Here is a 51,384-nt window from a genome sequence, read left to right on the forward strand (position 1 = left end):
ATCAGTGCTTATGACAATATCCCCGTAGTTAAGAATACAATTATATTGTATCATAAATTTAATGGGATAAAATTTTAAAAAACGAAAAAAATCAACAGGGGCTTTATGCGCTTTTTTTTTGCATAATAATAAAGAGTACATATAGTCATACCACAAGAATTACAGAAATAAAAAAAGAGTCACCTAGTCTAATATACTAAGTTGACTCCATTGACCTCTTCATGAGTGAAGGGGTATTTTTTATCTGAGAAAATTTTTTCTGTTTCTGTAAGGAACTTTTCTTTTCAAGTGTTTTGTAATAAGATAAACATAAAGTTGAGGAGGATGGTTATGTTAAAGGCAGTTATTTTTGATATGGATGGGCTTTTGATTGATAGTGAAGTCATTTCATATAAATGTTATAAAAAATTGATTGAAAGTTATGGATATTCATTTACAATGGATGATTATGTCAAAGATTATCCAGGGAAGCAATTGAAAGTCTCTTTACAGTTTATTAAGGAACATTATCATCTGGATTATGATATTGAAGAAAAATTTCAATTATTTCATCGTTTAGAAACACAATTCATGCAAGAAGATGGGGTTGCATTAAAAAAAGGAGCAAAAGAATTATTACAATATCTTAAAGATCATCATTATCAAATCGCTTTAGCTACATCTAGTCTCCCTTCAAGAGCTTGCCATATTTTAGACATGCATCATATTCTTTCTTATTTTGATGAAATCATTTGTGGCAGTGATGTCCAAAGAGGGAAGCCATATCCTGATATTTTCTTAAAAGCCTGTGAAAGATTAAATGTTTTGCCGTCAGAGGCTATTGTTTTAGAAGATAGTGAAGCAGGTATACAGGCGGCTTATGATGCGAAAGTGCCTGTCTATTGTATTCCTGATTTAAAGCAACCAGGTGAAGACTATGTACAAAAGACACAAGGTGTTTTGGCATCATTATTGGATGTTATAACAATCTTAGAAAATATGTGATGACATAAAAAACTATAATCAACCGGATCTGATTGATTATAGTGTATTTTTTTATAATAAATGAATGTGATTTTCTTTACATAATTTCATAGTTTCATCATCCCATAAAGAAGCTTGTACTTCTCCAATATGAGCTTTTCTTAAAAAGAACATACATAAACGGCTTTGACCAATTCCACCACCAATACTTAATGGAAGAACATGATTGATTACATTTTGATGGAAAGGTAAAGATAAACGTTCCATTGCATTGGCTTTTTCTAATTGTTCTTTTAATGCGTGTTCATCTACACGAATACCCATACTTGAAATTTCTAATGCATCATCTAATTGCGTGTTATAAACAAGGATATCCCCATTTAATTTCCAATCATCATAATCAGGTGCACGTCCATCATGTTTTTTTCCTGATTTTAAAATATCCCCAATTTGTAAGATGCAGACAGCTTTTTTATCTTTTGTGATAGCTTTTTCTCTTTCTTTAGGTGAAAGATCTGGATATAAATCTTCTAACTCTTGAGAAGTGATAAAATAGATTTCATCAGGTAAAATAGATTCACCGAGTTGTGGGTAGTGTCTGATCATGAGAAATTCAACATCTAATAAAGCATTATATATTTTTGAAACAATTGCTTTAAAATAATCTAAAGTACGATCTTCCTTGGAAATCACCATTTCCCAATCCCATTGGTCTACATACATAGAATGAATATTATCTAATTCTTCATCTTTTCTAATTGCATTCATATCTGTATATAAACCTGTATGTTGTTCAAAACCATAGCGATAAAGAGCATCTCTTTTCCATTTAGCTAAAGAATGAATGATTTCGATTTCATCATTATGATTCAATTCAAATGAAGTAAATGAAACAGGTTTTTCAATTCCGTTTAAATCATCATTAAGCCCAGTATTTTTTAATAGAAATAAAGGCGCAGAGACACGTGTTAAACGAAGCTGTTCAGCTAATCTTCTTTCAAATGTATCTTTAATCATCTTAATAGCAACTTCAGTTTCAATTAAATTAAGATGTGGTTGATAATCATTTGGTATAATGATTTGACTCATTTTTGATTCCCCCTTCATATAATTATTGCTATTATAGTATATTGTAGAATATTAGTCAAAATGATATTTTAAAAATATCATAAAATATTTGTTATTTTTAGATATTTTATAAAATAAATAGGAACTATACTTAAATATTCTAATAATATTGACTTGTATTTTAAAATTGTATACAATGTAACAAATATGGAAAGCAGGTGTATATCATGAATGAAAAGAAATATGTGAGTACAAGAGGTCAACAAAGACCATTGGATTTTTGTGATGCTATTTTACAGGGAATTGGTAGTGATGGAGGATTGCTTGTTCCTGCTTTTGAATTGGATCAGAAAGATTTAAAAGCATTACAACATTTATCTTATGTAGACATGGCAACTGAAATTATGACTTCTTTTGTGGGAGAACAGGAAAAAGAAGAAATGAGAGCATTATGTCAAAAAGCTTATGGACAAAATTTATTTCCTCAGGAAGTTGTTCCTGTTAAACAGGCAGGAGATGTTTTTATCGCTGAATTATTCCAGGGACCAACAGCCGCTTTTAAAGATATGGCATTATCATTATTGCCACATTTTATGACATATTCACTTAAGAAAAAAGGTGAACAAAGAAAAGTTATGATTTTAGCTGCAACATCTGGAGATACTGGAAAAGCTGCTTTAGAAGGATTTAAAGATGTAGATGGAACATATATTCAGGTTTTCTATCCTGTTGATGGGGTTTCACCTATTCAAAAACAACAAATGGTAACACAGACAGGAAACAATGTTGATGTGGTTGGAATTCAGGGAAATTTTGATGATGCTCAAAGAGCAGTGAAACAGGCTTTTCAATCATCAGCATTAAAAGATTTATGTGATGAACATCATGTTTTCCTTTCTTCAGCTAACTCTATTAATATAGGGCGTTTGATTCCACAGATTGTGTATTATTTTTATTCATATATGACACTTGTTAATAAAAATGAGATTCGTTTAGGTGAGAGTGTTCATTTCACTATACCAAGTGGAAACTTTGGGAATTGTTTGGCTGGAGTTCTAGCGAAAAAGATGGGTTTACCAATCCAAAAATTTATTGTAGCGTCTAATAGAAATAATATTTTGACTGATTTTTTCCGTACTGGGAAATATGATGCACGTCGTGAATTTTATAAAACAAATGCACCTGCCATGGATATCCTTGTTTCAAGTAATTTAGAAAGACTTGTGTATATGATGGCACAGGAAAGTCAAAAGGTAAAATCATATATGGATGATTTGAATCAAAATGGTGTTTATGAAATTTCATCTGATTTACTAGAAAAGATACAGGATGTATTTAAGGCAGGATGGCTTAATGAAGATGAAGTACTAGATACAATCAAAACATGTTTTGAACAGACAGGTTATCTTTTAGATACACATACTGCTATTGGTTATGGCGTTTATAAAGAATATCAAAAGACTTCGGGAGATGAAACAAAGACAATTATTTTAGCGACAGCTTCACCATATAAATTTGCTGATTCTGTTTATAAAGCTTTAACAGATCAAAGCTTATCTGAATATCAAGCGATTGAAGCTGTTTATGAAAAAACAGGTGTTGATATTCCAAAACCATTAGTTCAACTTGATCAAAAAGAAATTTTACATCAAAAAGTTATTGATAAAGATGATATAATTCATGAGATTTCTCAAAAAATAAAGGAGATGTCATTATGAAAGTCAAAGTGAGAGTTCCGGCGACAAGTGCTAACTTAGGACCGGGATTTGATGTTGCAGGTCTTGCTGTGACATTATACAATACATTTGTTTTTGAATTGCTGGATCAGGGCTTAGAAATTACGGGCTGTCCGCAACAATTCTGTAATCAGGACAATTTAACTTATCGAGCATTTGTTGAAGGTGCAAAAGCTTGTGGATTGCAGTTTCAAGGATTACGTATTGAATGTAGTGGAGATGTCCCTTATACAAGAGGTTTAGGAAGTTCTTCAACATGTATTGTTGCAGGTATTGTCGGTGCATATGCGTTCATGGACCGTAGTGAAGATCGACAGGAAATATTAGAACTGGCAACACAAATAGAAGGTCATCCAGATAACGTAGCACCAGCCATTTTTGGTGGATTGACAGTGTCAGTCATGAATGAAAAACATGTCACAACGTTGAATATTCCTGTCAAACATGATTATCGTTTTGTTGCTTTTATACCTCCATTTACTTTATCAACAGAAAAATCTCGTGCTGTTTTACCGCAACAGTTGCCTCGTCAGGATGCTATTGCGAATGTTTCTCATTTAGCATTAATGGTTGCCTCTTTAATCAATGGATATGATGATGGACTTAAACTTGGTTTTAAGGATCGCCTGCATCAACCTTATCGTGGAACTTTAATTCAGGGATATGATGAAATTATGTCTGTTTTGGAACAGGATGAACATGTGCTGGGATGCTATTTATCAGGGGCTGGTCCAACGATTATGGCATTGATTAGAGAAAGTGATAAAAAAGGTGTTGTAAGAATGAAGGAAGAGCTTGGTGATTTGTTGAAAGATTGGCAGGTAGAAAAATTAGAATTAGATATGCGTGGTTATACATGTGATTATGAATAGGTATCTTCATAAGATGCCTTTTTATTTTCAAATGATTCAATTTACGCTATAATTATCAAGAAAAGGAGCTGAGTCATAGTGAAGAATTATCATACTCATACAAGACGTTGTCAACATGCTATAGATAGTGAAGAAGATTATATTCTATCAGCTATTCAATCTGGTTATACAGAACTTGGATTTAGTGATCATACCCCTTGGATTTATGATTCCTCATTTCATCCAACGATGCGTATGGAAGCCTATGAGATTGATGATTATGTATCAACTTTATTAAAATTAAAGGAAAAATACAAAAATCAAATCTCTATTAAAATAGGATTGGAATGTGAATATTTCGAAAAATATATGGATGGTTTAAGAAACATGTTAAAACAATATCCTATTGATTATATTATTTTAGGTCATCATTATGATGGCAGTGATGAAACAGGTATATATTTTGGACATCCTCTTACAAAATCACAATTATCTCAATATGTTGATAGCTGCATAAAAGCTATGGAAACTGGATTATACAGTTATGTGGCACATCCAGATTTGGCACGTTATGATACATCGGATCCATTCTATAAGCAGGAAATGCTTAGATTATGTATCAAGGCAAAGGAAATGAATTTACCATTAGAATTTAATTTGTTAGGATATAAAACACATCGTCATTATCCTAATGATTCTTTTTTCAAAATAGCTAGAGAGGTGGGCAATCGCATTATTATTGGAACAGATGCTCATGAAAGCCAATCTTTACTGGATATGAAAACGTATCATCAGGCCCGACAACATTTAGAAAACTTAGGTTTATCCATAACTGAAGACATAACTTTTTTAAGATAGCTGTGAAAAAGAGATGTAGAGAAGATAGAACAGAGCTATCTTTTTATATGAGAAATGATGAAGAAAAGCATCATAAAATGACTTAAAAAAAAGACAGAATTGTCTATAAAAAAGACATATAATCATGTTATAATGATGAATAAGAGGAGTGTTAAAATATGGAACATGTGACAGATATAGATAAAAAGAATTATATAGATGATTGTAAAGAAATTGTAAGAACAACTATTGCTTTGGAAAAAATAGAATTATCAGATCATGAATTAACTTTATTGACTGAAGAAATTATGGATACTTCATTATCTATAGGAGGAGATTTTTCTAAAGAAAATATACGTTACATTGCCGTGCAGTATGTACGTAATCAGTTTTTACCACGTTTTCAAAAAGCTCATAAAGGAGGATAAAATATGACGTTTGATAAAGCAGTCATGGAAAAATTCATGGCTGATCATCAATCACAGTATGTAGGAAAATATCGTTATCATAGTGGCTATCGCACTGAAGAACATACGTTTAAAGTGCATTATTATATGTTGGATCAGAATTTTAGACAAATTGATATTTTTGTTGAAATTCATTGTCAGGGTGAAATTACGTATACTTTTTCAGAAGATCTACATGAACAGGAAAAGCTTTATATTGTTAAAGATGCTCTTTCAAGAATACTAGCAAAACTAGGATATAAACGTGTTTTGCATTATTCATTGTATGAGAATTTTATCAAGACAGTATCAAGCGAACTGAATATCTTAGCCCCTATTGATTTCTGTGATATTTTAAGTTATATGAAGTATCATCATGGAATTAACCAACAAACAATGGATGATTTCTATAAAATTTTCTTACCATGTTTAAAGATGAATTTGAAACATAAGAATTATAAAAACTTTATTGATTCAGTGAATCTTTTATTTGAATCTGTGCTATATCAATATGAGTGGGATGGTACCAATTCAAAATATTTAGATACTGAATATCAATATCATCTTTATTATATTAGAAAAATCATACGCATTGTTTATCGTCATTTAGATAAATTTTATAAGAATGTTCCTGATGAACTTTTTAAGGCTATTCGTACACTATGCTTAAATTCACGATTTACATTTGCTATTATGACTGATTTTGGATCTATGGTTTTATCACAATACCATGTGACAAAAGCTATTATAGATACATTTAAAGATGAATTTACATTAATAGAGAAAGATTTTGTATTGGTTGATAAAAAGAAAGATGAAAATCAGGGGAATCTTGTTTTTTCGTATATTTACTATATTTTTTATAGTGATTATGATCATTATTATGAAGTTTTAATGAATGTGTTGCGTAATATTATTCATTATATGTTAACTTTTGCAAATCATGATTTGGATCTGGCATTAGGAAATTCTATTATTCAAGCAGAAGGATATCAGATCTTACTGGATTTATTCCATAGAGATTATAATACCTTTGTCTTTACTTGTTTTCCAATTGAATCTTTCCCAGATAACATGAAACCAAAAGTGAGAGATGAATTGGTGACAGCTATACAGTATTTTGCAGCAAGAATGGAAAATGAAAGTTATCGCCTCAGTTCATTTGAACAGGTTACAAATATTAATAGATTATTAATGGATAATTTTAAGGAGTGGTATAAATGAAAAAGAAGGTAGCCATTACAACAGCAGTTGCTTCTACTTTAACAGCTTCTACCTTAACAGCAAGCTTAGCTTTAGCTAATCAGTTTGCTAAAAAGGTATTATATCGTGAACATTTAAATAAAGAAGATCAAGGAAACTGGTATGAAAAAATCAATGCTCAAAAAGTCAAAATACAAAATCATAAAGGTTTATATCTTCAAGCTTATCTGATAGAAAAACCAAATGCGACAAGAACAATTGTTTGTTTGCATGCATTAATGGCATCAGCGAAGTCTTTAACACAGACTGTTGAATATTTAGAAAGCGTTTTTGAAAATGATAATATTTTAATGATTGATGCACATGCTCATGGTTTAAGTGATGGATATATTCGTGGTTTTGGTTATCGTGATGTTTTTGATTTAATGTATTTCAATACGTATTTATTACAGAAGTATGGAGATCAGCATCGTTTGATTATGTATGGAAAAGGAATGGGAGCAAATACGATTTTAAATGCTTCTGGACTTGGTAAATTAAAGAATGTAGATTTGATTATCAGTGAAGGAGCTTATGACAATGTTTATCACTATTTGACATTGAAATGTCAAAAAGAGATGAAAGTAACGAAATATTTAGCGGGTATGATGATTAGAAAAGTCGTGAAAGATGAGTTAAAGCTAGATATTAAAAAATTAGATACTGTAGAACTGGTTAAGAAAAATCAGATTCCAACAGTTTATATTCATTCTAAAAATGATCAGGATGTGCCATTCCATATGGTATTTCCATTATATAATCATGATGCTTCTGAGAAATTATTGTTTCCAATCAAAGAAGAACATCTTTATGATTTAAAAGATCAACAGGATTCATATTCATTATCTCTTATTGAGTTTATGAATGAGAATATATAAAAAGGAGGACTTATATGTATTTTGAAAAATCAAAAGGTTTCCCTCAAGACTTTTTATGGGGAAGTGCATCTGCTGCCTATCAGGTAGAAGGTGGATGGGATGCAGATGGAAAAGGTGTTTCCAATTGGGATAAGTTTGTAAGAATTCCAGGAAAGACTTTTAAAGCAACAACAGGGGATAAAGCTGTTGACCATTATCATCGTTACAAGGAAGATGTCAAATTAATGGCAGAAATGGGATTAAAAACGTATCGTTTCTCTATTGCCTGGACAAGAATCTATCCAAATGGAAATGGTGAAGTGAATGAAGCTGGGCTTCAATTCTATGATAATTTAATTAATGAATTATTAAAATATGGCATTGAACCTATGGTGACAGTTTATCACTGGGATATGCCTCAAGCTTTAGAAGATCAATATCATGGATGGGAAAGTCGTCAGATTGTTGATGATTATGTAAACTATGCAACAACACTTTTCAAAAGATATGGAGATCGTGTTAAATATTGGATTACAATGAACGAACAAAATATCTTTACATCATTTGGATGGTTAAAAGGAATGCATCCACCAGGAAAAGAAAATGATATGAAAACATTCTATCAGGTTAACCATCATGCCAATATGGCACATGCAAAGACAGTTTTGGCTTTAAAAGAAATGTATCCTGACGCCAAAGTTGGTGCTTCATTTGCTTATAGTCCATGTTATGCATATGATAGAAAACCTGAAAATGCGATGGCTAAAGCTGATTATGATGATTTACAAAATTATTGGTGGATGGATATCTATGCTTATGGACGTTATCCAAGAAGTGCTTGGGCATATTTAGAAAGTCAAGGAGTCACTCCACAAATGGAAGATGGCGATGAAGACATTTTGAAAAAAGCTGCTGCATTAGTTGACTTTATGGGTGTGAATTATTATCAGACATGTGTTGCTGAATATAATGATATCAATGGTGTTGGTATGACGAATACAATGAACAACACAGGTGAAAAAGGAACAGCTCAAGTTCAAGGTGTACCAGGATTATATAAGAATCCGGCAAATGATTTCTTGCCAACAACTGACTGGGATTGGACAATAGATCCAATGGGAATCAGAATGTGCTGTCGTGATATTACTTCACGTTATGATTTACCTGTTGTTATTTCTGAAAATGGTTTAGGAGCTTTTGATAAGGTTGAAGATGGACAGGTTCATGATCCATATCGTATTGCTTATTTAAAAGCACATATTGAAGAATTAAAGAAAGCTATTGATGATGGATGTCGAGTTTTGGCTTATTGTACATGGTCATATACAGATTTATTAAGCTGGTTAAATGGATATCAGAAACGTTATGGATTTGTATATGTTGATAGAGAAGAAGATGAAAATTCTGGAACATTGAATAGAATTCCAAAAGATTCTTATTATTGGTATAAAAAAGTCATCGAAACAAACGGTGAAGAATTATAGGATGAAGAAGGTATATATCATTTCATGATACATACCTTTTTTTGACCACTTACTTTGACATATGAACCACTTAGGCTAGGAGTATTTACTTTTTTGGTATTTCTTATTATAGTAAAGATATCAAAGGAGATTAGATATGAAAGTCAAAATAGAAATAGATGAGAGTTTACAGGAAGAAGAAGTGGTTATTAAAGCTCCATCTTTGAATGAAAAAGTGCAACGCATACAAGAAGTGATTCATGATATGTCTAAAAGTTCAAAAACAATGATTTTTTATAAAGGTCAAGTAGAATATTATTTATCATTGGACGATATTTTATTTTTTGAAACCAGTGATCATCATATTCATGCCCATACCAAAAATGATATGTATCAGATTAAATATAAACTGTATGAACTTGAAGAAATGTTACCAGGAAATTTTATGAGAATATCAAAGTCGACTATTTTGAATGTCAAGAAAATATATGCTATTCATAAAACAATATCTAGTCCATGTCTTATTGAATTTGAAGATACACATAAGCAAGTGTATGTATCTAGACATTATTATAAACCACTCAAAATAAGATTAGAGGAAAAGAGGTTATAAGATGAAAAAAAGTAAAATGTTTTGGGGTGTTTTGTTTATTGCTTTGGCAGTCTTATTGATTGTGACACAATTAGGTCTTGTGAATATACATATGAGTATATGGACTTTATTACTGACAGTTTTTTTTGGTGTATCTGCTTTATCTAGTTTATTACATAAACGTGCAACAGGATTCTTGTTTTCAATAGCGTTTTTAATCATCATTTATGATGAGCCACTTGGTTTAGAAGCCATTACGCCTTGGACAGTCTTAATAGCTGCCTTATTAGCAAGTATAGGTTGTCATATATTATTTCCATCATCAAAAAAACATACCCATTACGCACAGGATATTCAAGATAAAAAAACTGTAAAAGATGGGCATGTTGATATTAAAGAAAGCTTTGGAAGCTGTATTCGTTATATTGACTCACAAAATATGGAAGATATAACCATTACCAATAGAGCAGGAATGATGAAGATTTATTTTGATCAGGCTGATATAAAAGGACAGGAGATCAATTGTTATCTTTATATGAGCTGTGCCATGTTAGAACTTTATATTCCAAAGACATGGAAAGTGAAGAATTGTACAGATAGTGTACTATCATATATTGATATGGAAATGTTTGATCATAATATTGTTGAACATACAATGATTTTAAAAGGAAAAATAAATTTATCTGAAGTGAAGATTATCTATGTATAGCTATAATGTGAAATCATATTATAGCTTTTGATATGCCTTTTTTAAAAATTGAGCAACCCCATCTTGATCATTGGAAGGGATGATTTGAGTAGCGATTGCTTTTAATTTTTCATGTGCATTATCTACTGTATAAGCTTCATCAGCTAACTGAAACATTTCTATATCATTTTCTCCATCTCCAAAAACAACAAGACGATCATAATGATAAATATGTTTTAATTGTTCAATAGCATGTGCTTTAGATGTCCCTTGAGGCATAATTTCAAGCCATTGTTGATTTGTATAAATATCTTTTTGGAATAAACAATGATATTGTTTTTGATAATATTCATAAAACGGTTTAAGCTTATCTGTTTCATCAATCAATGTGACATAAAAAATTTGACCAACATAAAAGTCTTTGGGATGATGGATGATTCTGATACGTGGATCACCTTTCCTAGACTCAATAAATTCAAGCATTCCGGGTGTGCATTTTTCTGGAATAAAAGAAAATTTTTCTTCACCGTCAATAAACGCATAGACAATAGGATAAAGATGATTGTTTAAAAAATGATCTAAAAGCAGATGAATATCTTCTTGGAAACAATGTGATAATAAGATCTCACCTGATACATTATCTCTCACACATGCACCATTATAAACAATTAAAGGAAAAGGCGCCTGTAATCCTTGTGTGACTTTCTTAGCTGTCTGATAAGATCTGGCAGTTGCATAAGAAAATAACATACCATCACTAACAAGCTGATTGATTGTCTGGATGGTAAAGGGAGATAATGTCTGATTGGAATTTAATAGTGTACCATCTAAATCAGAAACATAAAGCGTTGTCATAATGATTCCTCCTATCTTTAAATATAGTTTAATTAATGGAAGAATAAATGAAAAGCTTTTTTTAAAGAAATATAAAATATGGTATAATGAATAAAGAAGTGAGGTTGAGATATGAAAAGAAAAATACAAATAGTTGCGATAAATGCAATGATAGCCTGTATATATGCTGTTTTCACTTTGGTATGTTCTGCTTTTTCTTATGGTGCAATTCAGTTAAGATTATCTGAAATATTGATTTTCTTAGCTTTTTATAATCGTCGCTATATTCCGGGATTACTTGTAGGATGCATGTTGGCTAATGCGTTTTCTCCATTAGGCATTTATGATGTTATATTTGGTACGCTAGCATCATTTATAACTTGTCTATCATTGACAATGATTTCTAACTTATTTCTAGGAGCTTTTTTAGGTGCTTTGTTTAATGGGATTATTGTTGGTGCAGAGTTATATTTTTTATTGGATTTACCATTTTTTATAAATGCTATGTATGTGTTTATAGGGGAACTGATTGTATTATTGATAGGTGTCTTTGTGTTTAAATTCTTAGAAAAGAATCCATCTTTGATGCAAAAATATATTATGGAAGATAAATAAAGAGTTCATAATGACAATATAAAATAAAAATGAGGTGATTGATTTGAAAACATCCATAAAAGTACATGATTTGACATTAAAAAATATATTCATTATTTTGAGTTATACCGCTTTACTTGTTTTAGGGGTGATTTATTTTGAAAGTATTTTTCAATATTTGGGGGAATTATTAAATATTATTCAACCATTTATTATAGGTTTTATTCTGGCTTTTATCTTTAATATTCCAATGAAGCTCTTTGAAAAGAAACTAGCTATACAAAATAAGAAAAAGCGTAGAGTTGTTTCAGCGATTTTATCAGTGTTACTTATTTTATTAGTATTATTACTTGTTGTTATGGTTGTTGTGCCACAAGTTATAGAAAATATAAGAACATTGATAGATAATTTACCTAGTATTTTTGCGCAGGCTGAAAAATGGTTGAATTATGTGTTTGAAGAAATTCGTTTATCACCAGATCTTCTTGATAAAATTAATGAATTTCAAACACGTTTTGCTCAAACATTCATTTCTACTTTAACGGCTTGGGCACCTAATATTGCTTCAGGTGTTTCCCATATCACAACAAGTGTCATTAATATTTTTATGGGATTTGTTATGGCTATCTATATGATTTTCTCTAAAGATAAACTAATCAGACAGGTGAAGAAATTTGCACATGCTTTATTTAATGATCAACATTATCAGTATATCAGCGAAGTTGTCAAATTAACAGGAACAACTTTTGAGAATTTCTTAGCTGGACAATTAACAGAATCAATTATTATTGGCGTATTGTGTTATATTGGTTGTATGATTTTAGATATTCCTTATGCATCTATTGCGGCTATTGTCATTGGTTTTACAAATATTATTCCATATTTTGGGCCTATTATTGGGGCAGTGATATCTTCAGTGTTAATATTATTTGTATCACCTGTGAAAGCATTGATTTTTCTTGTTTTCAGTACCCTATTACAGCAGTTTGAATCCAATTTAATCTATCCACATGTTGTAGGAAATTCAGTTGGTTTATCAGCTTTATGGGTGTTATTTGCAGTCAGTGTTGGTGGCGGATTGTTTGGTATACCAGGAATGGTTTTTGGATTACCAACTTTCTCAGTTATTTATGAGTTATTGAGAAGATGGACAAATTATCGTTTAGAAGTGAAAAGAAATTTAGCCAAAAAACAAGAGGAGATAGTTGAATGAGTCACTTATTTGAATTTGATGCCATGATTCATAAAGTAGAGGATCGAGATGGTGCTTATGTGATTTGTCCCTATGATATAAGACAATTATATGGAAAAGGAAGAATGAAAGTTCATGTCACATTTGATGGTGTTCCCTATGATGGAAGTATTGTCAATATGGGAGTGAAAGATGAATATGGTCAAATCTGTTATATTATTGGGATGTTGAAATCTATTAGAAAACAATTAAACAAGCAACCTGGTGATTCTGTTCATGTGGTGGTTGCAAAGAGAGAAAAATAATCTTTTATTATATGAAATATTCTTTTTTCAAAGCTGTTTTGTAGTATAATAAAAAATAGAAATGGAGGTAATTAAAAAATGGGATTTAGAAAAGATTTTTTATGGGGTGGAGCGATTGCTGCCCATCAAGCTGAAGGAGCATGGAATGAAGGAGGAAAAGGTGTTAGTATTGCTGATGTGATGACAGCAGGATCTAATGGTGTTGCAAGAAGAATTACAAATGGTGTTATTGATGGTGAAGATTATCCAAATCATGTGGGTATTGATTTCTATCATCATTATAAAGAAGATTTAGCTTTAATGGCAGAGATGGGATTTAAAGCTTTTAGAACTTCTATCGCATGGACAAGAATTTTTCCAAATGGTGATGATGAACAACCTAATGAAGAAGGATTAAAATTCTATGATGATTTATTTGATGAAATGCATCGTTTAGGAATTGAACCAATTGTGACTTTATCACACTTTGAAATGCCATATCATTTAGCTGAAAAGTATAATGGGTTTATGGATCGTAGATGTATTGATTTCTTTGTGAAATATGCCAAAGTTTGTTTTGAAAGATATAAAGGAAAAGTTAAATATTGGATGACTTTTAATGAAATCAATAATCAGGCTGAGTTAATATCAATGGGGGCACATCATCTTGCTCAAGAAGGTGCAGTTCTTGTTAAAGAAGGTGACGATATTGAATATATGATGTATAAATCAGCACATCACGAATTAGTTGCCAGTGCATTGGCAGTGAAAGCGGCACATGAAATTGATCCTGATGCAAAAGTTGGATGTATGATTGGTATGAATGCTGTTTATCCAGCAACATGCAATCCTGAAGATGTTTTAAATGCACAACAAGCAATGCATCAAAAATATTGGTATGTAGAAGTTCATGCAAGAGGACATTATCCTAAACACTTATTAAAGAAATTTGAAAGAAAAGGATATGATAACTTTATCTTACCAGAAGATGAAAAAGCATTGGCTGAAGGATGTGTAGATTATATAGGATTCTCTTATTATATGAGCTATGCGACAAAATATACTGGAAGATTTGGTCGTTCATTTGATTTCTCTGAAGAAGACTATGTCAGAAATACATATCTCAAAGCTAGTGATTGGGGATGGCAAATTGATCCAGTTGGTTTAAGATGGTGTCTCAACTGGTTTAATGATCGTTTTGAACTTCCTATGATGATTGTTGAAAATGGTTTTGGAGCTTATGATAAATATATTGATGATAATGATGAATATGTTGTAGATGATCAATATCGTATTGATTATTTAGCTGCTCATATTGCAGCAATGAAAGAAGCTGTTGATTATGATGGTGTTGATTTATTAGGATATACGATGTGGGCACCAATTGATATTGTTTCAGCTTCTACAGGTGAATATGATAAACGTTATGGATTTATCTATGTCAATTATAATAATGCACATGAAGGAGATTTTTCAAGAGCTAAGAAGAAATCATTCTATTGGTATAAACATGTGATTGAAACAAATGGAGAAGATTTAGATTAGAAGAAAACACAGGTCAAAATGTGACCTGTGTTTTTAAATGGTTTTTGTATATTCTTTTAACCATTGTTTTTCTTCATCATTTAAATATGGAGAAATTTTTTCATAAACTTCTAGATGATAGTGGTTAAGCCAGTTCTTTTCTTTTTGACTTAACATATTGACATCAATAGCATCTAAATCAATAGGTACAAATGTTAATGGTTCAAAATGTAAGAATTGTCCATATTCATTTTCATGACCTTTGACACATAATAATTCATTTTCAATACGAATACCATATTGTCCTTCTAAATAAATACCTGGTTCATCAGTAATATTCATTCCTGGTTCTAAAGTAATGTTTTCTGATAAACTACGTAGTTTATAACGGAAACCTTGTGGTCCTTCATGAACATTTAATAAATGACCAACACCGTGTCCAGTACCGCATTGATAATCAATATCTTCATCCCACATTGGTCCTCTGGCTAGAATATCTAGACTTTGTCCTGTACATCCATGTAAGAAATGTGCATTTTGTAAGGCTAACATCCCTTGTAAGACCATAGTAAAATGTTTCTTTTGAATATCTGTAATCTGTCCTAATACGAATGTTCTTGTAATATCTGTTGTTCCGTCCATATATTGTCCACCACTGTCAATCAATAGCATGCCATCTTGATCAATCTTTGTAAATTGTGTAGATGTTGGATGATAATGCATTAAAGCGGCATTGTCTTTCCAAGCACAAATTGTTGTAAAGCTTGGTTCAATAAATAAATCCTGTTGTTGTCTTAATTCTAAGACTTTATCAGAAACACTCATCTCATCCATATCAATTTTTCCATAATTATTTTTTAGCCAATACATGAATTTTGTCATGGCAACACCATCTTTGATATGAGCATGTTTTGAATTTTCAATTTCAACTTCGTTTTTAATAGCCTTCAACATTTGAGATGGATTCATTTTGTCAACAATTTCACAGTTTAAGCATTGGAATAAAGCATAATTAATATGGTTGGTACTGAGTAAAACACGACCTTTTAATTCTTGTGCATCCTGATAAATATCCTGATAATCTTTCACAAGGACGTTTTCTTGTTGTAATGCTTTTACCATATCTAAGTCATAACTTCCTTTTTGAAGGTATAAATATGACTGATCCAATGTAATTAAAGCAAACGCTAAGACAGTTGGAGAACATGGAATATCATTTCCTCTGATATTAAAAATCCAAGCTATATCATCAAGTGTTGTTATTAAATGTGATTGACAGTTATGATCTTTCATGTAGTCTAAAATCTTTTCAATCTTTTTATGAGTTGATAATCCATGATATTGAATATCATAAAGAAAAGCTTTTTCACATGATCTTTGAGGTCTATCTTTCCAAAATTCCTGCATAAGATCAACACACTCTATTTGATAGTCATCAATTTTAAGCTGTTTTTTCAAATCAAGAATAAATTGACAAGCCATTGTTTGACCATCAAAAGCAATCTTATCGTGTTCTTGAATATGTTGGATAAGAAATTCTAATAGTGTAGGGACACCTTTTTGTCCCATTTTCATTAATGTAATACCTTCGTATAATTCCTTAGCTGCCTGAATGAAATAACGCCCATCAGTCCAAAGATAAGCTTCATCTTGCATCACAAGTAATGTTCCCGCACTACCAGTAAAGCCACTTAAATAAGCACGTGCCTGATAATAGTCACCTACAGTTTCAGACTGATGATCATCATCAGTAGGAACAATATAAAATTGAATATTTTTATCTTTTAATAATTGTTGAAAATCCTTTATCATTATGAACACCCCTATAATACTTTAGCACAATCTTTACATTTTGTAAGTAAAAATGTGTTAAAAAAGATAGTAATCCTTATTTGTAGCTTATTGTTGATAAAAACAATCTTAGATTAGTGGTTTATAAAGATCATTTCTACTCTGTTATATAGGAAAATAAGCGTAAAAAAGATGCAATAAATTGATTAATGAAGTCACTATGACTGAAAATAATAAGCAAAATATCATGAAATGATATAAAAAAATGCAAAATACATTTTATTTTATATTAAAAAAATGCAAAATGCATAATTTATTGATTATAAAAATATGCAATATCTATGTATTAGGTGTGGGTAAGTATCGAATAAAATGAATCTATCATAGATTTATTAACTATAATAGGACAGTTAGATGATAATAAAAAGAATATATCTCTTTGATGATTTGAGGACTTATTTTTTTAATCTATAAGAGTTTGAAGCAATCTTTACATTTTTGTGAGTTAAAATATGTTAAAATAAAGTAGCAACCCTTATTTGCAACTTCTAGTTGACAAAAAACAACTCTAGGTTGGTGGTTTATAGAGCTGATTTTGACTATGCTTAAGACAAGAGGTGAGATATATGAGTTTTGGAGAAAAGTTACAACAATTAAGAAAAGAAAAAGGTTTATCTCAGGAAGATTTAGCCTATCAATTAAATGTATCAAGACAGGCAGTCAGTAAATGGGAATCGCAAAATGGATATCCAGAGATGGAAAAGATAATTTTAATAAGCGAATTGTTTCAAGTGAGTTTAGATTATTTATTAAAAGAAGATTATGATGATTCTTTTCAAAAAACAGATACTTCTTATTATTTAATGTCAAAACAAAAAATAGACGACTATATACAAATCAAAAAAAGTTTTGCATTAAAAATGGCATTATCTGTATCATTCATGATTTTGGGACTTCTCATTCCTATTTTATGTTCAAATACACCTTATGAAACATGGAGTGGTTTTGGTTTCTTAATCATTATTGGTATAAGTATTTTTGTCATCATGGTAGCTGCTCTTTCTAAAAATCCATATCAGAATATTGAAGATCAGGAAATAAAAATGAGTTTTAGTGATTTACAAGAGTTACAGGAACAATATCATCAATTTCACTCTCATTTGACTTTAGCTGTTGCTGGTAGTGTTTTATTGATCATTGTTTCACTTGCATGTGTGGCGTTATTAACAGAAACACATTTTGTCAACTCACAATGGATACCTGCTCAATTTATGTTATGTGTTGCGATTGCTGTTTTCTTCTTTATTTATTATGGAATTTTAGATGGTGTGTATAAATTCCTTGTTCATAATAAAGAGTATGTTAAGGATAAACAAATTCAAAAGCAGCAAAGTAGTATTTTTGGAATCACAATGCCTCTAGCAGCAATGCTATATTGTGTGATGGGATTGACATGGAACTGGTGGCATCCAGGATGGATTATTTTTCCAATCACTGCTTTTATTTCATTAGGTATTGATTATTTGATTCATCGTAAGTAAAGAAGATGTAAGTCATCTTCTTTTTGTATTAAAAAATACGAAAAAAGTATATAATGAATATAAGTAAGGAGGTTATTATGGAGAAACGTTGGAATTTAGATCAATTATATTTATCTTTTCAAGATCAATCATTTTTAAATGATATTGAAACATTAACACATATGTTAGAGGATATGCAGGAATATTCTCAAAAGGAAAAAACAGAAGACAATTTAAAGTCATATTTAGAACAATCCAATCAATTTTCGGATCTGGTAGAAAAAATATATGCTTTTATATCATTGACAATGAGTAGTGATACAACGAATCAGGATGCTTTGAAATATTCATCTGTTATTGAAAATCTTTTAGCAAGTTTTGCAGATGCACAGGCAAAAATTGATCGTTGGATTGGTCAGTTTGATTTGAATCATATTCAAGATTCTTATATTCAAGAACATCTTTTTGTTTTAAAAGAAACACAAGAACATAATCGTTATTTATTAAGTGATGAGGGAGAAAAGATTTTGGCACAAATGAAAACAACTGGCTCAAGTGCCTGGTTGAAATATAAAGATCAGTTAATTGCTTCTATGAAAGTATCCATGGATGGTAAGGAGTATCCTTTGACAGAAGTTTTAAATATGGCTTATTCAAAGGATAAAGAGGTGAGAAAGAAAGCATATGAAGCCGAGATAGCATCTTATTTACAAGTAGAACAAGGTGTTGCGAGTGCTTTGAATGCAATTAAAGGTGAAGCCATAACAAGTGCCAATCTTCGAGGTTATGATTCTGTTTTACAGCGTACTTTGATAGATTCCAGAATGTCACAAAAGACATTGGATGTTTTGATTTCTACAATGAAAAAAGCTTTACCTATGTTTGAAAGATATTTTCAATTAAAGGCTCAAGCGTTAGGTTATACGGATGGATTGCCTTGGTATGAATTATATGCCCCAATTGTAGAAAGTGATATGTCTTATCCTTTTGAAAAAGGTAGTCAATTTGTTGTAGAACAGTTTTATACTTTTTCAAAGCATTTAGGAGATTATGCCAAGAAGGCTATTGAAAATCAATGGATTGATGTTTATCCAAGAACGGGAAAAGTTGGAGGTGCTTTCTGTCATAATTTACATTGTATTCAGGAAAGTCGTTTCTTATTAAATTATGGAAATGAGTTTGGTGATACTATTACTTTAGGTCATGAACTTGGACATGGATTTCATGGTGAATGTTTAAATACACAAACAGCTTTAAATGCTGACTATCCAATGCCTATTGCTGAAACGGCTTCAACATTTTGCGAAACAATTATCAAAAAGGCAGCGCTCAAATCTGCTGATGCAAAAGACAAATTGTTTATTTTAGAAAATGAACTCTGTGATTGTGCACAGGTGATTGTGGATATTTATTCACGTTACTTGTTTGAAAGTCGATTGATTGAAAAGCGTCAAGAAGGACCATTAAGTGTTGAAGAAATCAAAGCGTTAATGTTAGAAGCTCAAAAAGAAGCCTATGGTCATGGTTTGGATCATCGTTACCTACATCCTTATATGTGGACATGGAAACCACATTATTATGAAGCTGATTATGCATTTTATAATTTTCCTTATGCATTTGGTTTATTACTTGCAAAAGGATTATATGGTTTATATCAAAAACAAGGTGCTACATTTGCTGATACGTATGAACATTTCTTATCATTAACAGGAAAAATGAGTTTAGAAGATGTGGGTAAGAGTGTTGGTATTGATTTACAGGATCCAGCATTCTGGCAAAATTCTATTGATATGATAAAAGATGATATTGATTTATTTGAAAAGTTATTAAAGCAATTGGTGTAACGAAATGTTACACCTTTTTTGTTGCAATTTTCATAAAATAAGAGTATATTGTTTAGTTGTAAACAATATACAAGTAAACTAATGAGGTGAGATATGAAAACGAACATTGAAACATTATTAGATTATTCAATACAGATTAGAAAGTATTATGCACGTGTTTTAAATGAGAGATTGAAAGATTTGAAATTATCGCCTAATGAAATGAATATCTTAATTTTATTATCAAATAATCCAAGTATTACAACAAGTACACAGTTAAATGTCTTTTTAGGAGTTTCTAAGGGACTCATTAGTCGTAGTGTAGAAAGCTTAGTGAAAAAAGAGCTGATTCGTATAGAAAGTGATGTCACTGATCGACGTATTCAACATATTTATTTAACAGCCGATGCAATTGAGGAGATAAAGATTTTAAAAAAAGAAATTCGAAAAATTAATGAAGATATTTTATCAGAAATTCCAAAAGAAGATATTCAAAAAATGGAAGAAACGCTAATAAAAATAAGAGATCACTTTAAAGAAAAAAATGAGGAGGTATGTTTATGAAATTAAAAATGTCACAAGAAGTGGACTTAGGAAAAGAACCCGTAGGACATTTATTGTTTATTTTGGCTGTACCAGCTATTACATCGCAGGTTGTCAATGCTTTATATAACATGGTCGATCGTATGTATATAGGACATATTCCAGAAGTTGGTTCTGCAGCTTTAACAGGGGTAGGAGTCTGTTTTCCTATTATCATGATTATTTCTGCTTTTGCATACTTATTTGGTATGGGAGGAGCACCACGAGCTAGTATCTTCATGGGGAAAAAAGACAATGATGCGGCTGAAAAAATTTTAGGTAACTGTACAACATCACTCATGATTATTGCTGTTTTATTGACAGTTTTGGTTTTAATTTTTCAAGAACCATTATTATATCTTTTTGGAGCGAGTGAAAATACAATTGGTTATGCCATGGATTATATGACTATTTATGCGATTGGAACAATCTTTGTACAGTTGACATTAGGGTTAAATGCCTTTATATCAGCACAAGGATTTTCAAAAATTAGTATGTTAACTGTTGTTATTGGAGCTGTCACAAATATTGTTTTAGACCCTATTTTCATTTTTGGATTGAATATGGGGGTACAAGGTGCAGCAGTTGCGACAGTCATGTCACAAGCTTTAAGTGCCATTTGGGCATTCTGGTTCTTATCAGGAAAAAATACGATTTTAAAATTAAAAAGAGAAAATTTAAAAATCAATTTTCATATTTTATTACCATGTATTGCTTTAGGTGTTGCTCCTTTTGCAATGCAGGCTACAGAAAGTGTTTTGGTATTATGCTTTAACTCATCATTATTAAAATATGGTGGGGATTTAGCTGTTGGCGCTATGACAATCTTATCAAGTGTTATGCAATTTGCCATGTTACCATTACAAGGTTTAACACAAGGGGGACAACCTATTATCAGTTATAACTATGGTGCTAAACAAGGTGATCGTGTTCAAAAAGCATTTAAACTTCAAACCATTTCATGTTTTTCATATTCATCTATACTATGGTTATTGATTATGATTTTCCCAAGTTTATTTGTTGCGATTTTTACAAGTGATCCACAATTAACAGAAATCACAATTTGGGCATTAAGAATTTATATGGCTGGAGTCTTATTAATGGGTATCCAAATTTCATGTCAACAGACATTTATTGCCTTTGGAAATTCAAAAAAGAGTGCATTTTTGGCAGTCTTTAGAAAAATCTTGGTTTTAATTCCTTTGATTTATATTTTACCTATGTTTATATCAGATCAGGTTTTTGCAGTCTTTTTAGCAGAACCTATTGCTGATACAATTGCTGTTTTAACAACATCAACAATGTTCTATTTTGAAATGAAAAATAAGATGAAAGAAATGCAAACAAAATAGTCATAAGAAAGGAAAGTTACATGATTATTGAACAGTTTAAAGATGCATTTATTGATGAAGTGATGAGTGATGAGTGGCAGGAAGAAATTCTGCCACTTAAACAAATGATGGCTTATTATCGTTGTGCCATCATGGAAGTAGAAACAAAATTTAGAGCTTTAAATGAAGAACTTTCTCTTTGTTATGACCGTAATCCTATTGAATCTATTCACTCTCGCTTAAAATCTAATGCAAGTATTACAAAGAAACTGAAGTTAAAGGGCTATCCGATTAATGTTGAAACAATGGAAAAATATCTTTATGATATTGCGGGATTACGAGTTGTCTGTTCATTTAAACAGGATATATATCATTTGGCTCAATGTTTATTACAACAAGATGATATTCGTTTAGTCAAGAAAAAGGACTATATTCAAAATCCTAAAGCCAATGGTTATCGCAGTTTACATTTGATTATTGAAGTTCCGATTTTTTTAGAGAATGAGAAAAAATGGGTGAAAGTCGAAGTTCAGTTCCGTACTTTAGCGATGGATTTTTGGGCCAGTCTAGAACATAAATTGAGATATAAAAAAGTCATTGATGACGATAAAGAAAGTTACATAGCTCATCAGTTATTGGAATGTGCACAGATGTGTAATGATTTAGATGATAAAATGAGTTCAATTAAAGAATATTTAGAATAAGAATCGCTTTTATAAGTGGTTCTTTTATTATTATGCTTTATAAGCATGGTTGAATATGAAATATAAGTATTTGAAGAGAAGAAAGGGTTGATATAAAATAAAGATGAAAGTTGTGGTGGCATTATGCAAATAGAAAGATTTCAATGGAAAGAGACATCAAGAATCGTAGAAATGATCTGTCAGGTCTGGAAATTAGATCGCATGTTTAAAAGTTTAAAAAATGGCATGATTTTCTCACAAGAATATTTTTATGATGTTTTATTGCATTCCACAGATTTATTTATAGCAACCAAACAACAGCGTATTGTTGGTTTTTTAGCATTATCTTTATCTAAAAAAGAGAAAATTTTAATTCCTGAAGAATATCAAAATCTTCTCTATCATCAACATGATGATTTCCATTTGATTTCTTCCTATCGTCAAATGATGCAAAACTATCATCAAAACTGTGAACAGTTATTACAAAAGATGCATCAAAACTATGATGGAGAGATTGTTTTATTTATGGTTGATGAGACATATCAGCATCAGGGATTAGGAACGAAGCTTTATGAGTATGCAGAATATTTATTAAAAAAAGAAAACTGTTCCCATTATATTTTGTATACCGATACAAGCTGTTCTTATGAATTTTATGATCATCATCAAATGAAACGATTAGATCAATATCGAAGAGCTGATGATTTTACAATTTATTTATATGCAAAGGAGTTGAACTCCATGGAATATAGACAATTACCACATGGAAATGAAAAAATTAGTGTGATTGGTTTAGGAACCAGTTCACTTGGAGAATCAAGTGATGAAGAAATCATTGCGACGATTCAAGAAGCTATTGATCAAGGTGTGAATTATCTAGATTTAGCAAGTGGACATGCTAAAACATTTCAGGCAATTGGTCAGGCTATCAAAGGACAAAGAGAAAAAGTTTATTTACAGAATCATTTTGGAGCTAATTATGAAACAGGTGAATATGGATGGACAACAAATTTAGATAAGATCAAACAATCTATTCAATGGCAGTTAGAAATGTTGCAGACAGATTATATTGATTTTGGTTTTATTCATTGTATTGATGAAGAAGCAGATTTAAAAGCGATTGAAAAAGCGGGTGTTATTGATTATATTCAAGAATTAAAAAAACAGGGGATTGTCAAGCATATTGGACTATCATCACATACTCCTGAAATTGTGCATAAAGTCTTAGATATGCATATATTAGATATGGTGATGTTTAGTATTAATCCCGCTTATGATTATAAACATGGTGAATATGCCATTGGTCAGACTGATGAGAGAATGGCTTTATATCAGCGCTGTGAAAAAGAAGGAGTCGCTATTTCAGTTATGAAAGCCTTTAGTGCAGGACAACTCTTGGATGCAAACAAATCACCTTTTCCGCAGGCCTTAACACGTATTCAATGTCTTCAATATGCATTAGATAAGCCAGGTGTTGTGACTGTCTTACCTGGTGTTAGAAATCGTGATGATTTAAAAGAAATTTTAAAATATACACAGGCCAGTGATAAAGATAAGGATTATACTGTTATTTCAACATTTGATGCTGTAGAACATCAAGGAAAATGTGTTTATTGCAAACATTGTCATCCTTGCCCTATGGGCTTAGATATTGCTTTGATGAATAAATATTATGATCTATCTTTATTAGGTGATGATTTAGCTAAAGATCACTATCACCATTTAGAAAAGAAAGCAAGTGCCTGTGTGCAATGTGGACATTGCAATCATCGTTGTCCTTTCCATGTTGATCAAATGCAAAGAATGGAAGAAATTGCCTTATATTTTGGAGAATAGGAGTGATGGAAATGAAAAAAATTTTAGTGTCTTATTTTTCAGCAAGTGGAGTCACTGCAAGAGTGGCTCAAAAACTATCTCAAGCTATTGATGGGGATTTACATGAGATCATACCAGCTCAACCATATAGTCAAGCAGATTTGGATTGGACCAATCCACAAAGTCGCAGCAGTCAAGAAATGAAAAATAAAGCATATCGTCCAGCTATTCAAAATGAAGTTAAAAATATAGATGATTATGATGTGATTTTTATTGGTTTTCCAATCTGGTGGTATGTGGCACCAACGATTATCAATACATTTTTAGAACAATATGACTTATCAGGTCAAACAATTATTCCTTTTGCGACATCAGGAGGCAGTGGTATAGGAAATACCACTCAGGAATTAAAAGTTTCTTGTGGTAATGCCAAATTATGTCAAGGACGTCGCTTTGATAGTCAGGTTGATGTGGATACATTAAAAACATGGGCTGAATCATTTTTATAAGAGATATGAACTGAGCTAATTTGATTAAAAATTTGCGAAAGATTCATATCTTTTACTATTAAATTAAAAAAATAATCATATATTAATAATGAGAAAAGAATTGTTTTTCTTGATATTCGAGAGATGAAAAATTGAATGCAGATATTTAATGCAAGTATCATATTTTATTTGAAATTCTTATATGTTATAAGCAGAGGAAATCTATGGTAGATAGAAGAAAATTAAAAATTGATTAAGGTTTTATTGATTATCACAGTCGTATATTTTGTTGTTATTAGATCAAAGTGCGAACAGACTAAAGACGTTTTTGATTTAACTAGTCTTATCGTTTTGCTTAGAATAGTAGAAGATGGGAATTATAGAAGTAGAAAGAATATATTTTTATAGTATTGAAGTTTCATGTATTTTCACTGAATGTATGCTTTTTGTCTATATCAGTTATGTACTTGTAAAAAAAGTCAAAGATTTTCATCATTTTATATTTGATTGCCTATATGTGATGCAATATTGTATACCTTAAATGGAAGTTGAGATACAAAAAGATATGATTTCTTTGTGTTTTAAATTCAAAAGATTTTTATTAATTTATTTTTGTAAATAAGGAGTGAGAAGGAGATATATGAAAACTAAACAGACAAAACTATTGTATTTTGTTAGTGGTATTTATATCGTGACGCTTTTATTTGCTTTTGTTTTAAATATACAAAAAGGAAATCTCAAAGATATCATGATGTGTTTTGTTGCCTGTATAACACCATGGCTTTTTCCAATTCTTATGCGTTTGTTTTATTTGAAAATGACAGATGAACTCAAAATCATTAATGTGATTTTTATATACTTTGCTTCACTGGTAGGAAGTTCATTAGCTGGATATACATTACCTTTCTATGATAAAATTGTCCATTTTTTCAGTGGAATTCTTGCCAGTATTATCGCAATGATTCTTTATTGCATGATTAAAAAACAACGCACTATTTATAATAAGCAGGATTATATTCTTTTTTTTATATTTATGATGACAGTTAATTTATCAATTGCTGTTATTTGGGAGTTTTATGAATATTTTATGCTTGTCTTTTTCAATAATGACTGTATTCTACATTACACAACAGGTGTCCATGATGCCATGACAGATATGCTTTGTGCACTTGGTGGTGGATGTGTAGTGCTATTGGAAATGATTGCTCATAGAAATCGTCAGGAGTCACCTTTCTTTATGTGTATTGTTGAAAAATTCTATGATTGTAATATGAATGATCAATCATAGATATATAATCAGGAAAAGAGGATGAAGATGTTAAAAAAACAAACAGGGATAAAATCACAGTATATTGTTGAAATTGTGAATGATGATATGATTAAGTGTCAATGTTATGATAATCAAACAGAATATACATACTTTGAAAGGTTCGCTGCATCAAAGAATCTTAAAAAGGGTGATTTATTAGCGGATGGTGAATTTGGAAAACTGATTTTATTAAAAAATAAACAAAAAAGAAATTTCTTTAGTCACAAACATTAAGAAATAATGATACAATATAAAAAAGAGGTGTCATTATGAAAAAATTAAAAACCATATGGTATAGCTGTTTAATCATTTATATTGTCACTTTAATATATGCTTTTTATGTCAATTGGCAAGGAAAGTATTTTGGAATGACTTTTGTTGCCTGTCTGACACCGTGGATTTTACCTGTACTCATGAAAATATTACATATCAAAGTTCCATTAGAATTTTATATCATTAATCTTGTTTTTGTTTATTTTGCCAGTCTTTGGGGAAGTTGCCTTGGAGGCTATTCAACGCCCTATTATGATAAATTTATACATTGTGCCAGTGGTGTTGTCATTTGTGAATTGATATATTTTATCTATAAATATTTTTTGAGAGAAGATCATCGTCAAAGTCTGATGTTTCTATTTTTGAATGCTGTTAATGCTTTAGTGGCTTTATTATGGGAGTTTTATGAATATGCTTTGTTAGTCTTTTTTAACTATGATGCTATTAATCATTGGACAAGTGGTGTCCATGATACATTGACAGATATGCTGGTTGCTGTGATTGGCGGGCTTGTTTTATCTTTCTATTTGATACATTTTGATCAAAGTCCCAAAGAACATTTCTTTGTGTCTTTGGAAAGAAAGATTTATCAGTTAAATCATAAAAAAAACTCATAACGATATGAAATGATACAGAGAATGAATGATCAATATTCATTCTTTTTTATATGAAATATGCGATTATCAAAAGATTAAACATTATGTATTATTGTAGATAGAGTTGTCATTTTTATACCTAAATATACAAGAAGTGGTATAAATGATAAAATATTGCCGAGGAAATAGAAACCTTGTCGTTTATGATTGTAATGATTATGTAAAGTTACGGAATTTATAAACAACAGAAAGTCTCTTAGAAGATGTGAAAAACATGGAACATGAAAATAGATGAAGAAAAATCATTTGGGAAAATCGAGATGAGATTTTCTCTTTTTTATGTAGTTGGTATTTTGATGAAAGTTTAGTATAATAGACATATGGTGGTGAGGGCAATGGAAACTTTTTATAAACAGGAAGATTTAGAAGTCTTTAGAAAATGGGTTTATTATCAGGTGACAAGTGATCCTCGCTTAAAGCTAGAAAAATATGATTCAAGAACTTATAAAATTTATTATAAAAATCGTGTTGCCAGATTTGTTGTTTGGCCTATAGGAATTGTAGAAGAAGCGATTATGGAAGGAGAAGAACTGTTATTTTATTTACATTATCAGTTTTATAACTTTCATTATGCAACCAATCTGTTTCATCGTATGATGGAAAAACTGCTTGAAGATGAAAAGCCAAATTATCATATTTTATTATGTTGTTCAGGTGGTATGACAACGGGATATTTTGCTGAAAAATTAAATAAATATTGTCAGTTAAATCATTTACCTTATCATATTGATGCAACAGCAGTTTATCAGTTAGAAAATGTTTATCAAAAATATGATTTGATTCTCATCGCTCCTCAACTCAGATATAAACAACATGAGTTATCGCAAAAATTAAAACCTGTTTTAGTAGATAATATAGATGCTTCTATTTTTGCTACTTATGATTGCCAAGCGATGATTGAACATATAGAAAAAATAATAAAGGATGAAAATAAATGAGTGAAAAAGAAAAAATGAAGGCTGGGCATTTATACCAGTCATATGATCAGGAATTATATCGTGAAAGAGAGATATGCAAACGAATGCTCTATGAATATAATCGTTATACTCCTGTTCAAAAAGAAGAAAAAGATGTTTTATTAAAGAAATTATTGAATTGTAAAGGTGAATTATGGATTGAACCACCTTTTTATTGTCAGTATGGTTACCATATTACGGTTGGTATTGATTTTTATAGTGATGTTAATCTCACTATTTTAGATCAGGGACTTGTAGAGATTGGAGATCATGTTGTCATGGGACCAAATGTGAATATCTATACTGCTTCTTATCCTTTTCATGAAGGACAAAGGATGCAAGGCTTAGAATATGCACGTCCAGTTAAAATTTATGATTATGTCTGGATAGGTGGGAATGTGACTATTTTACCAGGTGTTAAGATTAATCAGGGTGCTATCATTGGAGCAGGGAGTGTTGTCACTCATGACATTCCGCCATATGTGATTGCTGCAGGGAATCCATGTCAGGTGATTCGACCTATTACCAAAGAAGATCTTCATAAAAAATGGTAAATAACACAATTTGAAAAATCTTTTTACCTTGTTTTAACACTTCTTTTTGAAAGGAATGTTAAAATAACTTTGGTGGTGATAAGAGTGGATTATTTGGGATTGATTGTTCCAGGATTGTTTTTAGCCATATTAGGGGTATTAAATCAAATAGAGGGTCATGAAAAGTTATAAAAAATCTTTTCGATAAAGAAAAAAGAGATTATAAGTTCGACTTACAATCTCTTTTTTGTATTATTATTTTTCGAAAGTTTTGTATTATATGAACTACAATCTCCATCTCTCTACCAAATAACTTCCACCTTGCTCTTCTTCCTCACCATATCCGTATCTCTACGGACATATCTATTTTAACATTTTTTTACAAGAATGCAAGAATCTTTTGTCAAATTATAAATGATTATGTGGAAGATCAGAAAAATTAATAAGTTTAATATGATTTTCTTGTATGAAAGTTTTGATTTCTGGTGAAGTTAAAAGTTCAAGTTCTTTTATACGTGGTAAGTTATAGCTGGACATATCATAGAGTCTTTGATCAAGATAAGCAGGGTGACACATGAATTCCAAAGGTCCATGATAGGATGAAAGAATTTGTGTAAAATATTGATAATTGGCATCATCATTATACATCTGATCATAAACAGGAATATAAGGATATGTATCAAGGACTTGTTCACGTTGGCGAATAGGTAAATCATATTCTAAAGCTAATCGTTTTGTAACATCCAAATGCCATGGTAATAGATGGACATGATGGTGTGAATCAATATGTGTTGGCTTATGTCCGGCTATTTCAATAAATTTGTCTATTTGAGCTTTCCATTCACGATAAAGTTCATCTTGATTAGCATGTGGTTTTCCATCAGGATAATCTTTTGGTCGAATAAAATCTCCATTTTGATCTGTATAGGATTGAGCTCCTTCTACTAAAGGACGACCAACGGTTAATACCAGGTGAACTCCAACTCCCAGTTGTGGGAATTTTTTAGCTTGTTTTAAAGCAAACTCAGCATAGGGCATATTCATCATACATGTTGTTGAAGTAATAATGCCTTGACTATACCCTACAAGTATACCAATGGTATTGGCTTGTGTCATTCCAAAATCATCAGCATTCACTATTAATTGATTAATCATAAAAAATTACCTCCTATACATGATTATACTCGAAAAATAAAAATGGAAGTGTTTTTTTCATATTCTTAAAATAATTCTTTGAGTCTTGTAGATGATTGCTATATAATAGAAAAGAAATCAAGGAGGGTTATAATGAATAAGATTACGGGTTATACAGGATTATATGGTATTGTTGCTAATCCTATAAAACATTCCTTTTCACCAATGATGCATAATACAGCTTTTCAATACTTGGGTATTGATGATGTTTATTTGGCATTTGAGGTGGAGGAAAATCATTTTGCCAATTTTATAACAAGTGCCAGAATATTACCCATCAAGGGATTTAATGTATCCATGCCATATAAAGTGAAGATTTTATCTTATCTTGATGAATTGACTCCTGAAGCTAAACTCTGTCAGGCTGTCAATACAGTCAAAAATGATCATGGTAAGCTGATTGGTCATATCAGTGATGGAATCGGCTTTATCAAGGCCTGTGAAGAAAAACATTGGAATCTTCATCAACAGAAAATTGTTGTTTTGGGTGCTGGTGGGGCTGCTAGAGCTATTGTGGCTGCACTGACAAAACAGGCTAAGGACATTATTGTTTATAATCGCAGTCATAAGGATTGGGTTGAACAAATGAATCAACAATGTCATTGTTCTATAACATTAAAATCCTTGCAAGATATGCAATCTTTGAAAAATGATTTAAAAGATGCTTATTTGCTTATTCAAACCACAAATGTAGGAATGGAACCACATACTGATGGATGTTTAATTCCTGATGAATCTTATCTCAATAAGTCATTAAAGGTGGCTGATATTATTTATAATCCTCAAGAAACAAAGTTATTAACACTAGCAAAAGAAAAAGGTCTTGAATATATGAATGGAGAAGGCATGATTCTTTATCAGGGTGCTGTTTCTTTTGAATTTTGGACGGGACAGAAAATGCCTATATCAGAAGTCAAGAAAAGTTTGAAAATGGAGTGAGAGAAATGAAAGAAATTATTGTAGCTTCTACAAATGAAGGAAAAATTAAAGAAATCAAAGCAATGTTAGAAGAAATTGGTATCGAAGTCAAATCATTAAAAGATGTGTTTGATCAAGACATAGATATTGAAGAAAATGGAAAGACTTTTCAGGAAAATGCTTTAATTAAAGCTCAGACAATTTGTGATATGATTCATAAGCCTGTATTGGCAGATGATTCTGGATTGGAAGTCAATGCCTTAGATGGAGCACCTGGTATTTATTCAGCACGTTTTATGGGGCATGATACAAGTTATGATATTAAGAATCAGTACATTATTGATGCTGTTAAGGGTAAAGATAGAGGTGCCAGATTTGTTTGCGCTATGGCTTTATGCAGACCTGATCAACAGCCTATCTTGATTGAAGAATATTTTGATGGAGAAATTTATGATAAAATTGAAGGTGAAAATGGTTTTGGATATGACCCAATTTTTTATGTGCCAGAACTTCATAAAACATCTGCACAATTGACATTGGAAGAAAAAAATCAATATTCACATCGTGCCAAAGCACTTAAAAAGCTATATACAATTTTGAAAGGTGAGGGAGATTAATCATGAATCATATTGTTTTAGTACATCCTGCAATCCCTCAAAATACAGGGAATATTATGCGTACTTGTGTAGCAACGCATTCGAAGTTGCATCTTATTAAACCATTAGGTTTTTCTTTAGATGACAAACATATGAAGCGTGCCGGGTTAGATTATATTAAGGATTTACAAATGCAGGTATATGAAAACTGGGAAGATTTTGTGAGTCAAAATCACGGCGATTATCATTTTTTTACACGTTATTCAAAACTATGTTATAGTGATCAAAATTATGTATCTGACCAGGATCAATATATCATCTTTGGTCATGAACATGATGGAATTCCACATGATATTTTAAAACAGCATTTAGATGAATGTGTTCGTATTCCAATGGATGCTGATGCTAGAAGTTTAAATCTTTCTAATTGTGTCGCTATAGGTATTTACGAAGTATTACGCCAACAAAGCTATCCTGGTTTATCTAAAGTAGAGGTGCAAAAAGGTGCTGACTTCATTTATAAAGAATAGAAAAAGTGATATTTTCTTAGCTGTTGTTTTCGCTATTTTCATTATCAGTTTTGCGGTAGTATTTACAGTTTTCTTTAAACTGCTCTATTATTTTGATATTGATTTTTTAAATCTGAGTGAAAGTACAGGACTTTCAGCTGATGTCATTCGTCATAATTATGATGTTTTGATTCAATATCAGAGTCTTTTTTACCAAGGAGATCTCAATCTACCAAATTTTGTTATGTCGACAAGTGGACGTATTCATTTTGAAGAAGTCAAAAGAATCTTTGAAGCAATCCAAATCATTTGTGCCATCAGTGGAATCATGACACTTATAATGGGAATTTATCGTATAAAACAGCATGAATATCGTTTTTTAAGATTAACGTCATTGTTTTCAGTAGGTATCCCTTTAGTTATTGGATTTTTTGCGGCGATTGATTTTAATAAGGCTTTTATTCTTTTTCATCAAATAGTATTTAGAAATGATTATTGGATTTTTGATGAAACAACAGATCCTGTTATTACTATTTTACCAGAAACGTTTTTTATGCATTGTTTGATGCTTATTATAGGTATAGTTCTTGTCATCAGTCTTATATTATATTTGATTTATTTAAGACAAAGAAAAAAGATTCTAGAAAATATATAAAACCTGTTATGTTGAACATAACAGGTTTATAAAATATGACGTTTTTGTAGTTCTGTTCTTAAATCACTTTGATAAGGAAGATAAAGGCCGTGAATATGCAATTCTTGAGCCATTTTCACATTAGCAAGCATATCATCAATAAAAAGTGATTCTTCAGCTTGTAAATGATATCTTTGTAATAGAAGCTGATAAATCTTTTGGTCTGGTTTGACAAGTTGTTCGTTGGCAGAAATAATGCCTCCTTCAAATAATTGAAAGAATTCATATCTTTGAAACATTGTTTGAATCGCTTCTTTGTGAAAATTGGATAAAAGATATAAATGATAACCTTTTTCTTTCAATTCTTTAACAATTTCCACATTTTTTTGTAAAGGTGTCATCATATGTGTCCAATTTTTCATGACAAAGATAATCTCATCATGGTAATGAGGGTGCTTTAAAGTTAATGATTCGATGGCATCTTGAATCATCATTGTCCCCATATCTAATTCTATCCATTCATCACTGGAAAAGATAATCATCATTAAATCACCCATTACAGATTTATTGAAATATTTTTGTAAATATTTTTCGGGTTGAAAATCTAAGAGGACATTACCTATATCGAAAATAATATTTTTCATAAATTGTTCTCCGTTCATATCAAATTCACATAATTAAACCATCATGTTACTATATATTCTAGCATAGGAGGTTGTGCAGATGAAAGCATTTTTAGAAAAATATAATGGTTTAAAATATTTATTGTATTTTTTTATTGCTTATATGATTGGTTTTATGTTATTAGAAAATCATCATTCATCACGTATGATTATTACAGATTCATGGATTGATTCTTATATTCCATTTAATGAGTATTTTGTTATTCCATATATATTATGGTTTGTGTTTATGGTATTAGGTTTCGCTTATTTTGTTTTTATTAATCAGGTTGGTATTAAAAGAACATATTTTTATTTGTTTTTAGGTATGAGTTTATCTTTGCTTATTTATGCATTGATACCTACTGGTCAAAATTTAAGAGTTCAGTTATATAATGAAAACATATTTCAATGTCTGGTTAGCTTTATTTATTCCGTTGATTCATCTACCAACGTCTGTCCTAGCATTCATGTATATAACAGTGTTATGATGTGTGTATCGCTATTGAAAAGCCAAAGAATTAAACAGTATTCATGGTTATGTGTCGCTATTGTTGTTTTAACAGTGTTGATTTGTCTTTCAACTGTTATGATTAAACAACATGCATTTATGGATATTGTTTGGGCATTGATTTTAGCAATGGTTATTTATTATATTGGAAAAAGAAAGTATGCCTTTTAATGGATAATCAAAAGCTAATAAAAATGCTAAAAGTAAAAAAGAGCATTGTATCATATGCTCTGATGTTAAAGATATCAGTGTTATTGATAGTGAAATATTTATGAAATGAATACGTTTGTATAAAGTTTAAAACCCAATTATGAATAAACATAATTGGGTTTAGATTTTTATCCTTTAAAGAAAGTATAAGCTTCAAAATGAGCTTGTGGATGATCGCAAGCAGGACATCTTTCAGGAGCTTCAGTTCCTTCATAAATAAATCCACAGTTATTACATTTCCACATAACAGCTTCGTCTTTTTTGAAGACTGTTCCATTTTCTAAGTTTTCTAATAATTTTAAGTATCTAGCTTCATGCATTTTTTCAGCAACAGCGATACTTTGACATACTTTAGCGATTTCAGGGAATCCTTCTTCTTCAGCAATTTTTGCAAATTCAGGATACATGTCAGTCCATTCTTCATTTTCACCAGCAGCAGCAGCTTTTAAACATTCAGCAGTTGTTCCAAGCATGATTGGGAAATCACCTTCGACATGTAAAGCTTCTCCCTTTAATTCAGCATTTAATAATTTCATTAATCTTTTAGCGTGTTCTTTTTCTTGATTTGCTGTTTCTTCGAAGATATTAGCAATTTGTACATATCCTTCTTTTTTGGCAATTGAAGAATAATAAGTGTAGCGATTTCTTGCTTGAGATTCTCCAGCAAATGCATGTAATAAATTGTTAGCAGTTCTTGTTCCTTTTAATGTTGGCATGATAATGCCCTCCTTCCTATGATTTTTTCTTTAAACAATGTGAACATGTTCCATGAAACAAAATATGTGCCCCGTGAATATCATGTTCGGATTGTTCGTTGACCTTATTAATAAGTTCATCCAGGGTAGATTGTTGACAAACGATATCTTGAATAGTTCCACATTCATCACATACCATATGAAAATGGGGTTCAATACGTGCATCGAAATGAATAACTCCATCACCAATATCTAAGCGTGTAATTCTTTTATGATCAGCTAATAAATTAAGATTTCGATAGACAGTTCCCAAACTAATATCAGGAATCAATTGTTTGACTTGTGTATAAATATCATCCACATTAGGATGTGACCAGTCATTTTTTAAAACTTCGTAAATTGTTTCCCTTTGTTTAGAATATCTTAACTTTGTTTCAGACATACTCTCACCCCTTATTAATAATGGTTACTATTATTATACCATATATCCTATGATTGTCAAATAATCCTGATGTTGAAATCATTTTATATCATCAAGTATTGTAAAAGTAAACAAATAATAAATGAAGAGAGTCCATGAAGCACTCTTGCGATGAAATATTTTCTAAAAGAATAGGGGATACCATCTAAAATATTATCCACTTGCATTAAAACTGATAATCCTGAAAATGATAAATAAAAGCTGACAAAGGGATAGACAAGCATATGTTGATATTGTAATAATTGAATAGAACCGGAACTGAATTCTAAAAAACCTTTGATGATATTTAAAAGAAATGGGTTATGAATAATGGCCTGTAAGCTATAACCAATAAATTGAAAGACAAGCATATAGCCTAAAATAAATATAAAGGCTGTTAAAGAAGATGTAATACTTTTTTTTAGGGCTTCTACAAATCGCATCTGGGGATGAATGATCGGCTGAATACTTTCATGAAAAGACATCCATTGGTAATCTTGATGATAAAAGACAGCTTTGATTATACTTGGAAGAATATGACTTATATAAATCATCTGTGCAATGGAAAAAGGCAGTTTTAGGGAAACAAAGATAAAGCTTAATGATGAAAAGGATGCTATGGAGAGAAGATGTTGTAGTTGAGAAATATTAATATAACCTAATTCATAGGATTCTCTTAACATTTTTGCATTGGTTGGATAACCACAGAAAAAGGAAACAAAATAAAGAGAAGACATATGTGGTGTTAAATGAAAAAGTGGTGAAAAGAGAAATTGGATAAAATAACTGATGAGTTGAAAGATACCTAAAGATAAACATAAAGAAATTAAAATCATAAAGGGTAATAAAGATGGTAATAAATTAGTAAGGACAATCTGAATGACCTGTGAAGATACTTTGACAATCTGGAACATATTGAAAAAAGAAAAAAGAGTTGTAAAAAGAACAAGACAAAGTGTAAAATAATAATTAGCTTTTTTCATAAAGACTCCTTATTTGAAAGAGGTGAATAAAGATGAAGGGAATATTAGTTGGTGTTCAATATCCACAGATGACATATGATTTTGATATATCTATGCAGGAGTTAAAACAATTGGCTTATGCCTGTGATATTGAAGTCAAAGCTGTGGTGACACAAAACTTAGATACGATTTCTCCTCAATATTATATTGGTAAAGGGAAAGTCATGGAAATTAAAGAATTAGTAGAACAAGATGATATTGTGATTTTTAATGAAGAATTGACACCTTTGCAGATCAAAAACTTAACTGATCAATGTCAGGTAGAAGTGACTGATCGTAGTGATTTGATATTACGTATATTTGCTTCAAGAGCGAAAACAAAAGAAGCCAAATTAGAAGTCGGCATAGCCAGACTTCAATACTTACTTCCCAGATTAGCAGGAATGAAACAGAATCTTTATTCTCAACAGGGAGGTATGGGTTTTCGTGGTAGTGGAGAAAAGCAGATTGAATTAGATCGTCGTCGTATTCGTCGTCAATTAACGCAGGCTAAACGTGAATTAGCGATGATTGAAAAACAGCGTCAGACACAAAGACAGTTACGAAAACATCACCAGGAAAAAGTGGTTTGTTTAGTGGGATATACAAATAGTGGTAAATCTTCTTTATTGAATGCTTTGACTTCTAAAAAGGTCTATGAAAAAGATATGCTTTTTGCGACTTTACAGACATCATCAAGACGTGTTTATATGAAAAAGCATCATGTCATCATGAGTGATACAGTTGGTTTTATTCATCAGTTGCCACATTCATTTGTGCAATCTTTTCGTTCAACATTAGAAGAAGTGAAAGATGCTGATTTGCTTATTCATGTGATTGATGCGTCTTCACCTTATTACCATAATCAAATAGAAACAACTTTATCAGTTCTTAAAGAACTTGATGCTTTGGATATTCCAATGATTTATGTTTATAATAAAATGGATTTGGTTCATCAGCCCATTGTTCATGAACAGGGTATATGCATAGATGTTTCAGTGAAAGAGAAAAAGCATTTAGATGATTTAGAAAATATGATCATTGATATTCTCTTTAAAGATTATGAATTGATAAGTGTTTATATTCCTTATGAAGAAGGGCATATTTTTAGTGAAATAGAATATCAATATGAAATACTTCATACTGAATATTTAGAAAAAGAAATCTATGTCAGCTTTTATGTGAATCAAAAACATAAACAGCGTTATCTTCCATATATGAAAAAAACGGATAGTTTACAATAAAATGAGCTATCCGTTTTATTATGAATATTTTTTATAAACAAAAGGTTTATGAATATTGTCTCCTGTTTATAAAGCAAATGATACTACCAATTAAAAAGAGAAATAATAAACTGATTTGTAAAAATCTTTTCATTGAAATAACCTCCTTTATTAAAATATAAAAAATAAATAACAAAGAATCATAGAGTAAATATGGAAAATCATGTAAAAATGATATGAAAAAAACATAGAATATATCTATGCTTGAATGTTTTTTTGAATTGTTTGAATAATGCCACGATAGTTTTTCGTCGCAAATAAAGTTGCATCAATACAATAAACTGGAATTTGATGTTGGGTATAAGCTAGAATTTCAGGTTCCATATGTGCAATTTGTGGTGCCAGATACAAGGCATCATAGTTTTGATAATTTTGATAAAGCTGATCTAATGATAATGAAACGAGCTGAAAATGTAGGTTTTCCAGTTCACAGACTTGTTGCATTTCTTCAATGAATACAGAAGTTGATAAACCACCAGTACAACAGAGCGCAATTTTCCATTCTTTTTGTTGGGTATACTGAATGATGGTTTGATAAAATTTATGGAATAAGTGATAACATTGTGCCAAATCAGTAATCGTAAAATGTAAATAAAAGACAAGTTTTTCATCTTTGATACGCAAAATCTCTTCTTCTACGATATTATTATACCAAATCGTTATTTTCCCTTTCACTTTTGTTGTAGACAAACAGATAACTTTTAATTTTTCATTTTCTGTTTCTACATGATACTGGATATGATCTTGTTGGTATTGTTTATCATGACACAGAATCCATTTAAAAAATAATTGATTATAAATTGTACGATAGAATTCATCAAACATCATTTTCTCACCTACTTCTTTTATCATATACTATTTTTTAAAAAATAGATAATTTTTACAAAAAAAGAAAAGAAACATTGTAAATGAACAGAACAACACAATGAATTTGCATAACTTATAAATGGAAGGAGGGAAATTTATGAAACGTTCTCGTGTGTGCAATACTGCACAAGTGAAAACGTCTTGTCATACAAGTGTCAGCAATGATGTGGAAACTTTAGTGAAAAAACCACTTCATATTTGTAAAAAAGTAGATAAAGAAGAAGCATGTCAGGGAGAAACACTCACTTATACAATTAAAATTAAAAATCCATCATTGGTAAAAGAAACACAAGTTGTCTTTAGTGATTATATGGATGAAAATGTGGAATATGTGGAAGACTCATTTTATGTTAATGGTCATGAACAAACACCCGCAATTGATAATCATACACTTTATTATGTGATTCCATCTATTGATCCAATGTCAACTACTGAAATTGTTTTCCAAGTGCGTATTACAGAATAGAGGTCTTTGACCTCTATTTCTCTTTTAAAGAGATAATTTTTTTTAAAATAAAAGTGGGTTTAGTTTATAAAAAAATATAATTATGATAGAATGTAATGGGGTGATGATATATGGAAAAAAGAATATTTGTTATATCAGATCTTCATGGACAATTTGTATTGCTTCAATTGTTATTAGAGCGTATTGGTTTTACTGAAAATGATGAACTTTATATATTAGGGGATATTATGGATCGTGGACCTAATAGTATTGATATTTATTATTTTGTAAAGGCGATGGATAATATTCATATGATTAAGGGTAATCATGAAATTATGATGCGTCAATCTATGCTGGCTGCTTTGAAATATAATGATTTGGATTCAGAAAGATCGAACCCATATCGTTTATGGAAACAAAATGGTGGGCATAAAACAATTGATAGTATTAGAGAGTATTTACAAAAAGATTACATTCCTTATGAAGAGTATTTTGATTTAAAACGTATGTTTATCAAAGAATTAATTTCATTTATTGATTCATTGCCAAGTTATTATGAATTAGATTTGAATGGAAAGCACTATGTATTGGTACATGCTGGGGTAGACCCAGAAATCCCATTAGAAGAAAATGATGAAGAAATTTTGGCATGGATTCGAGAATATTTCTATTTGAATGAAGCAAATCCAGATTACACGTACATCTTTGGACATACACCTTGTTGCTTTATTAATGATGATCATTCATTTGATATCTGGTATGATCCAGATTATCATAATAAAATTGCAATTGATGGTGGTTTGGCAGTAGGGAATAAAGGTCAGCTGAATTGTTTATGTTTAACAAACGGTGAGGTTACAGTCATTAAATATGAGGAAGGACAATCTCAATGAGAAGTGCCTTCTATAATTTGATAAACTTCATCAATATGACAAATATTCATGATGTTTATTGGGGTGCAGCAAAGAAAATATTACAGAATATTTATAAGATTCCAGAGAGTAGTATTACTGATGTTGCGAAAATGTGTTATGTATCCACAGCAACTATTTCCAGACTTTGTCGTAAATTGAATTATGAATCATTTGCTGATTTTAAAAAAGATGTGACAATGAATCTTCATTATTTTAATCAAGATGCAAAAAGATTACTTTTTGATCATCAGCTTCCATCACCTGAAACAATAGGAGAAGGAAAAGAAATTTTTAAGAATCATTTTCAAAATGTAATTCGCAATCTTCAGGATACGTATGATAATATTCGTTATGAAGATTTGATCTATATTGTAGATAAAATTCATGATGCCAAACATATCTGTTTTGCAGGTAATTTCTTTACTCAGTCAGTGTCAATGCAATTACAGATTGAACTTTGTTATTTGGGTAAAGATTGTGTGGCTATGTATCCTTTAGAACAACAAAAAAACATTTATAAAACTTTAAAGGATTGTGATTTAATTATTGTATCTTCTATTGCTGGTGGTTTTTTCAAAGATCATATTGAAACAATGAGAGAACTGGTGAAGACAGAAGCATATGTGATTGCTATTACACAATTAGAGGAGTTTCCATATAGTGATAAGGTCGATATGATTTTAAGAGTAGGAAATGATCATCATTCATTGATTGGTAAATTTTCTATTACATATATCTTTGAAGTATTAGAAGCCTTATATCATCTTAAATACGGTATGAAAAGCAATGAAAAAAGCAACGATTACTGAGAAGTATCGTTGCTTTTTGAAGTTAAGACAACAAAATTCACCTGATTTGGACATAACACTTTATATGGGAATGAAGAAGGACCACTTAATCCATTAGAAACGATTAATGTCGCATTTTTTTCTTCATATTTTCCATGATTATAAGTCTTAGCTCCCTCAATTGGGAACATAGCGCCCAAATAAGGCAGATATACAGAACCACCATAACTATGTCCTGATAATTGTAAATCCACAACATTTTTGGCTTGTGTAAATGTATCAGGCTGGTGTGAAATGCCAAGAATCAATTTATCTTGAGATGTTTTAAATTGAGAAAAATCATATTCATCATCATAGGCAACTAAAGTAAAATTGGTTTCCTTATAATAAATAGGTCTTGTTTCATTGCTGAGAACTTCAAAACCACCATTATTCAACACTTGTGTGACTTCTAATGATGAAGCTTCATCATGTTCACCAAGAACAGCTAATTTACCATACTGACATTGAATCTTTTTTAAGATTTGAGAAACTTCATCAGCTTTAAAAACTTGTTCATCATATAAATCTCCACCAAAGATAACCATATCAAATGGATATTCATTTAATTCATCAACAATTTTTTCAAAACGTGTGATGCTATCTTGGTCAGTGAGATTAACATCTGATATGAAAGCAATTTTAAAGCCATTTAATTGTGAAGAAACAAGAGAACTTATATATTTTTGTTCATAAAATTCATAATCTTCTGGTGAAATGGCATAAACATAATAACCGAGAAAACATAAACCAAAGACGATTAATAATAAAATTAATCGTCTAATCAGCTTTTTCATACTTTTTTATTCATAATGACAGGAATAATCATTGGATTTCTTTTTGTTTTCTGATAGAAATAAGGAGCCAATGTATCCCTGATTGTATTTTTGATTTCACCAAAAGTTGTTTTTCTTTTTAATAATTTAGAAAGTTCTCGACTAACCAACAACTCAGCTTCACGAATCATATCCTTGCTATCTTGCATATACACAAAACCACGTGACATAATGATTGGTTTATTTAATAAACATCCTCCGCGAGAGTCCATAGAAATAAGGACTGAAACCATACCATCTTCACTTAAAATCTGACGGTCCCTTAAAACAGCAGTAGATAAACCAGTAATATCATTACCATCTACATAGATATCATCAACATGAATACGTGGTCCAAGACGTGCTTCTTCATTGTGTAAAAGAATAGAATCACCATTAGATAAAACAAAGGCGTTTCCTTTTGTGAGTCCAACTTCTTCAAATAACTTCGCATGAATTTTTAACATACGGTATTCCCCATGAACCGGGAAGAAATATTTAGGTCGTGTTAATAATAACATTAATTTTTGTTCCTCTTGAGAGGCATGTCCTGAAGTATGTAAGTTATTGATGGCTTCATTAGTTAAAACTCTGGCACCAGCACGGTATAATTTATTGATAACCTTGCTGACACTGCTGGCATTTCCAGGAATTGGATTTGATGAAAAGACAACAGTATCTCCTGGTTTAATAGAAACTTGACGATGTGTTCCATTCGCAATTCGGCTTAATGCAGCAAGCGCTTCTCCTTGGCTACCAGTACATAGAATTAAAATTTCATTATCAGGTAAGTTTTTAGCTTCATCATTTTTAATAAAGAAACGGTCAGGACATTTAATATATCCCAGTTTTCTAGAAACCTGAATATTGTTTTCCATAGAACGACCAAATACTAAAATCTTACGATTGAATTTAACAGCCGCATCAATAATCTGTTGAACACGGTGGACGTTAGAAGCGAATGTCGCAACAATTAAGCGACCTTCCGTCTTTCTGAATTCTTCTTGTACACTATAAGCAACCTGTTTTTCGCTAATGGAGAAGTTAGGAACTTCAGCGTTCGTAGAATCACTTAAAAGAAGAGTCACACCTGTTTCACCTAAAAAGGACATAACCTGAAAATCAGCAGGATCACCAACTGGCGTTAAATCAAATTTAAAATCTCCAGTCGAAACAATGCGACCATTAGGTGTATTCACAACAATTCCTAAAGATTCAGGAATAGAGTGGTTGGTTTTAAAGAAACCAATATTAAAATATTTTGTTTTAACTTGTGATAAATTATTGATTTGAATCAATTTTGTGGCTTGAGTTAAACGTTTTTCTTCAAGCTTTCTTCTAATCATGGCACAAGCTAATGGTGAAGCATATATAAAAGGAATGTTCACAACCTGTAATAGAAAAGGAATTCCTCCAATATGATCTTCATGTCCATGTGTAATCAATAAAGCTTTAATTTTCTTTTGGTTACGTTTTAAATATGTATAGTCTGGAATGACGTAATCAATTCCAGGAAGTCCATCTTCTGCAAATTTAACACCGGCATCAATAATGACCAATTCATCATTGTGTTCAATGCAATACATATTTTTTCCAACTTCGTTAAGACCACCTAAGGCAAAAACTTTTGTATCAGTGGATAATGATTCTTTTTTGTGTTTGTTTTTATTATTATAGGATGTTCTTCTTTGAAAAGAACGTTTTTGAGGCATATCTGCCATTCATTCTCACCTTTCTTTCTATCGATTTATAATGGATGTCTTTTTGAGATAGTTTTCAACAGCATGATGAAAGTATCTATACTTATATATATTATACCATTTTTCATATGTTTTTTCATCAGTGCTCTCTATTTTATCTATTATTATGATAAAAAACTGTTGAAAAATGAAAATCTATCTTATTGACATACTGTATCATAACTGAAAATATAGTGAAATGCAAATAGAAGATACGAATTTAACAAAAAAGCTACTCCTTTGAGTAGCCGTTAAATCTTTTTACATGCACCAATAGCTAAAGAATGAGGTCCAATATGACAAGCAACACTTAATGAAAGTGGGTCACAAATGACTTCATGATTTGGGAAAGCTTCTTCCACTTCTTTTTTGAATTCAAGTGCCAAATCTCTATCATATGTATAAGCAATCATGATATGAGCCTCTGACATATCTTCATGTATGGGATCAATACGTTCTTTAATATCTTTTTGAAGGGCTTCAATCATTATTTTTGATGCCTTTTGCATTGTACGTGTTTTTTGGAAAGAATCTAATTTTTCACCTTGAATTGTGAGAACAGGTTTGATTTTTAATAATCCTCCTAAGGCTGCAGCAGCTGGTGTAATACGACCACCTTTTTTTAAATATTCCAAAGTGTTCACAGTAATATAGATAGATGCATTGAATTTATTTTCCATTAAGATATCATGAATTTCTTTTGCATCTTTACCTTGTTTCGCTAATGCCATGGCATCCAAAACATCCCGTTTTTGAGTCACAGAAATACGTTGTGAGTCTACAACAAAGACTTTTCCTTTATAATCTTCATCATCAGCTAACATCATAGCAGTCTGGCAAGAACCACTTAAACCACTTGACATTGGAATATGCACAATCTGATCATAATCTTCTAAAATACGATCAAAGAAAGCCGTCACTTCTCCAGCGGCTGGCTGTGAAGTAAAAACTTCAGCTCCATTCATTAACTTATCATAAAACTCTTCTTGAGTCAGATTGATATCTTCTTTATATTCCTGACCATCAATAGTAAAAGGCATAGGTAAAACAAAAATTCCTAATTCCTTGGCTTCACTTTGCGTAATTCCACTATTACTGTCAGTCATAATTGCTACTTTCATGAAATTCCTCCTTATGTTAATAATATTATTGTATCTAAATAAAAAAATAATGCAACTCTTTTTGTGCATTGAGATATATTTCTAGGGTGAAAATAATAATGATATATTCATATAAAATTGCAAAAAAGATATGATATAGATTGTGAATGTGATAAGATAATGAAAAAAGAAAAGAGGAATGAAAATGCTAGATCGATTGATTGAAAAATATGCTGGCTTTGGTATGAGTGTCATAGAAGCTACCATTATATTTATAGTTGGATGGTATGCTGTGAAAATAATATTACATATTCTTTCAAAGATGATGAGAAGAAGTCAGATTGATGCGATTATTGAGAATTTTGTTATATCTATATTAAATATAGGATTAAAAATCATTGTGATTATAACTGTCATTGCACAGTTAGGTGTACCTACAACATCATTAGTAGCTGTTTTAACAACAGCTGGAGCTGCTATTGCATTAGGCTTGCAAGACTCTATGAAAGGTATTGCTTCAGGTATTACGATTTTATTTTCTAAACCATTTATTAAAGGAGATATTATAGAAATAGATGGCTATGTAGGAACAGTTCAGGAAATACAGCTTCTCTATACAATTGTCATGACATTTGATAATAAAATGGTTGTTATTCCTAATAATGATCTGGTTTCATCTAGTTTTGTCAATTATTCACATGAAGATATCCGTCGTGTGACTATGACGGTAGAATTACATCCTGATAGCGATGTTCAAAAATTTAAGAGTGCTCTTATGAAAGTTATAGATCAGCATCCATATGCTTTAAAGGAACCAGCACCAGTTGTGAAAATTGGCGAATATAAAGAAAGAAGTGTTTCCATGCAAATATGGGTATGGTCTAAAAATGAATATTTTTATGATTTGAATGATGATTTGTGGGTAGCAGTCAGAGATATTTTCAAAGAACAAAATATCAAAATTCCATCACAACAAATTGATGTCCATATTCAACAAAATGATATAAAATCATAGAAAAAATGTTTAAACATTCATACAATACCGATATAATTGTATACAGATGTCAAAAAATAATATCTATATTTAGTTAAAATACAAAAAAACGTGTGTTTCGGTTGGGTTATGACAAAAAAGCAAAAAAACATTAAAAAAAGTATAGCAATCTTAAAAGAGTTGTGATATATTAGTAGAAAATAACTAACGTGATTGGTTATTTTGGAGGAGGGAAATTAAATAATGAAAAAGAATTGGTTTGCAAAAGCTGCCGCTTCTGTAACATGCTTAGCTATGTTAGTTGGATGTGGTAGTGGTGGATCAGCTGGCGCTAATGAGATCACTATCAATTTAGGATCAGAACCACCTGAAATGGACTCTATTTTAACAACATCTTCAGGATCAATGAACGTTTTACGTCACTGTGTTGAAGGTTTAGTTAGCTTAGATGCCAATGATGAAGCTGTACCTGGTATGGCAGAAAGCTGGGATGTATCAGATGATCAAAAAACTTATACATTCCATTTAAGAAAAGGAGCAAAATGGAGTAACGGGGAAGAAGTTACTGCTGAAGACTTCGTATTTGCATGGAATCAACATTTCAATGCAAGAACTGGTGCACCTTATGCATCAACTTGGATGACTAAAATTGCAGGAGCAGAAGATATTTATACTGCAACTGCTGCAAAAGTAGATCCAGACAATGAAAAATCAGATTATAAAATGGCTGAAGCTGATATTCCAGCTTATATTGAAGAACATGCTGGATGGAAAGCAGTAGATAAGTATACTTTCCAAGTAACATTTACTGGTCCATTCCAATACGCTGTTGTATTGATGGCATTCCCATCATTCTTCCCAGTAAATCAAAAGGCTTATGAAGCAGCTGGGGAAAATAAAAAATATGGTACTGATGCTGATAAATTAGCATATAATGGTCCATTTACAATTACTTCATGGGTTCATGAAGACAGTATTGTCTTAGAAAAAAATCCAGATTACTGGAATGCTGAAAATATTAAATTAGACAAAATCACTATGAGAATGATCAGTCAAGAAAATACTGCTATTAATGAATTTAATAATGGTTCTATTGATATGATCGGGTTAACAGGTGACAATATTGCACAATTTGAAAATGCTCAAGGATTTGATGATGGTGGAGCTTGGTATCTTGAATTTAATTCACAAGAAAAACCATACAATAACGCTAAAGTTCGTAAAGCTTTAACTTTAGGTGTTGATGCTCAAAAAATGGTTGATACTATTGTTCAAAATGACTCTAAAGTAGCAACTACATTCACACCACCAGCTGTAGCTCAAGGTGCCTTCACTGAATACTGTGGAGATATTTTCCAACATGTAACTAATAATGATTATAGTGAAGCAAAAGCATTATTAGAAGAAGGATTAAAAGAAGAAAAATTAACACTTGCAGAATTCTCACCAGAATTACTTTGTGATGATTCAAGTGCTGCAAAACAACAAGCTGAATTCCTTCAAGCACAATTAAAAGAAAACTTAGGTGTAAGTGTACAAATTAAACAAGTCACATATAAAACAAGATTAGCAAATATGGATAAAGGTGAATTTGAAATCGTATTTGCTGGATGGTCACCAGATTACAATGACCCAATGACTTATCTTGATATGTGGGTAACTGGAAATGGTAATAACCACGGTAAATGGTCTAATGCTGAATATGATAAGATCATCGAAGAAGCTTCTCAAATTGCTGATAAAGATGCTTATTATGCTAAATTAAAAGAAGCTGAAGAAATCTTAGCTGAAGAATGTCCAATTGGATTCATTTATGATAGACAAACAAGTTATGTAACAAGCGATAGATTAAAAGGTGTTATTAGAACTGCATTCCAAGACATCAATTTAAACTATGCTTATATTGAAGAATAGTCAAAAGTAATACTGATATTTTTTGAAGAAGATGGGCTATATAATATTGTCTATATAGCCTTTCTTTATTTTAATGTGGAGAAAAATGTCTAGAAAGGTGTGAGTTTATGGGAAAGTATGTATTGAAAAGAATCATATATGCTTTAATAACTATCTTAGTTCTCCTTGCATTGACGTTTATAATGATGCATATGCTACCGGGTGACCCATTTAGTACTGGTAAAGCAATGAGTGAAAGTACAAAACAGGCTTTACGTGAGTTTTATGGGTTAGATAAACCATTAGTAGAACAATTTATAATTTATATTCAAAATGCAATAACAGGAGATTTGGGAATTTCTATCAAATATAACAGACCTGTTATTGATATTATTATGGAGTCATTCCCTGTTTCATTCCAGTTAGGGATGTTCTCATTAATTTTTGCAGTTATTGCAGGAATTGCTTTAGGAGCCATTGCAGCTATTCGTAGAGGAAAGACTGCAGATACTGTTGCTATGACTTTATCTGTTATTGGGGTTTCAATTCCAAACTTTATCGTTGCTGCAATTTTCCAATATTTTTTGGCATTAAAGTTGAATCAGCTGCTGGGAACCCAGATTTTTGCGATTACAGGATGGGGTAATTTGAATCAGATTATTTTACCTGCTTTGGCATTGAGTTTCAGTTCACTAGCAACAGTTTCACGTTTAATGCGTACAAGTATGCTGGATGTTTTAAGTTCTGATTATATTAAAACGGCTAAAGCAAAAGGTTTATCAGAACGTCAGATTTTATGGAAACATGCTTTACGTAATGCGATTATGCCAGTTATTACGGTTTTAGGTCCAATTGCGGCTGCTGTATTAACAGGGGGATTCGTTGTTGAGAATGTGTTTAGTATTCCGGGTATGGGGAAATTCTTCGTATTGGCTATTAAAGAAGCAGATTATACATTAATTGCTGGTACAACATTGTTCTATGGCGCATTCTTAATTATTGCTATATTAATTGTCGATTTATTGTATGGTGTTATTGATCCTCGTATCAATTTAGCAAGTGAAAAGGAGTAGTGTAGAATGAAAAAGAAAGAAATATTAAAACAAGAATTCGTTCCAGAAGAAGCATTATCTCCCGATTGTCATGTTGATGCAGCGGATTTTGAGTGGGTTGGACAAGATAGTGAGAAAATGCAATCTATCACTCGTCCAAGTACAAGTTTCTGGAAAGATGCATTTTCAAGAATTAGAAAAGATAAAGTAGCGATTACATTTTTGGCTATTTTAGCCGTGATGGTTATTTTAGCGATTATTATTCCAGCTGTTTATCCATATAAATTTGATATGACAGATGACCTTCATAAACATGTAGGTATGTTTTTCTCTGGTGATGGCCATTTCCATCTCTTTGGAACTGATTATTTAGGTCGAGATATGTTTGCCAGAATTTGGCGTGGAGCACGTATTTCATTATTTATTGCATTTGCTGCCGTTATTATCAATGTTATTATTGGTGTTATTTATGGTGGTATTGCTGGATATTTTGGTGGTATAGTCGATAACATTTTAATGCGTATCGCTGAAATTATTAATGGTATTCCATACTTATTGATCGTTATCTTATTGATGGTTGTTATGACTGGTGGGGTATTTACAATTATCATTGCTTACTCGCTTGTCGGTTGGGTAGGAACCGCCAGATTAGTACGTGGTGAAGTTATGCGTTTAAAGGAACAGGAGTTTGTTGTTTCTGCAAAAAGTATGGGAGCTTCTTCTGCACGTATTATTAGAAAACATTTAATTCCAAATATTTTATCTATCATTATTGTTAACTTAACATTAGCTATCCCTAATGCTATCTTTACTGAAGCATTCTTATCTTTCTTAGGTTTAGGGGTACCTTTACCTGAAGCTTCATGGGGAACTTTAGCGAGTGATGGAATTCAATATTTCCAACAATATCCTATTGAATTAATTATTCCTGCTATTTTCATTAGTATTACAATGTTAAGCTTTAACTTATTGGGTGATAAGCTTAGAGATGCTTTTGATCCTAAATTAAGGAGGTAACGGATAATGGCAAAAGTATTAGACATCAAAGATTTATATGTTTCATTCGACACATATGCTGGAGAAGTACAGGCTGTAAGAGGTGTTTCTTATTCTGTGGATGAAGGACAAGTTCTTGCAGTTGTTGGTGAATCTGGTTGTGGTAAGAGTGTAACTGCTCAAACAATCATGAAATTAAATCCTATGCCTCCTGCACGTATCAAATATGGAACTTTAACTTTAGGTGATATTGATATTATTAATACACCAGAAGAAGACATGCAAAAGATTCGTGGAAAAGAAGTGAGTATGATTTTCCAAGATCCTATGACATGTTTAAATCCAACAATGAAAGTTGGTAAACAAATTGTTGAAGCAATTGTTCATCATCAACATTTATCTAAAGAAGAAGCACAAAAGAAAGCTATTGAAATGTTGAAATTAGTACAAATTCCAAATGCTGAAGAAAGAGCAAATCAATATCCTCATCAGTTCTCTGGTGGGATGCGTCAACGTGCTATGATTGCGATGGCTCTATCATGTAATCCAAAATTATTGATTGCTGATGAACCAACAACAGCATTAGATGTAACAATTCAAGCTCAGATTATTGATTTATTGGATGATATTAGAAAGAAAACAGGAACTGCAATTGTTTTAATTACTCATGACTTAGGAGTTGTTGCTTCTTTAGCAGATAAAATTGCAGTTATGTATGCAGGAAAAGTTGTTGAAACGGGAACTGCAAATGATATTTTCTATAATCCATCTCATCCATATACAAGTGCATTATTAAACAGTTTACCTAAACACGATACAAATAAATCTGATAAATTATCTTCAATTCCAGGAACACCACCTGATTTATTAGATCCACCAAAAGGTTGTGCTTTTGCATCACGTTGTGAAAAATGTATGAAGATTTGTCAAAAGAAACAACCACCTATTTTCAAATTAAATGATGGTCATGAAGCTTCTTGCTGGTTATTGCATAAAGATTGTCCATCATCTCAAGGAGGAAAATCATAATGGCTGATGAAAATATTTTATTAAAAATTGATAATGTTTCTAAACATTTTAGAGTCAGTGGAGGAATTTTAAAGGCTGTTAATGGTGTAAGTCTTGAAATTAAAAAAGGGGAAACTTTAGGTTTAGTTGGTGAATCTGGTTGTGGTAAATCAACATTAGGTCGTGTTGTTATGGGAATTTATGAACCTACAAAAGGTAAGATTGTTTATAATGGAAAAGAAGTTCATATTAATAATGCAAAAAATCGTTTAGCATATGCAAAACATGCACAGATGATTTTCCAAGATCCATATGCGTCATTGAATCCACGTATGACAGTTGAATCAATTATTGCTGAAGGTATGGAAATTCATGGAATGTACACACCTGAAAAAAGAAAACAAAGAGTTCATGAATTACTTGAACTTGTTGGTTTAAATAAAGAACATGCAAACCGTTTCCCTCATGAGTTCTCAGGTGGTCAACGTCAACGTATTGGTATTGCAAGAGCACTGGCTATTGAACCAGAATTCTTAGTATGTGATGAACCAATCTCTGCTTTGGACGTTTCTATCCAATCACAGGTTATTAACTTATTAATTGATTTACAAAAGAAATTAGGATTAACATATTTATTCATTGCTCATGATTTGGATATTGTAAAATATATTTCTGATCGTATTGCAGTTATGTATTTAGGACATTTGGTTGAATTGGGTTCTAGTGAAGAAGTTTATTCTCACTCTTTACACCCATATTCAGAAGCTTTATTATCAGCTGTACCAATTCCTGATCCAAACTTAGAAAAAGAGAAAAAACGTATTATTCTTGAAGGAGATGTTCCAAGTCCAATTGACTTACCAGCTGGATGTCCATTTGCTGGTAGATGTCGTTATGCTACTGAAGAATGTAGAACAACAAAACCAGAACTTGTTGAAGCAAAACCAGGACATTTTGTGGCTTGTCATCATCCTGTGAAAAGATAAAAAAAGTTTATGAAAATTCATAAACTTTTTTTATATTATAGGAATTTGGTTTCGTTTGGTTGATAAATGCTTAAAGCAAATATTAACAATGAGCAAAATAAAAAGTAATGCACCAGCATTACTCTATTTTTCTGCATGCAAAAA

At 31.1% G+C, this 51,384-nt stretch carries 53 protein-coding genes; 41 read left to right on the plus strand and 12 right to left on the minus strand.

Going from position 1 to position 51,384, the window contains the following annotated elements:
* Positions 1-330 precede the first annotated feature (330 nt).
* Positions 331-984, plus strand: a complete 654-nt coding sequence (locus B5E87_RS08240; protein ID WP_087244454.1) for an HAD family hydrolase — start codon at positions 331-333, stop codon at positions 982-984.
* Positions 985-1,035: 51 nt separating this feature from the next.
* On the opposite strand, the gene asnA is transcribed toward B5E87_RS08240, so the two are convergent.
* Positions 1,036-2,052 (minus strand): aspartate--ammonia ligase, encoded by a 1,017-nt coding sequence (asnA, locus tag B5E87_RS08245; RefSeq protein ID WP_087244455.1) that lies wholly within the window; start codon positions 2,050-2,052, stop codon positions 1,036-1,038.
* A gap of 206 nt (positions 2,053-2,258) precedes the next feature.
* Here asnA and thrC point away from each other — a divergent pair, with 206 nt between their 5' ends.
* From thrC to B5E87_RS08290, 9 genes are all read left to right on the plus strand, one after another.
* A complete protein-coding gene (thrC, locus tag B5E87_RS08250; RefSeq protein WP_087244456.1) occupies positions 2,259-3,749 on the plus strand; it encodes a threonine synthase in 1,491 nt (496 codons plus the stop codon).
* Positions 3,746-4,639, plus strand: a complete 894-nt coding sequence (thrB, locus tag B5E87_RS08255; RefSeq protein ID WP_087244457.1) for a homoserine kinase — start codon at positions 3,746-3,748, stop codon at positions 4,637-4,639. The genes thrC and thrB overlap by 4 nt, the downstream gene beginning before the upstream one ends.
* 78 nt (positions 4,640-4,717) lie before the next feature.
* Positions 4,718-5,476 (plus strand): histidinol-phosphatase, encoded by a 759-nt coding sequence (locus tag B5E87_RS08260; protein ID WP_087244458.1) that lies wholly within the window; start codon positions 4,718-4,720, stop codon positions 5,474-5,476.
* Between the two features lie 158 nt (positions 5,477-5,634).
* Positions 5,635-5,883, plus strand: coding sequence for a hypothetical protein (locus tag B5E87_RS08265; protein WP_087244459.1), 249 nt, complete (start codon positions 5,635-5,637; stop codon positions 5,881-5,883).
* 3 nt (positions 5,884-5,886) lie between these two features.
* On the plus strand, positions 5,887-7,125 hold the full coding sequence (locus tag B5E87_RS08270) for a hypothetical protein (protein ID WP_087244460.1): 1,239 nt from the start codon (positions 5,887-5,889) through the stop codon (positions 7,123-7,125).
* Positions 7,122-8,021 (plus strand): alpha/beta hydrolase, encoded by a 900-nt coding sequence (locus B5E87_RS08275; protein WP_087244461.1) that lies wholly within the window; start codon positions 7,122-7,124, stop codon positions 8,019-8,021. The genes B5E87_RS08270 and B5E87_RS08275 overlap by 4 nt, the downstream gene beginning before the upstream one ends.
* 14 nt (positions 8,022-8,035) lie before the next feature.
* Positions 8,036-9,484, plus strand: a complete 1,449-nt coding sequence (locus B5E87_RS08280; RefSeq protein WP_087244462.1) for a glycoside hydrolase family 1 protein — start codon at positions 8,036-8,038, stop codon at positions 9,482-9,484.
* Between the two features lie 136 nt (positions 9,485-9,620).
* Positions 9,621-10,076, plus strand: coding sequence for a LytTR family DNA-binding domain-containing protein (locus tag B5E87_RS08285; RefSeq protein ID WP_087244463.1), 456 nt, complete (start codon positions 9,621-9,623; stop codon positions 10,074-10,076).
* A 1-nt stretch (position 10,077) separates the two neighbouring features.
* The gene (locus tag B5E87_RS08290) at positions 10,078-10,764 is read left to right on the plus strand and encodes a LiaF transmembrane domain-containing protein (protein WP_087244464.1); all 687 of its coding nucleotides are present in this window, start codon (positions 10,078-10,080) and stop codon (positions 10,762-10,764) included.
* An 18-nt stretch (positions 10,765-10,782) separates the two neighbouring features.
* Here B5E87_RS08290 and B5E87_RS08295 read toward each other — a convergent pair whose 3' ends face one another.
* The gene (locus B5E87_RS08295; protein ID WP_087244465.1) at positions 10,783-11,598 is read right to left on the minus strand and encodes a Cof-type HAD-IIB family hydrolase; all 816 of its coding nucleotides are present in this window, start codon (positions 11,596-11,598) and stop codon (positions 10,783-10,785) included.
* A 111-nt stretch (positions 11,599-11,709) separates the two neighbouring features.
* Here B5E87_RS08295 and B5E87_RS08300 point away from each other — a divergent pair, with 111 nt between their 5' ends.
* The 4 genes from B5E87_RS08300 (at position 11,710) to B5E87_RS08315 (ending at position 15,192) form a co-directional block, all read left to right on the plus strand.
* Positions 11,710-12,192 (plus strand): QueT transporter family protein, encoded by a 483-nt coding sequence (locus tag B5E87_RS08300; RefSeq protein ID WP_087244466.1) that lies wholly within the window; start codon positions 11,710-11,712, stop codon positions 12,190-12,192.
* Between the two features lie 34 nt (positions 12,193-12,226).
* Complete coding sequence (locus B5E87_RS08305) at positions 12,227-13,384, plus strand: AI-2E family transporter (protein ID WP_241147152.1); 1,158 nt, start codon at positions 12,227-12,229, stop codon at positions 13,382-13,384.
* Entirely contained in the window at positions 13,381-13,668 is a 288-nt protein-coding gene (locus tag B5E87_RS08310) for a DUF1905 domain-containing protein (RefSeq protein ID WP_087244468.1), read from the plus strand. The genes B5E87_RS08305 and B5E87_RS08310 overlap by 4 nt, the downstream gene beginning before the upstream one ends.
* A gap of 78 nt (positions 13,669-13,746) precedes the next feature.
* Positions 13,747-15,192 (plus strand): 6-phospho-beta-glucosidase, encoded by a 1,446-nt coding sequence (locus B5E87_RS08315; protein WP_087244469.1) that lies wholly within the window; start codon positions 13,747-13,749, stop codon positions 15,190-15,192.
* Between the two features lie 33 nt (positions 15,193-15,225).
* Here the strand turns inward: B5E87_RS08315 and B5E87_RS08320 are convergent, their stop codons facing one another.
* Positions 15,226-16,983 carry an aminopeptidase P family protein gene (locus B5E87_RS08320; RefSeq protein ID WP_087244470.1) on the minus strand — a complete coding sequence of 586 codons (1,758 nt, stop codon included), beginning with the start codon at positions 16,981-16,983 and terminating at the stop codon, positions 15,226-15,228.
* A 605-nt stretch (positions 16,984-17,588) separates the two neighbouring features.
* Here B5E87_RS08320 and B5E87_RS08325 point away from each other — a divergent pair.
* The 12 genes from B5E87_RS08325 (at position 17,589) to B5E87_RS08380 (ending at position 28,952) form a co-directional block, all read left to right on the plus strand.
* Positions 17,589-18,503, plus strand: a complete 915-nt coding sequence (locus B5E87_RS08325; protein WP_087244471.1) for a helix-turn-helix domain-containing protein — start codon at positions 17,589-17,591, stop codon at positions 18,501-18,503.
* A 77-nt stretch (positions 18,504-18,580) separates the two neighbouring features.
* Positions 18,581-20,326, plus strand: a complete 1,746-nt coding sequence (locus B5E87_RS08330) for a M3 family oligoendopeptidase (protein WP_087244472.1) — start codon at positions 18,581-18,583, stop codon at positions 20,324-20,326.
* A 93-nt stretch (positions 20,327-20,419) separates the two neighbouring features.
* Positions 20,420-20,869, plus strand: coding sequence for a MarR family winged helix-turn-helix transcriptional regulator (locus tag B5E87_RS08335; protein WP_087244473.1), 450 nt, complete (start codon positions 20,420-20,422; stop codon positions 20,867-20,869).
* Positions 20,866-22,239, plus strand: a complete 1,374-nt coding sequence (locus B5E87_RS08340) for an MATE family efflux transporter (RefSeq protein WP_087244474.1) — start codon at positions 20,866-20,868, stop codon at positions 22,237-22,239. Before B5E87_RS08335 ends, B5E87_RS08340 begins: the two co-directional genes overlap by 4 nt.
* 20 nt (positions 22,240-22,259) lie before the next feature.
* Complete coding sequence (locus B5E87_RS08345; RefSeq protein WP_087244475.1) at positions 22,260-22,922, plus strand: GTP pyrophosphokinase; 663 nt, start codon at positions 22,260-22,262, stop codon at positions 22,920-22,922.
* 123 nt (positions 22,923-23,045) lie between these two features.
* Positions 23,046-24,737: an aldo/keto reductase gene (locus B5E87_RS08350; RefSeq protein WP_087244476.1), complete on the plus strand. Its 1,692-nt coding sequence runs from the start codon at positions 23,046-23,048 to the stop codon at positions 24,735-24,737.
* An 11-nt stretch (positions 24,738-24,748) separates the two neighbouring features.
* Positions 24,749-25,225 carry a flavodoxin gene (locus B5E87_RS08355; RefSeq protein ID WP_087244506.1) on the plus strand — a complete coding sequence of 159 codons (477 nt, stop codon included), beginning with the start codon at positions 24,749-24,751 and terminating at the stop codon, positions 25,223-25,225.
* A 619-nt stretch (positions 25,226-25,844) separates the two neighbouring features.
* Positions 25,845-26,492, plus strand: coding sequence for a DUF2238 domain-containing protein (locus B5E87_RS08360; RefSeq protein WP_087244477.1), 648 nt, complete (start codon positions 25,845-25,847; stop codon positions 26,490-26,492).
* 27 nt (positions 26,493-26,519) lie between these two features.
* On the plus strand, positions 26,520-26,747 hold the full coding sequence (locus B5E87_RS08365; RefSeq protein WP_087244478.1) for a hypothetical protein: 228 nt from the start codon (positions 26,520-26,522) through the stop codon (positions 26,745-26,747).
* A gap of 35 nt (positions 26,748-26,782) precedes the next feature.
* Entirely contained in the window at positions 26,783-27,403 is a 621-nt protein-coding gene (locus B5E87_RS08370; protein ID WP_087244479.1) for a DUF2238 domain-containing protein, read from the plus strand.
* Between the two features lie 374 nt (positions 27,404-27,777).
* A complete protein-coding gene (locus B5E87_RS08375; protein WP_087244480.1) occupies positions 27,778-28,380 on the plus strand; it encodes a PTS sugar transporter subunit IIB in 603 nt (200 codons plus the stop codon).
* Positions 28,377-28,952, plus strand: coding sequence for a sugar O-acetyltransferase (locus B5E87_RS08380; RefSeq protein WP_087244481.1), 576 nt, complete (start codon positions 28,377-28,379; stop codon positions 28,950-28,952). Before B5E87_RS08375 ends, B5E87_RS08380 begins: the two co-directional genes overlap by 4 nt.
* Before the next feature lie 387 nt (positions 28,953-29,339).
* Here B5E87_RS08380 and chbG read toward each other — a convergent pair whose 3' ends face one another.
* Entirely contained in the window at positions 29,340-30,086 is a 747-nt protein-coding gene (gene chbG, locus B5E87_RS08385) for a chitin disaccharide deacetylase (protein WP_087244482.1), read from the minus strand.
* Between the two features lie 132 nt (positions 30,087-30,218).
* Between chbG and aroE the strand changes: the two genes are divergently transcribed.
* From aroE to B5E87_RS08405, 4 genes are read left to right on the plus strand one after another with little or no spacing between them, the layout of a single operon-like run.
* A complete protein-coding gene (gene aroE / locus B5E87_RS08390) occupies positions 30,219-31,064 on the plus strand; it encodes a shikimate dehydrogenase (protein WP_087244483.1) in 846 nt (281 codons plus the stop codon).
* 5 nt (positions 31,065-31,069) lie between these two features.
* Complete coding sequence (locus tag B5E87_RS08395) at positions 31,070-31,660, plus strand: XTP/dITP diphosphatase (protein WP_087244484.1); 591 nt, start codon at positions 31,070-31,072, stop codon at positions 31,658-31,660.
* Between the two features lie 2 nt (positions 31,661-31,662).
* The gene (locus B5E87_RS08400; protein WP_087244485.1) at positions 31,663-32,169 is read left to right on the plus strand and encodes a tRNA (cytidine(34)-2'-O)-methyltransferase; all 507 of its coding nucleotides are present in this window, start codon (positions 31,663-31,665) and stop codon (positions 32,167-32,169) included.
* On the plus strand, positions 32,144-32,803 hold the full coding sequence (locus B5E87_RS08405; RefSeq protein ID WP_087244486.1) for a TIGR01906 family membrane protein: 660 nt from the start codon (positions 32,144-32,146) through the stop codon (positions 32,801-32,803). Before B5E87_RS08400 ends, B5E87_RS08405 begins: the two co-directional genes overlap by 26 nt.
* A 26-nt stretch (positions 32,804-32,829) precedes the next feature.
* On the opposite strand, the gene B5E87_RS08410 is transcribed toward B5E87_RS08405, so the two are convergent.
* The gene (locus tag B5E87_RS08410) at positions 32,830-33,426 is read right to left on the minus strand and encodes an HAD family hydrolase (RefSeq protein WP_087244487.1); all 597 of its coding nucleotides are present in this window, start codon (positions 33,424-33,426) and stop codon (positions 32,830-32,832) included.
* Between the two features lie 79 nt (positions 33,427-33,505).
* Here B5E87_RS08410 and B5E87_RS08415 point away from each other — a divergent pair, with 79 nt between their 5' ends.
* Positions 33,506-34,126, plus strand: coding sequence for a phosphatase PAP2 family protein (locus B5E87_RS08415; RefSeq protein ID WP_087244488.1), 621 nt, complete (start codon positions 33,506-33,508; stop codon positions 34,124-34,126).
* Positions 34,127-34,293: 167 nt separating this feature from the next.
* Here the strand turns inward: B5E87_RS08415 and rbr are convergent, their stop codons facing one another.
* From rbr to B5E87_RS08430, 3 genes are all read right to left on the minus strand, one after another.
* Positions 34,294-34,881: a rubrerythrin gene (gene rbr / locus B5E87_RS08420; protein ID WP_087244489.1), complete on the minus strand. Its 588-nt coding sequence runs from the start codon at positions 34,879-34,881 to the stop codon at positions 34,294-34,296.
* A gap of 16 nt (positions 34,882-34,897) precedes the next feature.
* Complete coding sequence (locus tag B5E87_RS08425) at positions 34,898-35,302, minus strand: Fur family transcriptional regulator (RefSeq protein WP_087244490.1); 405 nt, start codon at positions 35,300-35,302, stop codon at positions 34,898-34,900.
* An 83-nt stretch (positions 35,303-35,385) separates the two neighbouring features.
* Complete coding sequence (locus B5E87_RS08430; RefSeq protein WP_087244491.1) at positions 35,386-36,303, minus strand: hypothetical protein; 918 nt, start codon at positions 36,301-36,303, stop codon at positions 35,386-35,388.
* A gap of 32 nt (positions 36,304-36,335) precedes the next feature.
* Between B5E87_RS08430 and hflX the strand changes: the two genes are divergently transcribed.
* Complete coding sequence (gene hflX, locus B5E87_RS08435; protein ID WP_087244492.1) at positions 36,336-37,565, plus strand: GTPase HflX; 1,230 nt, start codon at positions 36,336-36,338, stop codon at positions 37,563-37,565.
* Between the two features lie 237 nt (positions 37,566-37,802).
* On the opposite strand, the gene B5E87_RS08440 is transcribed toward hflX, so the two are convergent.
* On the minus strand, positions 37,803-38,429 hold the full coding sequence (locus tag B5E87_RS08440) for a PTS sugar transporter subunit IIB (protein ID WP_158093999.1): 627 nt from the start codon (positions 38,427-38,429) through the stop codon (positions 37,803-37,805).
* Positions 38,430-38,568: 139 nt separating this feature from the next.
* Between B5E87_RS08440 and B5E87_RS08445 the strand changes: the two genes are divergently transcribed.
* The 3 genes from B5E87_RS08445 to B5E87_RS08455 all read left to right on the plus strand — a co-directional run bounded on the left by B5E87_RS08445 (position 38,569) and on the right by B5E87_RS08455 (position 40,639).
* Positions 38,569-38,937, plus strand: coding sequence for a DUF11 domain-containing protein (locus B5E87_RS08445; RefSeq protein WP_158094000.1), 369 nt, complete (start codon positions 38,569-38,571; stop codon positions 38,935-38,937).
* Positions 38,938-39,047: 110 nt separating this feature from the next.
* Entirely contained in the window at positions 39,048-39,809 is a 762-nt protein-coding gene (locus tag B5E87_RS08450; RefSeq protein ID WP_087244495.1) for a metallophosphoesterase, read from the plus strand.
* Between the two features lie 35 nt (positions 39,810-39,844).
* Complete coding sequence (locus B5E87_RS08455; RefSeq protein ID WP_241147153.1) at positions 39,845-40,639, plus strand: MurR/RpiR family transcriptional regulator; 795 nt, start codon at positions 39,845-39,847, stop codon at positions 40,637-40,639.
* Here the strand turns inward: B5E87_RS08455 and B5E87_RS08460 are convergent.
* From B5E87_RS08460 to B5E87_RS08470, 3 genes are all read right to left on the minus strand, one after another.
* A complete protein-coding gene (locus B5E87_RS08460) occupies positions 40,633-41,454 on the minus strand; it encodes a metallophosphoesterase (RefSeq protein WP_087244497.1) in 822 nt (273 codons plus the stop codon). The genes B5E87_RS08455 and B5E87_RS08460 overlap by 7 nt on opposite strands.
* Entirely contained in the window at positions 41,451-43,193 is a 1,743-nt protein-coding gene (gene rnjA, locus B5E87_RS08465; RefSeq protein WP_087244498.1) for a ribonuclease J1, read from the minus strand. Before rnjA ends, B5E87_RS08460 begins: the two co-directional genes overlap by 4 nt.
* A 269-nt stretch (positions 43,194-43,462) precedes the next feature.
* Positions 43,463-44,332, minus strand: a complete 870-nt coding sequence (locus B5E87_RS08470; protein WP_087244499.1) for a DegV family protein — start codon at positions 44,330-44,332, stop codon at positions 43,463-43,465.
* A gap of 184 nt (positions 44,333-44,516) precedes the next feature.
* Here B5E87_RS08470 and B5E87_RS08475 point away from each other — a divergent pair, with 184 nt between their 5' ends.
* The 6 genes from B5E87_RS08475 (at position 44,517) to B5E87_RS08500 (ending at position 51,240) form a co-directional block, all read left to right on the plus strand.
* Complete coding sequence (locus tag B5E87_RS08475) at positions 44,517-45,326, plus strand: mechanosensitive ion channel family protein (protein ID WP_241147154.1); 810 nt, start codon at positions 44,517-44,519, stop codon at positions 45,324-45,326.
* 222 nt (positions 45,327-45,548) lie between these two features.
* Positions 45,549-47,219 (plus strand): peptide ABC transporter substrate-binding protein, encoded by a 1,671-nt coding sequence (locus B5E87_RS08480; RefSeq protein WP_087244501.1) that lies wholly within the window; start codon positions 45,549-45,551, stop codon positions 47,217-47,219.
* Between the two features lie 107 nt (positions 47,220-47,326).
* The gene (locus B5E87_RS08485) at positions 47,327-48,271 is read left to right on the plus strand and encodes an ABC transporter permease (protein WP_087244502.1); all 945 of its coding nucleotides are present in this window, start codon (positions 47,327-47,329) and stop codon (positions 48,269-48,271) included.
* A gap of 6 nt (positions 48,272-48,277) precedes the next feature.
* Complete coding sequence (locus B5E87_RS08490) at positions 48,278-49,267, plus strand: ABC transporter permease (RefSeq protein WP_087244503.1); 990 nt, start codon at positions 48,278-48,280, stop codon at positions 49,265-49,267.
* Positions 49,268-49,273: 6 nt separating this feature from the next.
* Positions 49,274-50,275 carry an ABC transporter ATP-binding protein gene (locus B5E87_RS08495; RefSeq protein WP_164483491.1) on the plus strand — a complete coding sequence of 334 codons (1,002 nt, stop codon included), beginning with the start codon at positions 49,274-49,276 and terminating at the stop codon, positions 50,273-50,275.
* Positions 50,275-51,240 carry an ABC transporter ATP-binding protein gene (locus B5E87_RS08500; protein WP_087244505.1) on the plus strand — a complete coding sequence of 322 codons (966 nt, stop codon included), beginning with the start codon at positions 50,275-50,277 and terminating at the stop codon, positions 51,238-51,240. Before B5E87_RS08495 ends, B5E87_RS08500 begins: the two co-directional genes overlap by 1 nt.
* Positions 51,241-51,384: the final 144 nt, after the last annotated feature.

Source organism: Massilimicrobiota sp. An142 (assembly GCF_002160725.1).
GTDB classification, from domain to species: Bacteria; Bacillota_I; Bacilli_A; order Erysipelotrichales; family Coprobacillaceae; genus Allocoprobacillus; species Allocoprobacillus merdigallinarum.

Coding starts and splice junctions, on each gene's coding strand:
- asnA (WP_087244455.1), bottom strand. CDS start 2,052: ATGAGTCAAATCATTATACCAAATGATTATCAACCACATCTTAATTTA.
- B5E87_RS08375 (WP_087244480.1), top strand. CDS start 27,778: ATGGAAACTTTTTATAAACAGGAAGATTTAGAAGTCTTTAGAAAATGG.
- B5E87_RS08495 (WP_164483491.1), top strand. CDS start 49,274: ATGGCAAAAGTATTAGACATCAAAGATTTATATGTTTCATTCGACACA.
- rnjA (WP_087244498.1), bottom strand. CDS start 43,193: ATGGCAGATATGCCTCAAAAACGTTCTTTTCAAAGAAGAACATCCTAT.
- B5E87_RS08410 (WP_087244487.1), bottom strand. CDS start 33,426: ATGAAAAATATTATTTTCGATATAGGTAATGTCCTCTTAGATTTTCAA.
- B5E87_RS08460 (WP_087244497.1), bottom strand. CDS start 41,454: ATGAAAAAGCTGATTAGACGATTAATTTTATTATTAATCGTCTTTGGT.
- B5E87_RS08285 (WP_087244463.1), top strand. CDS start 9,621: ATGAAAGTCAAAATAGAAATAGATGAGAGTTTACAGGAAGAAGAAGTG.
- B5E87_RS08490 (WP_087244503.1), top strand. CDS start 48,278: ATGAAAAAGAAAGAAATATTAAAACAAGAATTCGTTCCAGAAGAAGCA.
- hflX (WP_087244492.1), top strand. CDS start 36,336: ATGAAGGGAATATTAGTTGGTGTTCAATATCCACAGATGACATATGAT.
- B5E87_RS08430 (WP_087244491.1), bottom strand. CDS start 36,303: ATGAAAAAAGCTAATTATTATTTTACACTTTGTCTTGTTCTTTTTACA.
- B5E87_RS08280 (WP_087244462.1), top strand. CDS start 8,036: ATGTATTTTGAAAAATCAAAAGGTTTCCCTCAAGACTTTTTATGGGGA.
- B5E87_RS08370 (WP_087244479.1), top strand. CDS start 26,783: ATGAAAAAATTAAAAACCATATGGTATAGCTGTTTAATCATTTATATT.
- B5E87_RS08475 (WP_241147154.1), top strand. CDS start 44,517: ATGCTAGATCGATTGATTGAAAAATATGCTGGCTTTGGTATGAGTGTC.
- B5E87_RS08300 (WP_087244466.1), top strand. CDS start 11,710: ATGAAAAGAAAAATACAAATAGTTGCGATAAATGCAATGATAGCCTGT.
- B5E87_RS08440 (WP_158093999.1), bottom strand. CDS start 38,429: ATGTTTGATGAATTCTATCGTACAATTTATAATCAATTATTTTTTAAA.
- B5E87_RS08415 (WP_087244488.1), top strand. CDS start 33,506: ATGAAAGCATTTTTAGAAAAATATAATGGTTTAAAATATTTATTGTAT.
- thrC (WP_087244456.1), top strand. CDS start 2,259: ATGAATGAAAAGAAATATGTGAGTACAAGAGGTCAACAAAGACCATTG.
- B5E87_RS08480 (WP_087244501.1), top strand. CDS start 45,549: ATGAAAAAGAATTGGTTTGCAAAAGCTGCCGCTTCTGTAACATGCTTA.
- B5E87_RS08335 (WP_087244473.1), top strand. CDS start 20,420: ATGAAAACGAACATTGAAACATTATTAGATTATTCAATACAGATTAGA.
- B5E87_RS08265 (WP_087244459.1), top strand. CDS start 5,635: ATGGAACATGTGACAGATATAGATAAAAAGAATTATATAGATGATTGT.
- B5E87_RS08295 (WP_087244465.1), bottom strand. CDS start 11,598: ATGACAACGCTTTATGTTTCTGATTTAGATGGTACACTATTAAATTCC.
- B5E87_RS08500 (WP_087244505.1), top strand. CDS start 50,275: ATGGCTGATGAAAATATTTTATTAAAAATTGATAATGTTTCTAAACAT.
- B5E87_RS08445 (WP_158094000.1), top strand. CDS start 38,569: ATGAAACGTTCTCGTGTGTGCAATACTGCACAAGTGAAAACGTCTTGT.
- B5E87_RS08310 (WP_087244468.1), top strand. CDS start 13,381: ATGAGTCACTTATTTGAATTTGATGCCATGATTCATAAAGTAGAGGAT.
- B5E87_RS08330 (WP_087244472.1), top strand. CDS start 18,581: ATGGAGAAACGTTGGAATTTAGATCAATTATATTTATCTTTTCAAGAT.
- aroE (WP_087244483.1), top strand. CDS start 30,219: ATGAATAAGATTACGGGTTATACAGGATTATATGGTATTGTTGCTAAT.
- B5E87_RS08485 (WP_087244502.1), top strand. CDS start 47,327: ATGGGAAAGTATGTATTGAAAAGAATCATATATGCTTTAATAACTATC.
- B5E87_RS08315 (WP_087244469.1), top strand. CDS start 13,747: ATGGGATTTAGAAAAGATTTTTTATGGGGTGGAGCGATTGCTGCCCAT.
- B5E87_RS08470 (WP_087244499.1), bottom strand. CDS start 44,332: ATGAAAGTAGCAATTATGACTGACAGTAATAGTGGAATTACGCAAAGT.
- B5E87_RS08355 (WP_087244506.1), top strand. CDS start 24,749: ATGAAAAAAATTTTAGTGTCTTATTTTTCAGCAAGTGGAGTCACTGCA.
- B5E87_RS08325 (WP_087244471.1), top strand. CDS start 17,589: ATGAGTTTTGGAGAAAAGTTACAACAATTAAGAAAAGAAAAAGGTTTA.
- rbr (WP_087244489.1), bottom strand. CDS start 34,881: ATGCCAACATTAAAAGGAACAAGAACTGCTAACAATTTATTACATGCA.
- B5E87_RS08270 (WP_087244460.1), top strand. CDS start 5,887: ATGACGTTTGATAAAGCAGTCATGGAAAAATTCATGGCTGATCATCAA.
- B5E87_RS08365 (WP_087244478.1), top strand. CDS start 26,520: ATGTTAAAAAAACAAACAGGGATAAAATCACAGTATATTGTTGAAATT.
- B5E87_RS08425 (WP_087244490.1), bottom strand. CDS start 35,302: ATGTCTGAAACAAAGTTAAGATATTCTAAACAAAGGGAAACAATTTAC.
- B5E87_RS08360 (WP_087244477.1), top strand. CDS start 25,845: ATGAAAACTAAACAGACAAAACTATTGTATTTTGTTAGTGGTATTTAT.
- B5E87_RS08320 (WP_087244470.1), bottom strand. CDS start 16,983: ATGATAAAGGATTTTCAACAATTATTAAAAGATAAAAATATTCAATTT.
- B5E87_RS08345 (WP_087244475.1), top strand. CDS start 22,260: ATGATTATTGAACAGTTTAAAGATGCATTTATTGATGAAGTGATGAGT.
- B5E87_RS08350 (WP_087244476.1), top strand. CDS start 23,046: ATGCAAATAGAAAGATTTCAATGGAAAGAGACATCAAGAATCGTAGAA.
- B5E87_RS08400 (WP_087244485.1), top strand. CDS start 31,663: ATGAATCATATTGTTTTAGTACATCCTGCAATCCCTCAAAATACAGGG.
- B5E87_RS08240 (WP_087244454.1), top strand. CDS start 331: ATGTTAAAGGCAGTTATTTTTGATATGGATGGGCTTTTGATTGATAGT.
- B5E87_RS08340 (WP_087244474.1), top strand. CDS start 20,866: ATGAAATTAAAAATGTCACAAGAAGTGGACTTAGGAAAAGAACCCGTA.
- B5E87_RS08395 (WP_087244484.1), top strand. CDS start 31,070: ATGAAAGAAATTATTGTAGCTTCTACAAATGAAGGAAAAATTAAAGAA.
- thrB (WP_087244457.1), top strand. CDS start 3,746: ATGAAAGTCAAAGTGAGAGTTCCGGCGACAAGTGCTAACTTAGGACCG.
- B5E87_RS08290 (WP_087244464.1), top strand. CDS start 10,078: ATGAAAAAAAGTAAAATGTTTTGGGGTGTTTTGTTTATTGCTTTGGCA.
- B5E87_RS08380 (WP_087244481.1), top strand. CDS start 28,377: ATGAGTGAAAAAGAAAAAATGAAGGCTGGGCATTTATACCAGTCATAT.
- chbG (WP_087244482.1), bottom strand. CDS start 30,086: ATGATTAATCAATTAATAGTGAATGCTGATGATTTTGGAATGACACAA.
- B5E87_RS08275 (WP_087244461.1), top strand. CDS start 7,122: ATGAAAAAGAAGGTAGCCATTACAACAGCAGTTGCTTCTACTTTAACA.
- B5E87_RS08455 (WP_241147153.1), top strand. CDS start 39,845: ATGACAAATATTCATGATGTTTATTGGGGTGCAGCAAAGAAAATATTA.
- B5E87_RS08450 (WP_087244495.1), top strand. CDS start 39,048: ATGGAAAAAAGAATATTTGTTATATCAGATCTTCATGGACAATTTGTA.